This is a genomic window from Gordonia aquimaris, assembly GCF_026262595.1.
Taxonomy (GTDB): Bacteria; Actinomycetota; Actinomycetes; order Mycobacteriales; family Mycobacteriaceae; genus Gordonia; species Gordonia tangerina.
In genome coordinates this window covers 57,033-114,703 of the sequence record NZ_JAPKFM010000006.1, presented here as the reverse complement: position 1 = coordinate 114,703, position 57,671 = coordinate 57,033, and the positions used below count along the sequence as shown (strand labels likewise).

37 protein-coding genes, 3 tRNA genes and 1 pseudogene (2 of these 41 cut by a window edge) are annotated in these 57,671 nt (G+C 66.7%); 24 read left to right on the top strand and 17 right to left on the bottom strand.

The window, feature by feature from the left end:
• From OSB52_RS08465 to OSB52_RS08450, 4 genes are all read right to left on the bottom strand, one after another.
• Nucleotides 1–4,786: the 5' portion of an NAD-glutamate dehydrogenase gene (locus OSB52_RS08465; RefSeq protein WP_266061257.1), read on the bottom strand. 44 nt of this gene lie to the left of the window's left edge; the window shows 4,786 of its 4,830 coding nt (coding positions 1–4,786); it begins with the start codon at nucleotides 4,784–4,786; its stop codon lies off the left edge, out of view.
• A gap of 153 nt (nucleotides 4,787–4,939) precedes the next feature.
• Nucleotides 4,940–6,613, bottom strand: coding sequence for an energy-dependent translational throttle protein EttA (gene ettA, locus OSB52_RS08460; protein ID WP_266061255.1), 1,674 nt, complete (start codon nucleotides 6,611–6,613; stop codon nucleotides 4,940–4,942).
• A 180-nt stretch (nucleotides 6,614–6,793) separates the two neighbouring features.
• Nucleotides 6,794–7,249 (bottom strand): single-stranded DNA-binding protein, encoded by a 456-nt coding sequence (locus tag OSB52_RS08455; RefSeq protein WP_266061252.1) that lies wholly within the window; start codon nucleotides 7,247–7,249, stop codon nucleotides 6,794–6,796.
• A gap of 127 nt (nucleotides 7,250–7,376) precedes the next feature.
• Nucleotides 7,377–9,404 (bottom strand): bifunctional copper resistance protein CopD/cytochrome c oxidase assembly protein, encoded by a 2,028-nt coding sequence (locus tag OSB52_RS08450; RefSeq protein ID WP_266061249.1) that lies wholly within the window; start codon nucleotides 9,402–9,404, stop codon nucleotides 7,377–7,379.
• Between the two features lie 56 nt (nucleotides 9,405–9,460).
• Here OSB52_RS08450 and OSB52_RS08445 point away from each other — a divergent pair.
• Nucleotides 9,461–9,534: transfer RNA gene (locus OSB52_RS08445), tRNA-Arg, on the top strand.
• 311 nt (nucleotides 9,535–9,845) lie between these two features.
• Here the strand turns inward: OSB52_RS08445 and OSB52_RS08440 are convergent.
• The gene (locus OSB52_RS08440) at nucleotides 9,846–11,117 is read right to left on the bottom strand and encodes a uracil-xanthine permease family protein (RefSeq protein WP_266061247.1); all 1,272 of its coding nucleotides are present in this window, start codon (nucleotides 11,115–11,117) and stop codon (nucleotides 9,846–9,848) included.
• Nucleotides 11,118–11,227: 110 nt separating this feature from the next.
• Between OSB52_RS08440 and OSB52_RS08435 the strand changes: the two genes are divergently transcribed.
• The 10 genes from OSB52_RS08435 to OSB52_RS08390 all read left to right on the top strand — a co-directional run bounded on the left by OSB52_RS08435 (nucleotide 11,228) and on the right by OSB52_RS08390 (nucleotide 21,722).
• Nucleotides 11,228–11,731 carry an RrF2 family transcriptional regulator gene (locus tag OSB52_RS08435; protein WP_235722346.1) on the top strand — a complete coding sequence of 168 codons (504 nt, stop codon included), beginning with the start codon at nucleotides 11,228–11,230 and terminating at the stop codon, nucleotides 11,729–11,731.
• A 45-nt stretch (nucleotides 11,732–11,776) separates the two neighbouring features.
• Nucleotides 11,777–12,958, top strand: coding sequence for a globin domain-containing protein (locus tag OSB52_RS08430; protein WP_235722347.1), 1,182 nt, complete (start codon nucleotides 11,777–11,779; stop codon nucleotides 12,956–12,958).
• Complete coding sequence (locus OSB52_RS08425) at nucleotides 12,958–13,383, top strand: hypothetical protein (RefSeq protein ID WP_235722348.1); 426 nt, start codon at nucleotides 12,958–12,960, stop codon at nucleotides 13,381–13,383. The genes OSB52_RS08430 and OSB52_RS08425 overlap by 1 nt, the downstream gene beginning before the upstream one ends.
• A gap of 132 nt (nucleotides 13,384–13,515) precedes the next feature.
• Nucleotides 13,516–15,189 (top strand): ABC transporter ATP-binding protein, encoded by a 1,674-nt coding sequence (locus OSB52_RS08420; RefSeq protein ID WP_235722349.1) that lies wholly within the window; start codon nucleotides 13,516–13,518, stop codon nucleotides 15,187–15,189.
• A gap of 28 nt (nucleotides 15,190–15,217) precedes the next feature.
• On the top strand, nucleotides 15,218–15,763 hold the full coding sequence (locus OSB52_RS08415) for a PadR family transcriptional regulator (protein WP_235722350.1): 546 nt from the start codon (nucleotides 15,218–15,220) through the stop codon (nucleotides 15,761–15,763).
• A 46-nt stretch (nucleotides 15,764–15,809) separates the two neighbouring features.
• The gene (locus OSB52_RS08410; RefSeq protein ID WP_266061241.1) at nucleotides 15,810–17,873 is read left to right on the top strand and encodes an NADPH-dependent 2,4-dienoyl-CoA reductase; all 2,064 of its coding nucleotides are present in this window, start codon (nucleotides 15,810–15,812) and stop codon (nucleotides 17,871–17,873) included.
• Between the two features lie 208 nt (nucleotides 17,874–18,081).
• Nucleotides 18,082–18,891, top strand: a complete 810-nt coding sequence (cmrA, locus tag OSB52_RS08405) for a mycolate reductase (protein WP_266061239.1) — start codon at nucleotides 18,082–18,084, stop codon at nucleotides 18,889–18,891.
• Nucleotides 18,892–18,964: 73 nt separating this feature from the next.
• Nucleotides 18,965–20,626: a DUF222 domain-containing protein gene (locus tag OSB52_RS08400; protein ID WP_266061238.1), complete on the top strand. Its 1,662-nt coding sequence runs from the start codon at nucleotides 18,965–18,967 to the stop codon at nucleotides 20,624–20,626.
• Nucleotides 20,627–20,945: 319 nt separating this feature from the next.
• Entirely contained in the window at nucleotides 20,946–21,545 is a 600-nt protein-coding gene (gene orn, locus OSB52_RS08395; RefSeq protein ID WP_235725133.1) for an oligoribonuclease, read from the top strand.
• Nucleotides 21,546–21,649: 104 nt separating this feature from the next.
• Nucleotides 21,650–21,722 (top strand) — tRNA-His (locus tag OSB52_RS08390).
• Between the two features lie 76 nt (nucleotides 21,723–21,798).
• On the opposite strand, the pseudogene OSB52_RS08385 reads toward OSB52_RS08390, so the two are convergent.
• Nucleotides 21,799–23,015, bottom strand: a pseudogene (locus OSB52_RS08385) (MFS transporter).
• A 296-nt stretch (nucleotides 23,016–23,311) separates the two neighbouring features.
• Here OSB52_RS08385 and OSB52_RS08380 point away from each other — a divergent pair.
• The 5 genes from OSB52_RS08380 to OSB52_RS08360 all read left to right on the top strand — a co-directional run bounded on the left by OSB52_RS08380 (nucleotide 23,312) and on the right by OSB52_RS08360 (nucleotide 28,713).
• Nucleotides 23,312–23,473, top strand: a complete 162-nt coding sequence (locus OSB52_RS08380; protein ID WP_235725134.1) for a hypothetical protein — start codon at nucleotides 23,312–23,314, stop codon at nucleotides 23,471–23,473.
• Nucleotides 23,474–23,751: 278 nt separating this feature from the next.
• Nucleotides 23,752–25,230 (top strand): flavin monoamine oxidase family protein, encoded by a 1,479-nt coding sequence (locus OSB52_RS08375; RefSeq protein ID WP_235725135.1) that lies wholly within the window; start codon nucleotides 23,752–23,754, stop codon nucleotides 25,228–25,230.
• Between the two features lie 33 nt (nucleotides 25,231–25,263).
• Complete coding sequence (locus OSB52_RS08370; protein WP_372475232.1) at nucleotides 25,264–25,884, top strand: TetR/AcrR family transcriptional regulator; 621 nt, start codon at nucleotides 25,264–25,266, stop codon at nucleotides 25,882–25,884.
• Between the two features lie 61 nt (nucleotides 25,885–25,945).
• Nucleotides 25,946–28,003, top strand: coding sequence for a neutral/alkaline non-lysosomal ceramidase N-terminal domain-containing protein (locus OSB52_RS08365; RefSeq protein WP_235725137.1), 2,058 nt, complete (start codon nucleotides 25,946–25,948; stop codon nucleotides 28,001–28,003).
• Nucleotides 28,004–28,104: 101 nt separating this feature from the next.
• On the top strand, nucleotides 28,105–28,713 hold the full coding sequence (locus tag OSB52_RS08360; protein ID WP_235725138.1) for a DUF8020 domain-containing protein: 609 nt from the start codon (nucleotides 28,105–28,107) through the stop codon (nucleotides 28,711–28,713).
• A 41-nt stretch (nucleotides 28,714–28,754) separates the two neighbouring features.
• Here the strand turns inward: OSB52_RS08360 and OSB52_RS08355 are convergent, their stop codons facing one another.
• The 6 genes from OSB52_RS08355 to OSB52_RS08330 all read right to left on the bottom strand — a co-directional run bounded on the left by OSB52_RS08355 (nucleotide 28,755) and on the right by OSB52_RS08330 (nucleotide 34,579).
• Nucleotides 28,755–30,251, bottom strand: coding sequence for a DUF4185 domain-containing protein (locus OSB52_RS08355; protein ID WP_372475234.1), 1,497 nt, complete (start codon nucleotides 30,249–30,251; stop codon nucleotides 28,755–28,757).
• Between the two features lie 78 nt (nucleotides 30,252–30,329).
• Nucleotides 30,330–31,472, bottom strand: a complete 1,143-nt coding sequence (locus OSB52_RS08350) for an acyl-CoA dehydrogenase family protein (RefSeq protein ID WP_235725139.1) — start codon at nucleotides 31,470–31,472, stop codon at nucleotides 30,330–30,332.
• A 102-nt stretch (nucleotides 31,473–31,574) separates the two neighbouring features.
• Nucleotides 31,575–32,795: a L,D-transpeptidase gene (locus OSB52_RS08345; RefSeq protein ID WP_235725140.1), complete on the bottom strand. Its 1,221-nt coding sequence runs from the start codon at nucleotides 32,793–32,795 to the stop codon at nucleotides 31,575–31,577.
• Nucleotides 32,796–32,988: 193 nt separating this feature from the next.
• Nucleotides 32,989–33,064: transfer RNA gene (locus OSB52_RS08340), tRNA-Lys, on the bottom strand.
• Nucleotides 33,065–33,146: 82 nt separating this feature from the next.
• A complete protein-coding gene (locus tag OSB52_RS08335) occupies nucleotides 33,147–34,361 on the bottom strand; it encodes a L,D-transpeptidase (protein WP_372512379.1) in 1,215 nt (404 codons plus the stop codon).
• Entirely contained in the window at nucleotides 34,358–34,579 is a 222-nt protein-coding gene (locus OSB52_RS08330) for a DUF3618 domain-containing protein (protein WP_235725141.1), read from the bottom strand. Before OSB52_RS08330 ends, OSB52_RS08335 begins: the two co-directional genes overlap by 4 nt.
• A 259-nt stretch (nucleotides 34,580–34,838) precedes the next feature.
• Between OSB52_RS08330 and bcp the strand changes: the two genes are divergently transcribed.
• From bcp to OSB52_RS24980, 4 genes are all read left to right on the top strand, one after another.
• On the top strand, nucleotides 34,839–35,312 hold the full coding sequence (bcp, locus tag OSB52_RS08325) for a thioredoxin-dependent thiol peroxidase (RefSeq protein WP_235725142.1): 474 nt from the start codon (nucleotides 34,839–34,841) through the stop codon (nucleotides 35,310–35,312).
• 24 nt (nucleotides 35,313–35,336) lie between these two features.
• Complete coding sequence (locus tag OSB52_RS08320) at nucleotides 35,337–35,969, top strand: TetR/AcrR family transcriptional regulator (RefSeq protein WP_235725143.1); 633 nt, start codon at nucleotides 35,337–35,339, stop codon at nucleotides 35,967–35,969.
• 137 nt (nucleotides 35,970–36,106) lie between these two features.
• On the top strand, nucleotides 36,107–36,856 hold the full coding sequence (locus OSB52_RS08315; protein WP_308203662.1) for a hypothetical protein: 750 nt from the start codon (nucleotides 36,107–36,109) through the stop codon (nucleotides 36,854–36,856).
• Nucleotides 36,857–36,889: 33 nt separating this feature from the next.
• Nucleotides 36,890–37,033, top strand: coding sequence for a hypothetical protein (locus OSB52_RS24980; protein WP_308203661.1), 144 nt, complete (start codon nucleotides 36,890–36,892; stop codon nucleotides 37,031–37,033).
• A 69-nt stretch (nucleotides 37,034–37,102) separates the two neighbouring features.
• Here the strand turns inward: OSB52_RS24980 and acpS are convergent, their stop codons facing one another.
• Both acpS and OSB52_RS08305 read right to left on the bottom strand, forming a co-directional pair.
• Nucleotides 37,103–37,495: a holo-ACP synthase AcpS gene (gene acpS / locus OSB52_RS08310; protein WP_235725204.1), complete on the bottom strand. Its 393-nt coding sequence runs from the start codon at nucleotides 37,493–37,495 to the stop codon at nucleotides 37,103–37,105.
• 20 nt (nucleotides 37,496–37,515) lie between these two features.
• Nucleotides 37,516–46,767, bottom strand: a complete 9,252-nt coding sequence (locus OSB52_RS08305; protein ID WP_266061236.1) for a type I polyketide synthase — start codon at nucleotides 46,765–46,767, stop codon at nucleotides 37,516–37,518.
• A gap of 511 nt (nucleotides 46,768–47,278) precedes the next feature.
• On the opposite strand from OSB52_RS08305, the gene OSB52_RS08300 reads away from it, so the two are divergent.
• Together OSB52_RS08300 and OSB52_RS08295 are read left to right on the top strand one after the other, a co-directional pair.
• On the top strand, nucleotides 47,279–47,707 hold the full coding sequence (locus tag OSB52_RS08300) for an HIT family protein (RefSeq protein WP_266061234.1): 429 nt from the start codon (nucleotides 47,279–47,281) through the stop codon (nucleotides 47,705–47,707).
• Nucleotides 47,704–48,498, top strand: coding sequence for an SIR2 family NAD-dependent protein deacylase (locus tag OSB52_RS08295; protein WP_308203660.1), 795 nt, complete (start codon nucleotides 47,704–47,706; stop codon nucleotides 48,496–48,498). Before OSB52_RS08300 ends, OSB52_RS08295 begins: the two co-directional genes overlap by 4 nt.
• Before the next feature lie 33 nt (nucleotides 48,499–48,531).
• On the opposite strand, the gene OSB52_RS08290 is transcribed toward OSB52_RS08295, so the two are convergent.
• From OSB52_RS08290 to OSB52_RS08280, 3 genes are all read right to left on the bottom strand, one after another.
• On the bottom strand, nucleotides 48,532–52,743 hold the full coding sequence (locus OSB52_RS08290; protein ID WP_266061232.1) for a PDDEXK-like endonuclease domain-containing protein: 4,212 nt from the start codon (nucleotides 52,741–52,743) through the stop codon (nucleotides 48,532–48,534).
• Between the two features lie 109 nt (nucleotides 52,744–52,852).
• Nucleotides 52,853–53,185: a rhodanese-like domain-containing protein gene (locus OSB52_RS08285; protein ID WP_266061230.1), complete on the bottom strand. Its 333-nt coding sequence runs from the start codon at nucleotides 53,183–53,185 to the stop codon at nucleotides 52,853–52,855.
• Between the two features lie 152 nt (nucleotides 53,186–53,337).
• On the bottom strand, nucleotides 53,338–55,116 hold the full coding sequence (locus OSB52_RS08280; protein ID WP_266061228.1) for a DEAD/DEAH box helicase: 1,779 nt from the start codon (nucleotides 55,114–55,116) through the stop codon (nucleotides 53,338–53,340).
• Between the two features lie 232 nt (nucleotides 55,117–55,348).
• Here OSB52_RS08280 and OSB52_RS08275 point away from each other — a divergent pair, with 232 nt between their 5' ends.
• Together OSB52_RS08275 and opgC are read left to right on the top strand one after the other, a co-directional pair.
• Nucleotides 55,349–57,133, top strand: coding sequence for an AMP-dependent synthetase/ligase (locus tag OSB52_RS08275; protein ID WP_235725150.1), 1,785 nt, complete (start codon nucleotides 55,349–55,351; stop codon nucleotides 57,131–57,133).
• 126 nt (nucleotides 57,134–57,259) lie between these two features.
• Nucleotides 57,260–57,671, top strand: partial view of an OpgC domain-containing protein gene (gene opgC, locus OSB52_RS08270; protein ID WP_266061226.1) — the beginning only. The gene runs 749 nt beyond the window's last position; the window shows 412 of its 1,161 coding nt (coding positions 1–412); the start codon lies at nucleotides 57,260–57,262; the stop codon falls past the right edge of the window.

Here is a 57,671-nt window from a genome sequence, read left to right as displayed (position 1 = left end):
TCGCGAGGTCGGGATCGGCGAGCTCATTGATGTCGGTCAGCATCGTGCGCATCCGGGACAACCGCGACGACTGCGACGACTCCCACTCGGCGATCATCTCGCCGGCCGACTCGTCGGGCTCGCCGATCTCCAGGATCTTCAAGGTGATGGCACGCAATGCACCATGCATATCGTCACGAAGCGCCAAGCGCGCCAACGCATGCCAGCGATCGCCATATTCGAGATCGGAGACCGAGGTCAACAGTTCCTCGATGCCGAAGTGTTCCATCACGCCGAAGTAAACCTCACCGACCTCCACCGGGTCACGGTCGGCGATCTCGGCGGCGTCGATGATGTCGAGCAGACAGAAGCGGTGCAGACCGATGGCGACGTCGTGGGCGAGATCCTGCGCCACCCCGGACGCCTGATAGCGCTGCACCCGTCGGTCGACGTCGAGTGCCGAGCTCGACCCCATCCAACTGTCCAGCAACGCCGACAATTCGGTGACCCGGTCTCGGTAGCGGGTGATCTCGGCGGCCATCGCCAGCGGCTGCGGCCGAAAGGCGAGCAACCAGCGCGACGCCCGGAACAGCAGGCGCCGCGCGTAGAGCGTCATCTCGTCGATCATGGTGACCGGCGCGGCGGCGTGCAGCACCCGATCGAACAGCTCGTCGAGTCCGAACACCGCACTGGCCACGACGTAGGCACGCACCCCTTCCTCGGTGGACGCGCCGGCACCCTCCCGAAGGCGGAACAGGTGAGTGGTGCCCGCCTTGTCCACGACGTCGTTGACCAACGTCGTCGTCACGATCTCGCGCCGCAGGCGATGGGAGCGGATGCCACCGCTGAATCCGGTACGCAACGGCACCGGGAAGTATCGGGCCAGCCGCTGGTCGAACACGTCGTTGTCGGGCAGGTCGGTGTCGAGCAGATCCGCCTTGGTCGCCAGCTTGACATGCGCCATCAGCGTGGCGAGCTCGGGCGAGGTCAACCCGCGCCGGGCCTCACCGGCGAACCGTTTACCCAGCTCCCCCGGTTCGGGTAGCGCCTCCAGGTGCAGATCGACGTCGTGGGTGTCGGCGAGGTCGGCCAGTTGGCGGACGTGGACGTCCACGCGTTCCTGCGCGAAGGTGCGGCAGAAGCCGAGTTCGGAATTCTGCGAGATGTTGTCGGCGAGAACCAGATCGGCGACCTCGCCGGTCATCGAGTCGAGCAGCTCGTTGCGGTGTCCGGCGTCGAGGTCGCCCGACGACACCGCGGTGTCGAGCAGGATCTTGATGTTCACCTCGTGGTCGGAGCAGTCGACACCGGCGGAGTTGTCCATCGCGTCGGTGTTCACCCGACCGCCGCACAGATCGAACTCGATACGGCCGCGCTCGGTGGCCCCGAGGTTGCCGCCCTCCCCGATCACCTTGACCCGCAGCTCGTCGCCGTTCACCCGGATGGAATCGTTCGCCTTGTCCCCGACCTCGGCGTCCGACTCCGTCGACGCCTTGATGTAGGTGCCGATCCCGCCGTTCCACAACAGGTCGACCGGTGCGAGCAGCACCGCGCGGATGAGTTCGGGCGGCGACAATTCGGTGATGTCGCCGTCGAGTCCCAGCGCCTCGCGCATCTCGCCGCTGACCGGAATGGATTTCTGGTGCCGCGACCATACTCCGCCTCCCGGACTGATGAGTGCAGGGTCGTAGTCGGCCCACGAGGAGCGCGATAGGTCGGACAGTCGTGCCCGCTCCCCGAACGACACGGCCGCGTCGGGCGTGGGGTCGACGAACACATGCCGGTGGTCGAACGCGGCGACGAGCCGGATGTGTTCGGACAGCAACATCCCATTACCGAAGACATCACCGCTCATGTCGCCCACACCGACGACGGTGAATTCCTGCGACTGGGTGTCCACACCCATCTCCCGGAAATGGCGTTTCACCGACTCCCACGCTCCGCGGGCGGTGATCCCCATCTCCTTGTGGTCGTAGCCGGCCGATCCGCCCGATGCGAAGCCGTCGCCGAGCCAGAACCGGTAGTCGGCGGCCACATCATTGGCGATGTCGGAGAACGACGCGGTCCCCTTGTCGGCGGCCACCACCAAGTACGGATCGTCGCCGTCACGGCGCACCACCGATCGGGCGGGCAGAACCGTCCCGCTCTGTCGGTCGATGTTGTCGGTGACGTCGAGCAACCCGGCGATGAACGCGCGATAGCACGCGATGCCCTCGGCGCGGAACGCATCCCGGTCGGCCGTGGGGTCGTCGGTCGCCGCCGGAGGACGTTTCACCACGAAACCGCCCTTGGCGCCGACCGGCACGATCACGGCGTTCTTCACCGCCTGCGCCTTGACCAGACCGAGGATCTCGGTGCGGAAGTCCTCGCGGCGATCCGACCAACGCAGCCCGCCACGCGCCACCATGCCGAATCGTAGATGCACACCTTCCACGCGCGGTGAGTAGACGAAGATCTCGTGCATGGGCCGTGGTTGCGGGGCCTGGGGAATGTCACGTGGCCGCAGTTTGAACGACATCACCGGCTGATGTCCTCCGTCGTCACCGGAGACGTAGAAGTTGGTACGTGAGGTCGCCGTCACCACGGCCGCGAACGCCGACAGAATCCGGTCGGCGTCGAGGCTGATCACGGATCCGACCTCACGACGCAACGTGGCGAGGGCATCCTCGCGGCGATCGTCGTTGGCCGAATCCGGGTCGAAGGATGCGGCGAACAGCTCGACGAGCCCGCGTGCGACCGCCGGGTGGTCACCGAGAACCGCGGCGACATGCGTGGTGGTGTAGGAGAACCCGCACTGCCGGAGATAGCGGCCGTATGCCCGCAGCATCGCCGCCGAGCGCCAGTCCAGACCGCATCGGATGACCAACTCGTTGATCGCGTCGACCTCGGCGTTGCGGCGCCAGAGCTGCTCGAAGGCGTCGGTGAACCGACTCTGCAGGTCCGCCAGCGAACCCATGTCGATGGTCATGCCCTCGGTGAGGCGCACCCCGAACTCGTACGCCCAGCACGAGGATCCGTCGCCGCGGATCAGGTGATACGGATGCTCGTCGAGGACGTCGAGGCCCAGGCTGTGCAGGACCGGGAGGACATCGGTGAGGGTGGCGGTCTCATCGCACAGGTACAGCGTGAAGGTCCACCGTTCGGTCCGCAGATCCCGACCGTCGGCCGCCCCGCCCGCCAACGTCAACTCTGCCGGGTCGACGTCGACGTCGGCGTCGAGGTCGTCGAGGACCCGCCCCAAGGTCACGGTGACATCACCCGGCGCCAACTGCGTCACGTGAACGAGGTCGGCCAGGGCATCGCGCGGATTCCGCTGTTCCTTGTAGTCGTCGGTGAGCGACGGCAACATGCGCAACACCGCATCGACACCGCCGATCGGCCACGACGCCTCATTCGACTCTGCGGCGATGCGCCCGAGTTCGCGTACCCGTTCGTCCCAGCTGCGGATGATGTCGGCCAGGCGTGCCTGCATGCGCAGGTGCTGCTCGCTGCCGGTGTCCACCGAACCGATCGATCGGACGATGTCGGCGTCCACGCGCACGAGTACCTGCAGCAGGGCCAGCGGCATCTCGCTGACCCGGGCGGTGTACTCGATGGCGGTGCCGCCGAGCGCCCGCAGCAGTTCTGCCTGCAAGGTCAGTCGGGTCTGGGTGTTGTAGCGGTCGCGGGGCAGATACACCAGCGCCGACGCCATTCCGCCGCCCGGGTCCGTACGGACGAACAGCCGAAGCGAACGGGTGGCACCGGCGTCGAGCATCTCGTGGATGCGTCGGCTGAGTTCGGCGTCCGTGGACGCGAACATCTCCACGATCGGGTAGTTCTGCAGCAGTTCGAGCATCGCCTGGCCGGCATAGGAATCATCGTCGACCTGAGCGCGGCTGAGCACACCCTGCACCTTGGCCCGCAGCACGGGGACGTCGAGAACCGTCTGATGCAGACCCGAGGACGTGAACGTGCCGACGAAACGATGTTCGCCGACCTGCGCACCGTCGTCGCCAAATGCCGGGATCTGCAACAGGGTGGGGAAATCGGACCGTTGGATGCCGGTCTCGAGGTACACCCGGGAGACGACCGGGAGCAGCGGCGGACGCGTGGCCACCGGGAAGTCGGCGGTGACGGTATCGGTACGCCAGATACCGAGCCGTGGGCCCACGTCGGTTCCGTCCGTGTGTACCTGCGCATAGCCGAGCGGCAAGAAGTGATTTCCGGCGAACCATTCCAACAGGCGGGCGTACTCCTGACGGTCACCGGCGAGCAGGCCACCCCGACCGGCGATGGGCGCAGTCGCGCACTCGGCGGCCAACCGGGTGAGGGTGGCCCGCATCGTGGCCGCGTCACGGTCCACATCGGCGACGCGGCCGATCACCTCGACGAGATCGGCGCGGAGGGCCTCGGCATCGAAATCCGGCTGACGCGACAACGCCACGACGAAGATCCACGACTCCACCGCGGTGGGATTGTCGGCGACGAAGTCCGAGAGCACTCCGTCCGATGACCGCACCACCGGGATCACCGGATGATCGATCCGACTGACCACCAGATCGTGCGCCTCGACCGTGGCCAGCACGGCCTCCACCAACAACGGCATGTCGTCGTTGACGACGACGATCTCGATTCCGCCGGATTCGGTGCCGGCGACCTCGACCAGTCGTTCCCGGTCGCCTCGCCGTTCGGCGATCTCGAGGTGCCGCCGCACGCGCGCCACATCGTCATCGTCAAAGGTGTCCGGGTCGGGCAACTGCGCGTCGTCGAGCACCGACGACGAACTGAAGTAGCGTGCAATCGCTTGCGGTAGAAGCGATGTCATATTCGTCACCGGCGCTCACCCCGTCGCTGCAGAGGCAGGAACCCCGGAATCTCCGGGGGTGTCCCTCTCCTGCGATCGTAGTGATCCCGACGCCGTCTGGGTCCGCGTTGGACCGCCGCGTGTCCGCCGGGACGGGACACGCGGCCACAGCGGTCAGTCGCGGGTCAGGCGACGGTGGGTAACCCGGTGCGGGCGGGCGGCGTCGGCACCGAGACGTTCGATCTTGTTGGCCTCGTAGGCCTCGAAGTTGCCCTCGAACCAGAACCACTGGCCTTCCTCGACGTTGCCCTCCCACGCCAGGATGTGGGTACAGGTGCGGTCCAGGAACCAGCGGTCGTGGCTGATGACCACGGCACATCCGGGGAACTGTTCGAGTGCGTTCTCCAGCGAGCCGAGGGTTTCCACGTCGAGGTCGTTGGTCGGCTCGTCGAGCAGGATCAGGTTGCCGCCCTCTTTGAGGGTCAGTGCCAGGTTCAGCCGGTTGCGCTCACCACCGGAGAGCACCTCCGAACGCTTCTGCTGGTCGGGTCCCTTGAAGCCGAACGCACTCACGTACGCGCGTGAGGGCATCTCGTTCTGGCCGACCTCGATGAAGTCGTTGCCGTCGGAGACCACCTCCCACACCGTCTTCTTGGGATCGATGTTGGCGCGACCCTGGTCGACGTAACTGAGCTTGACCGTCTCGCCGACCTTGACGTTGCCGGAGTCGGGCTCCTCGAGTCCGACGATGGTCTTGAACAGCGTGGTCTTACCGACGCCGTTCGGACCGATCACGCCGACGATGCCGTTGCGCGGCAGGGTGAACGACAGGTCTTTGATCAGTACCCGCCCGTCGAAACCCTTGTCGAGGTGAGAGACCTCCACCACCACGTCGCCCAGACGCGGCGGGGTGGGGATCTGGATCTCCTCGAAATCGAGCTTGCGGGTCTTCTCCGCCTCGGCGGCCATCTCCTCGTAGCGGGCCAGACGCGCCTTGTTCTTGGTCTGGCGGGCCTTCGCACCCGACCGCACCCAAGCCAACTCCTCCTTGAGTCGGCGCTGCAGCTTCTGATCCTTCTTGCCCTGCACCTCGAGGCGCTCGGCCTTCTTCTCGAGGTAGGTGGAGTAGTTGCCCTCATACGGGTGCAACTTGCCGCGGTCGACCTCACAGATCCAGCCGGCGACATGGTCGAGGAAGTACCGGTCGTGGGTGACGGCGAGAACGGCGCCGGGGTAGGACGCGAGGAACTGCTCGAGCCACAGCACACTCTCGGCGTCGAGATGGTTGGTCGGCTCATCGAGGAGCAGCAGGTCAGGCTTCTGCAGCAGCAACTTGCACAGCGCCACGCGGCGTCGCTCGCCGCCGGACAGGTGGGTGACCGGCGAGTCACCGGGCGGGCAACGGAGGGCGTCCATCGCCTGCTCGAGCTGCGAATCGAGGTCCCAGGCGTCGTTGTTGTCAAGGTCCTCCTGGAGCTTGCCCATCTCTTCCATGAGCTCGTCGGAGTAGTCAGTGGCGAGCTTCTCCGCGATCTCGTTGAAGCGGTCGAGCTTGACCTTGATCTCGCCCATCCCCTCCTCGACGTTCTCCTTGACCGTCTTGTCCTCGTTGAGGGGCGGCTCCTGCAGCAGGATGCCAACGGTCGCGTCGGGATCGAGGAAGGCCTCGCCGTTCGACGGCTGATCGAGCCCGGCCATGATCTTGAGGATCGACGACTTACCCGCACCGTTGGGGCCGACGACACCGATCTTGGCGCCCGGGTAGAAGGACATGGTGACGTCGTCGAGGATGACCTTGTCGCCGTGCGCCTTGCGCACCTTCTTCATGGTGTAGATGAACTCAGCCACTTACAGCGTCTCCTTCAGACCTAGATATCGGTCCCGCAACCGGTCACGGTGAGCACTCTCCGGGGTCGATCCGGCCGTGTCGGCGGGATGGCACAACTTGTCCCCAGCCTAGTGGGCCGACGACCCCCCGGTCGCGGACACCCCGACGCTGGGGGCGCGGGGCGTCCGCGGTGTCACAGGTTAGGCCGCTCTGCGTGTCTCCGCGTCGGGTGCCGCACCGTCGGCGGTCGTCGCGACCGGCCGTGGTGCGGTGTCGTCGGTGGAAGGCTCCTGCCCCGGAGCGCCGTGGAAACTCACCACACACCTGCTCAGGTCCAACCCGACGGCGGTGGCGGTCATTTCCAGGTCGGCGCGCCGCTCGCCGTCCGCGGTGACGTACTCGTTGGTCTTGATCTGACCGTGCGCGATCACCGGGCGCCCCTTGGCCACCGCCTGTGACACACCGGTCAGCAGTCGCCGCCAGCAGCTCACCGTGAGATACAGCGTCGGCCCGTCGATCCATTCCTGGGTGCGTTTGTCGATCCGGCGGGAGTTGCAGGCGACGCGAAACGAGATCACCGCCTCCCCTGTCGTGGTCTGGCGATGACGTGGATCGGACACCACGGTCCCGATGACGGTCGTGTAGGTCTCGTACATGCTCTCGACTCCTCTGTTCGGTGCTCGCCACGTCGTCGCGTGACTGCAGCCAGCATCTCTCCAGAGGTGGCCCCGCAACGGGACCGCGACAACATCTGTGGACAACTCCTCGGGTGTCCCGAACAGGTCACTTGCGCTTGTTGAGTTCCGAGAGCATCTCGTTGTAGCTGTTGAGGTCGGCGTCATGGTCACGCACCGCCCGACGGTCGTAACGACGCGCCTGCCGCTCATCCTGGCGCCGCCATTGCACCAGCAACGCCAGCATGATCACCACCAGCGGGATCTCACCGGTGGCCCAGGCGATCCCCCCGCCCACGCGCTGGTCGTCGAACAGCTCGTAGTCCCAGGGCAGATTGAGCCCGCGGTAGTAGCTCTCGGCGATCACGGCACTGGTCATCATCAGCGCCACGCCGAAGAAGGCGTGGAACGGCAACGAACCCATCACGATGCCGAGTTTGGCCACCGGCGTCACCTGCCGTGGCGCGGGGTCGATACCGATGACGAGCCAGTAGAACAGGTAGCCGCTGACCACGAAGTGCACGTTCATGAGCAGATGCGCCGCGTGGTAGGGAACGATCGTCTCGAACAGGCCGCTGAGGTACAGCAGGTAGAAGCTGCCGACAAAGATGACCGCGGCGATCGCCGGGTGGGTCAGGAACCGCGACGGCGCACTGTGGATGGCCGACTGTATCCATTCCCGCGGGCCCGGCGGATTACCTCGGCCGGCGGGCGGCAGAGCACGTAGCGCCAGGGTCACCGGACCACCGAGCACCAACAGCACCGGGATCATCATCGACATCGACATGTGCGCGATCATGTGCACGCTGAACATCGCAGGCGAGTACCGACCGAGGCCCGACGAGGTGGTGAACAGCAGCAGCGCGCAGCCCAGTATCCAGGCGACGGTGCGGCCCACCGGCCAGTGGTCACCGCGTCGTCGCAAACGCACCACGCCCCGCAGGTACACCACCGCCAGGACGATCGCCAGGGCGCCGAACAGCAGGTCGAATCGCCAGTCGAACGCGATGCGCGCAAGCGTCGGCGGCCCGTCGATGCGGTAGCCGATCTGGTTCTCCACCGCGCTGATGTCGGCGATCTCCCCGGCCGGGGGCGGCGTGCGCGACAACCCCACCGCCAGTCCGAAAGTGATCGCGAAGACCATGACCTCGACGAGCCCGAACCGGACGAACAGAGATCGCTCGGCGGGCTCCTCGGCCAGTCGGGTGATCGTCGCTCGCCGGTGCCACGCGCCGAGTGCCCCCAGGACCACCAACGCAGACACCTTGGCCAGCACCAGCGCGCCGTAGACGTCGGTGAACAGATCCGCGAGTGACATCCGCACCAGTGCGTTGATCACGCCGCTGACTCCGACGACGAGGATCGCCCAGAAAGCGACGCGAGAGAACCGCGCGACCGCCAGCACACGCCACCGGCCACCGGCGAAGGCGTAGAGCAGCACGGCGAAGAGTCCGCCCATCCACACCGTCGCGCCGACGATGTGCAGGATCAGGCTGTTGGTGGCGAGGTCGTGATTGCCGCCGGTCGAGGAATGGCCTGCCAGCGCGATCGGCATCAGGCTCATCACTGCGATGCCGAGTACCGCGACGGTCCACCCCCACCGCAGCACGACGCGGGCGGTCGCGGCGGCGACCAGGGCGAAGACGGCCGTCCACAGCCAGGTACGCGCGTCGGCAACCTGCGAGTACGCGGTGATGAGGTTGGCCGGCCGCATCGTCTCCGAAAGAGGCTGCCCGCTCACGTTGGAGATGGAGAGCGGGATCATCAGCACCGCACAGATGGCCCACGCCAGCGACGCGGACGCGGCGATCCGGATCGCCCGGTACCCGCCGACGTCGAGCACCCCATCGGCCTGGGGTGGCACGAAGAACGCGGCGAACAGCGCGGACCCGACCGCGACCGCGGCCGCTACCTCCCCGACCGCGGTGACCGCCGCAACGCCGTAGGTGGTGATCCACCCAGGATCGGGGACCCCGGCCAGTTCGACCGCCGATGCCGCCGACAGCGCCGTCACCACGATCGCCACGAGACCGGCCAACCATCCCGACGCCCAGGCGAGCCCCGCGACGATGCCGCGCTGCTCACGCATCGAGTCCCGGCCGGACGTGGCCGGAACTGTCGGCGTTGCGCTGGTCATGAGACAACTGTAGGACGGGCTATACTCGCCCACGCTGCCGCCTCAGGGCGGCATCAGCCTCCGTAGCTCAGGTGGATAGAGCAAGGGCCTTCTAATCCCTAGGTCGCAGGTTCGAATCCTGCCGGGGGCACTGTGACATTCCTGCCGACCTCCGGTCGGTGTGCGCCCACTGCGTGGTTGAAAGAGATTCACGCGGGCGCACCGTGACATTCCTGCCGACCTCCGGTCGGTGTGGACATCTGCGCTTCCGGGACCAAGGTCCCGTTGTCCCGCGGAAACCGCGCGCGGCCACCGCCCGACTCGTAACATCCCTCACATGGACTACATGTGGGTGATGCCGGCCGTGGCGTTCGTCTCGTGCGTGATCATCGGGATCGGGTTCGTGATCGGAATACCGGGCAGCAAGGACTGAGCGACCGTGCTCGATGGAGCACGCCCGCGTCAGGTGGTGACCGTCCCCCGCCACCGGCCGATCAGCGCCATCGAGTGGTAGATGGCCAGCGCGGCGCCGGCCCCCAGGGCGATGCCGCCGAAGTTCAGGTCACCGACCTCCCAGGTGAAGTCGGCGATGCCGATCACCAATGGGATGGCCGCGGTGAACTGATTGACCGGCCGTCCGAAGTCCACCCGGTTGGTGACCCAGATGTGCACGCCCAGAATGCCGACCAGGCCATAGAGCGCGGTCGTCACGCCACCGAGCACACCCGGCGGGACCGCGGCGATCACCGCGCCGACCTTGGGCGATAGTCCCAGCAGGATCGCGGCCGCGCCCGCCACCCAGTAGGCGGCGGTCGAATACACCTTGGTGGCCGCCATGACCCCGATGTTCTCGGCGTAGGTGGTGGTCGCCGACCCGCCGCCGCTACCGGCCAGCACGGTGGCCAGGCCGTCGGCGGCCAACGCCCGCCCGATCCTGCGGTCATAGTTGATGCCGGTCATCGTCGACACCGACTTCACGTGGCCGATGTTCTCCACCAGCAGCACCAGCACCACCGGCAGGAACATCGGGATCACCGACAGGTGGAAACTCGGCGCCTGGAACTCCGGCAGGCCGACCCACGCCGCGTCACTGATCCCGGTGGTGTCGACCTTGTCGAAAATCAGCGAGATCACATAGCCGAGGATGACGCTCAGAAAGATGGCCAGTCGGCCCAGCATGCCCCGGAACAGCACCACCGACGCGACCAGTAACACCAGGACCACGGTGGCGATGACCGGATCCTGCTCGTAGTTGGCCTTCGCGGTGGGTGCGAGGTTCAGCCCGATGAGGGCGACGATCGTGCCGGTCACCACCGGCGGCATCAACACCTCGACCCAGCCGATGCCCGCGAAATGCGCGATCGCGCCGATCACCAGCAGTAGCGCGCCCACCACCACGATGCCGCCGAGCGCGGCCGATTGCCCCGTGGACGCAGTCGCGGCGAGTACCGGCGCGATGATCGCGAAACTCGACCCCAGGTAGCTCGGCAGGCGGTTGCGCGTGATGAGCAGGAACAGCAGCGTGCCGATCCCGGAGAACAACAGCGTCGTCGACGGTGGGAAGCCGGTGAGTACCGGCACCAGGAACGTCGCGCCGAACATCGCGACCACGTGCTGCAGGCCGATCCCCACGGTCTTCGACCAGCCAAGCCGTTCGTCCGGGGCGATCACCCCACCACCCTCAACCCGCTGCCAGAACAGGAAACCCCTCGGTCGCGTGTGCGGTGTCGCCATGGGACTCAGTGTGGCGCATGGCGGGTCGGCCTGCGGCCCAACGCGCAAGGTGACCGGCATCACGCGCAGTAAATATGCATCCTGTATTCCAATTATGGTCTACTCGATTCATGCAACTGACCCGGTTCACCGACATCGGCCTCCGGGTGGTGATGCGCCTCGCCGTCGCCGGTGAAAACGATTCGGACCCAACAGTCCTCACCACAAAGACCTTGGCCGCAGAACTCGCGGTGCCGTACACCCACGTGGCGAAGGTGGTGGGCCGACTGTCCGAGATGGGAGTCGTACACGCACGTCGGGGACGCAGCGGCGGCCTGGCGATCACCGACCTCGGGCGCGAGGCACGGGTGGGCTGGCTGGCGCAGAGCCTCGAGGGCACTGATGAGGTGGTCGATTGCGAAGCGCCCCAACCCTGCCCGCTGCGTCGGGCATGTCGGCTGCGGGGTGCGCTGGCCCGGGCGCGCACGGCGTTCTTCACCAGCCTCGACGAACAAACCGTGGCCGACCTCGTCGGCGAACCGACCGCCGCCGTACTGCTGTCGCTGACACCACGAGTCCCCGACGACACGACCAGCACTACGCACCCCAGAGCTGACAAGAGCACTACCCCCTGACGATCGAGATCTGAGCACCATCGCCACCGAGGAACAGGAGTCCCCATGTTGTCCGACACCCAACGGCGCACCCTCGCCGCTAGTCTGCCGTCGGTGCAATCCGCGCTCGGCGAGATCACCACCCGGTTCTACCAAGGACTGTTCACGGCACATCCGGAGTTGCGCGACAACCTGTTCAACCGAACGCATCAGCAGACCGGTGAACAATCCCAGGCGCTGGCCGGAGCGGTGGCCGCCTTCGCCGGACTGCAACTCGAGCCCGACATCCGGCGCCAACGTCTCATCCTCGACCGGATCGCGCACAAGCATGCGTCACTGGGCGTGACGCGCGACCAGTACGCCGTCGTACACGAGCATCTGTTCGCAGCGATCGTGGCGGTGTTGGGCGACTCGGTGACCGCCGAGGTCGCCGACGCGTGGGATCAGTTGTATTGGGACATGGCCGACCTGCTCATCGCGACCGAGAACGACCTGTACGACCACGCCGGCGTGGCGCCCGGTCAGGTGTGGCGCGAGGTCCGCGTCGTCGAACGTACCCAGGAGTCACCGGACACGATCGCGCTGAAGCTGATCGGCGCCGACGATCGACCACTGCCGGGATTCACTCCCGGACAGTACATCTCGGTACAGGTGCGTCTTCCCGACGGTGCGCAACAGATCCGCCAGTACAGCCTGACCGGGGCGCCGACCGCACCCGGATGGCGGATCAGCGTGAAACTGGCCGGCGAGGTCTCGGAATATCTGCACACTGAGGTGTTCGAGGGTGATTCGCTCCGGGTGAGCGCCCCGTTCGGAGATCTCGTCCTGCCCGACGACGACGCGCCGATGGTCCTCGCCTCCGCCGGAATCGGCTGCACCCCCGTCATCGGCCTGCTCGAAGCGATGGCCAACGCGCGGGACCCGCGATCGGTGACGGTTCTGCATGCGGATCGCTCACGCGACCGCCAACCTCACCGTGGCCGGCTCGCCGCCCTGGTCGACGCGCTGCCCGATGCCCGACTGGTCCAGTGGTACGAGAACGCGTCGCCCCACGTCATCTCCGCATCGGTACGACGCGGCCAGATGTCTCTACATGACCTGCAGCTGGATCGATCAGCACACGTGATGCTTTGCGGCCCAGGCGGATTTCTGTCAACGATGCGCGCGGAGTTCCTCTCCCGTGGAATCGACGAAGACCGCGTGCACTACGAGGCCTTCGGCCCCGAACTACTGCGATCGAAGTCCTGATGACCGCCACGGACGCCCTCGTCGGCGCGTGCACATTCCTCTGGTTGGGCATGGTGCTGGCAATCTCGTTCCTGGAGGCACCACTCAAGTTCCGTGCACCCGGGGTCACCCTGCCGATCGGGCTGGGGATCGGCCGTCTGGTGTTCCGCGCGCTCAACGCCGTGGAGTTGCTGTGGGCCGTCGCCATCGTCGTCGCCGTGGTCGCCGGTGATCCCCCGGCTGCGGCGGTACCTGTCGCAGCCGGTGTCGCAGTCGGGGCGCTCGCCGTCCAACTCGTTGGCGTGCGCCCGCGATTGACCCGGCGCTCGGATGCCGTCCTGGCCGGCCGCACCGGACCCCGGAGCCACGCACACCTCGTCTATGTAGCCCTTGAGGTGATCAAGGTGGTGGCGCTCATCTGGCTCGGTGTGGCGGCGCTGACCTGAGCCCCAGAGGTCGCCACGTGGCGCTGACAGCGTTCTCCCAGTTCCGCGGAAGCTGGCCCGAAGGATGGCCGCCTAGGTTCTTCTCGGGTCGGCGTTGCCGCCGGCCGCAACTCACGGGAGGGCCGCATCCAGATGACCGCGCGCGACGCATTCCACCGCTTCTCGTTCGCGCTTGCCTCCGAGGGTTCTCGCTTCGCCCTGGCCGCCACGCTCCTGCTGATCGCCACTGGGTGTGAGATCGTCGGCATCTTCGTGCTGTCCGACGTGATCGACGGTGCACTCACCGCGACCAGTCTGACGCAGTTCGGCGCGCTGGCCGTCCTCTGGTTACTGGTGACTGCCGTGGCCACCGCGGCCGACTATTACGGCCAGGTGGCTGCGATCGGGATCTCCGAGCGCGTGGTGTTACGCCTGCGCGACAACCTGTTCGCCCACATCCAACGCCTCAATCCCGTCGTCCACCGCCGGTTCGGTGTCGGGGACCTCGTCACGCGGCACACCGGGGATCTGGAGGCCGTCGAGTATCTGGTGGGTTCCGGACTGATGCAGTTCGTCATCGCCGCGGTGAACACCGCCGGCCTGGTCGTCGCCGCATTCATCATGAGTTGGCAGGTCGCGTTGGTGGCGCTGGCCGCGGTGCCCGTCCTGTGGGCACTGTCGGCGCTCTACTCGCGTCGCCAGACGCTGGTCACCCGCGACGAACGCATCGCCAATGCCGACATCGCGCTGGCCGTCTCGACCGCGATCACCGGCCACGAGACCGCCGTCGCCTACAACCAACAGGACCGCGAGCATGCCCGTCTGCACCGTCACGGTGTCACCTGGCTCGGCACCCGCTTGACCCAGACCCGGATCGAGGCCGGATTCGGTGCGGTGATGGGCTTCGGACAGGTGGTGGTGACGCTGGCCATCGCCGTCGCCGGGGTGTGGCAGGTCCGCCAAGGTGCGCTCAGCGTGGGAGCGCTACTGGCCTTGACCGGCTACCTCGGCATGCTCTATCCCAAGATGCAGGAACTCGCCGAGGTCCGGCTCGCGCTCGCGTCGGCGACGGTGAGCGCCGAACGCATCTGCGAACTGCTCGATCTGGAACCGACCGACGCAGACCAGCCCGACGCGGTCGCCCATCGGGGAGCCGATCACCGGATCTCCATGCGCGCGGTGACTCTGCGGCGTGCGGGCGTGACGGTCCTCGATCGGGTGTCGCTGGATCTGAACCCCGGAGCCATCACCGCGCTGGTCGGGGCCAGTGGCGCCGGGAAATCCACCCTCGCGTCGCTGCTCTGCCGGTTCGAGCGACCCGATGAGGGCACCATCACCCTGGGAGACCGGTCGCTGTCGGAGCTCACCGGCCGCTCGATTCGCGAACACATCACCCTGCTCCCCCAGCAACCCGTAATCAAGACCGGCACGGTCGCCGACAACATCGCCTACGGATGCCCGGACGCCGACCGCGCATCGATCATCGCCGCCGCGATCGCGGCCGACGCCGACTCGTTCATCAGCGCCTTGCCCGCCGGGTACGACTCCCCACTCGCCGAGGACGGATTGACCCTCTCCGGCGGACAACGTCAACGCATCGCGATGGCGCGCGCCTTCCTGCGCAACACACCGATCCTCATCCTCGACGAACCGACATCCGGCCTCGATGATGCAACGACCCAACGCATCCTCGAGCCGCTGCAGCGGTTGGCTGCCGGTCGGTCCACCCTCCTCATCACCCACGACGGCCGCGTCACCGAGATCGCCGACGAGGTGCTGGAACTGCACGAAGGCAGAATTCGGCCACATATGAACTTTGTTGCATAGTGCGTAGGTGCAGTGCTAGGTTCACATCGTGGCGCTCGAGCATGCGATCCTGGTGTCGCTGGCCGAACGGCCCGGAACGGGCTACGAGATCGGCCAGCAGTTCGACCGATCCATCGGCTACTTCTGGTCGGCTACCCATCAGCAGATCTACCGCACCCTGAAGAAGCTGCACGCTGACGGCCTGGTGAGTTTCGAATCGATTCCCCAGGACGGTCGACCCGACAAGAAGGTCTACACCGTCTCCGACGCGGGCCGGAAAGTGCTGGCGGAGTGGGCGATGAGTCCGACGCCGCTGCAGCCGCTGCGCAACGACCTCGGAGTCAAGTTGCGCGCCGCCGAATTCGGCGATCTGGCCACCATCATCGGCGAGCTCAAGGCGCATCGCGACGAACATCTCGCCCAACTGACCCTTTTCAACGGCTTCGAGGCGGCGTACTACCCCGCTCCCGACACCCTGACCGGCCGCAAACTCCATCAGTACCTGGTGCTGCGCGGCGGAATTCGATCCGAGCAGGGCTTCGTCGACTGGTGCGACGAGGTCATCGACGCCCTCGAACGCGAACTGTCCACCTGACCCACGATCACCTCCCCGCAACGACCCCGACACGAGAGGCAACGCCATGTCAGCCCACACGGCCGAGCGAAATCAACAGTTCCCCAACCTGTTCGAACCATTGCAGATCGGCGGGATGACCATCCCGAACCGCCTCATCATGGGTTCGATGCACACCGGTCTCGAGGATCGGGTGTGGGACATCGACAAACTCGCCGCGTATTTCGCCGAGCGCGCCAAGGGCGGTGCTGGGCTCATCATCACCGGCGGATTCGCCACCAGCCGTACCGGTGTGCTGTCCATCGCGGGCGGCAAGATGACCAACGTCCTGGAGGTCAAGCGACATCAGCGGGTCACCAAGGCCGTGCACGACGAGGGCGGCAAGATCGCAATGCAGCTCATCCACGCCGGTCGCTACGGCTACAACCCGTTCAAGGTCGCCGCCGGCTCCGAGCCGTCACCGATCCATCCGTTCAAACACCTCAAGATGAACGAGCCGATCATCCGGCACGTCATCCGCAGCTTCGGACGGTCGGCGAAGCTGGCCCGGCAGGCCGGCTACGACGCGGTCGAGATCATGGGCGGCGAAGGTTACCTGATCAATCAGTTCCTCTGCCCGCACACCAACGATCGAACCGACAAGTGGGGTGGCTCAACGGAGAACCGGCAGCGGTTCCTCGTCGAGGTCATCAAGGAGATGCGCCGCCAGGTGCCGCGTGATTTCCCGATCATCCTGCGCCAGTCCATCGCCGACCTCATCCGCAACGGCCAGACGTGGGACGAAATCGCGCTCATGGCCCGTAAGGCCGAGGAGCACGGGGTGGATGCCATCAACACCGACATCGGCTGGCACGAGGCGCAAGTGCCCACCATCGTCACCTCGGTGCCCCGCGGCGCATTCGTGAAATTCACCGAGCGTCTGCGCGACCAGGTGTCGATCCCGCTGATCGCCGCCAACCGCATCAACACCGCCGAACTCGCCGAGGAGATCCTCGAACGTGGGCGCGTCGACGCCGTACAGATGGCCCGCCCGTTCCTCGCCGATCCCGAGATCGCCAACAAGGCCCGTGAGGGTCGGGCCGACGAGATCAACACCTGCATCGGCTGCAACCAGGCCTGCCTCGACCACGCCTTCGTCGGCAAGCACGTCTCCTGCCTGGTCAATCCGCAGGCGGGCCGCGAGACGACGCTGCTACTCGGACCGACGCGCCGCGCCAAGCGGGTCGCGGTCATCGGCGCCGGACCGGCCGGGTTGTCGGCCGCGGTCGCATCGGCCAAACGCGGCCACAAAGTGGACCTTTACGAGGGTGGCTCCAGCATCGGTGGGCAGTTCTCCATCGCCTCCCGCATCCCAGGCAAGGAAGAGTTCAGTGAGACGATTCGCTATTACACCCGTCAACTGGAGATCAACGGTGTGAACGTGGTGCTGAACAAGCGCGTCACCGCCGACGAGATCATCGAGGGCGGATACGACGACGTCATCGTGGCAACCGGTGTCACCCCGCGCATTCCGAGCATCCCGGGCGTGGACCACCCGATGGTGATGTCGTATGCCGACGCCGTCCTCGGCCGTCGCGAGATCGGCAAGCGTGTCGCGGTGATCGGTGCCGGCGGCATCGGCTTCGACGTCAGCGAGTTCCTCGTCACAGACGAATCCCCATCGTTGAACCTCAAGGAATGGGAGCAGGAATGGGGCGTCACCGAGGACGGCGACAAGCCCGGGTTCGTCACCAAACCCCGTCCGCTGCCGGCGATCCGTCAGGTCTACCTGGTGCAGCGCAAGCCCGGTAAGCAGGGTAAGACACTGGGCAAGACCAGCGGCTGGGTGCACCGCGCGACGGTGAAGATGAAGGGCGTGGAACAGATCTCGGGCGCCACCTACGACAAGATCGACGACCAGGGGCTGCACCTGAGCTTCCACGACGACGAGGGCAAGGTCACCGAGACCCGCATCCTCGAAGTCGACAACGTGGTCGTGTGTGCCGGTCAGGAATCGGTGCGCGAACTCGTGGACCCGTTGACCGTCGCCGGGGTGACCACGCACGTCATCGGTGGCGCCGACCTGGCCGCCGAGCTCGACGCCAAGCGGGCCATCCGGCAGGGCACCGAGGTGGCCGCCGGCATCGCCTGACCAAGGCGGAGGGGGTCTCGATGTCGGCGAGCGCAGCGGGTGTATCCCCGCCGATCCAGTAACCGCGCGAGCGCAGCGGGTGTGGCCCCCGCCGATCGAGTAACCGCGCGAGCGCAGCGGGTGTGTCCCCCGCCGATCGAGTAACCGCGCGAGCGCAGCGAGCCGGTGTATCGAGATCCCCCCGACCGCCCGACTAGGATCTTCAGACATGGGTGTCCCGTCGCCGACCGAGTCCGCCCGCGCCGTTGTCACCGGCGCCTCATCCGGCATCGGGATGGCACTGGCGCGGGCACTGGCCTCGCGCGGGCATTCGCTCGTCTTGGTCGCTCGTCGCGGTGACATCCTCGAGGGCCTCGCCGCCGAGCTCCGTGACAGCCACGACATCGCGGTCGAAGTGCGCCCGGTCGACCTCTCGGATTCACCTGCGGTCGAGGTGCTCTGTGCCGAACTCGCCGGACGCGAGATCTCCATCCTGTGCAACAACGCCGGGATCGCCACCTTCGGACCGGTCAGTGACCTCAACCCGGAGTACGAACGCGCGCAGGTCCGGCTGAACGTCAACGCCGTCCACGATCTGACCTTGGCCGTACTCCCGCACATGGTGCACCGTGGTTCCGGCGGAATCCTCATGGTGGGCTCGGCCGCGGGGAACATGCCGATCCCCAACAACGCCACGTATGCGGCCACGAAGGCGTTCGTGAACACCTTCAGCGAGTCGCTGCGCGGCGAGGTGTCCGCTCAAGGCGTCCACGTCACCCTGCTCGCGCCGGGGCCGGTGCGCACAGCGACGCCGGCACCCGAAAACCAGTCCATCGTGGACAAGATGGTCCCCGACTTCCTGTGGCACTCCAGCGACAAGGTCGCCGAGATGAGCCTGGATGCGCTGGAACACAACAAGATGCGGGTGGTTCCGGGCACCCTGTCGAAAGCGATGTCGGTCGCCGGTGGATACAGCCCACGCGCAGTGGTCGCGCCGATCGTCGGCACGTTCTATCGGAAACTCGGCGACGACGGCTGAGTCATCCACGGTCTGTTGTGGGGTTTGACCTGCGTCGACGAAAGTTGTCGGTGGGTGCGGTTAGTTTGGTGTCATGAATTCGAGCGCGCCGGCGTTGGCCCAGATGGCCGATGATGAGCGGCATTGCGCTACCGAGTTGGTCGAGGTGCTTCATCATTGCAACGCGGTGCGCGCGGCCGCCGATTATCGGATGTTGCAGGCGGTCAGCCTGATTCATGATGAACGTGAACAGGACCATCTGGTGCGGTTGGCTGCGGCGTTGGGTGAGCAGTCGACGTCGCTGGCCACTTTGGAACGTTTGGCCAGGCGTGCGGCGGCCGGGGAGGATCCCCGCGCCCAGTACGGGCCGACCGGGTTGGAGATGGCGGTCGCCGAGGTCGGTGCGGCGTTGACGGTGCCACCGGCGCGGGCGCGGGAGTTGATCGAGGCCGGCAGCGTGTTACGTCATCAGTTGCCGTTCACCGGCGCCACCCTTGTCGCCGGCCGTATCGACCTACCGCGGTTTCTGGTGGTGGTACGGCGCACCGTGTTGGTCGATCCCGCGAAGTTCGCCGTGTTGGATACCGAGATCGCTGCGGCCATCGAGTCGCGCGAGCCGATGTCGATGACCCGGTTCACCACGATGATCGACAAGATCATCGCGAAGATCGATCCGGCCGCGGTGCGGCGTCGCCGTGAGCAGGTCGACACCGACCGCAACATCAGTGTGCGCCCCGACCGACACACCCCGGGCCAATCGCGTATCGGGGGTGTGTTGCCCGCCGAGCAGGCCGCGGCCATCGATGCCCGACTCCAAGCGATGGCCGCGGCGGTGCATCCCGACGATCCACGCACCGCCGCTCAACGCCGCGCCGATGCGTTGGTCGCTTTGGCCGATGGTGCCGCCCGTCTGGACTGCCGGTGCGAAGTCTGCACCACCACCGCCGGCGCCGACGATGACAGCGCCGCCGGCGAGGGGCTCGGTGCGTCCGACGAGACACCCGACAGTGACGCGATCGCAGTCGAGGACGAGGCGACGGCACCCGACCCCGCGGCGGCCGGTGAACCCGAGGTCCGCGACGGGCAGGGCGACACTTCGGGCGCACCGGTCGACGCTGACGCCGCCACGACGGATTGTGCGCCGCGTCCGACGTTTCACATCGTGGTCAATCTGAGCACCCTGCTGGGTCACGATGATGATCCGGCCTTCCTCGACGGCCACGGAGTCATCGATGCCGACACCGCCCGCGCATTGTTGGCCGAGGCCAAACGCTGCTACGTCACACCCGACACCACCAACCTCGCACAGGTCGACCGTTACGCGCCGTCGAAGAAACTTGCCGACCTCATCCGGGCCGGCGAGCTGTGTTGCAGCTTTCCCGGCTGCAACAACCGCGCCTATCACGCCGATGTCGACCATTCGGTCCCACACGCCGAGGGTGGCGCCACCGATGCACGAAACCTTAAGCCGCTGTGCCGTTTTCACCACCGCATCAAAACCTTCGCCACCGGGTGGCGCGACTACCAAGACCCACTGGGCACGGTGTTCTTCCAATCACCGACCGGCCACACCTACCTGGGCAACGCGTTCACCGGCCGCGACCTGTTCACCTCGCTCACCCGCAGCACCCGACCACCCGATGACCCCGCCCGACAACGCATCGACACCCTCCGCGGCCAACGCGCGAAATCGGTAGAGCGCGCCGACACCCGCGCCATGGAACGCTGGAACACACAGAACCCACCACCGTACTGAGTGGTGCAGGGATCTCGATACGCCCTCGGCTAGCGCCCCGGGCCACTCGATCAGCAGCGGTCAACCCAGCGCCGGCACATCGGCCCACTCGATCAGCAGCCGGTCAACCCTCCGCCGACACATCGGCCCACTCGATCAGCAGCCGGTCAACCCTGCGCCGGCACATCGGCCCACTCGATCAGCAGCCGGTCAACCCTGCGCTGGCACGCCGGGCCACTCGATCAGCAGTCCCGTGGACCCCTCCGCCGGAACATCGGGCCGGAATCGTCGGCACCGGTGACGCGATACCGTACGCGCGACGGCGGCTAAGGTTGACCGCGTGCAGGACAAACTGGTGTGGATCGACTGCGAGATGACAGGTCTGCGGGTCGAGTCCGACAAATTGATCGAAATCGCCGCGCTGGTTACCGACAGCGAACTCAATGTGCTCGGCGACGGCGTGGACATCGTGATCCACGCATCCGACGAGGACCTCGCGGCGATGCCGGATGTGGTCACCAAGATGCATGCGGCCTCCGGCCTCACCGAGGAGGTGCGGGCGTCGACCACCACCCTCGCCGAGGCCGAGAAGCAGGTACTCGATTACATCCGCACCCAGGTGTCCACCGCGGGCGCGGTCCCGCTGGCCGGTAACTCCATCGCCACCGACCGGGGATTCATCGCCCGCGACATGCCCGAACTCGACGCTTACCTCCACTACCGGATGGTCGACGTGAGCTCGATCAAGGAGCTGTGCCGTCGCTGGTATCCCAAGATCTACTTCGGCCAGCCGGAGAAGGGCCTGGCCCATCGCGCACTCGCCGACATCCGTGAGTCGATCCGCGAACTGAAGTACTACCGTGCCGCCGCGTTCGTGGCGGCTCCCGGACCGGAGGCCGACGAGCTCGCGACGATCGTGAAAGACCTCGGACCTGCGTGAACACGCGCGATGCGGGACCGATTGGAGTTCGGCCACCTCGACCCGCTAGAGTAAGTCCCTGGCTCTGGGGCCCGGTGAGAAATCCTGGGTGACGGACGCCGATGGTGGATGTAGTTCAGTTGGTAGAGCACCAGGTTGTGATCCTGGCTGTCGCGGGTTCGAGTCCCGTCATCCACCCCGACATGATGGCCCCCGGGTCCGCATCGAGCGGACCGGGGGCCATCGTCGTCAGTGGACCAGGAGTTGTCGCGGCTCAGACTCCGGCCTGCGCCATCCGCGTGCTCGGACGGATGTAGTTGTACCAGGTCACCCCCAGCAGCGCGATGAAGAAGAAGACGTAAAACCACAGCGCGGGTTCGATGTTGCCGAATGCGCTCTTGGACCACGCGTAGGCCAGCGGCACGATGAAACCGCCGAACGCACCGACCGACGAGATGATGCCCAGGGCACCGGCCGCCTGGCGCCGCATGTTCGTCATGATCTCGGGCGTCCCTCCGGCATCCTCACCCTTGACGCGGAAGATCTTGGAGATCATCCGGTAGGTGGAGCCGTTGCCGATGCCGGTCGCGACGAACAGCAGCATGAAAGCGGCGAAGAACACCGGCAGGTTCTCGGCCTTGACCGACCACAGAGCGATGGCCGCACCCACTGCCAGTGCGACGAAGCTGAACGCGGTGATTCGCGCGCCGCCGATCACGTCGGAGAGCTTGCCACCCAGCGGCCGGGCGATCGATCCGATGCCGGCCCCCAGGAACGCCCAGGTGAGCGCGATGTCGCCACGGTCGAACACCGCCTTCAGCAGGCTCGGGAAGGCCGCAGAGTAGCCGATGAACGACCCGAACGTACCGATGTAGAGCAGTGACATCACCCACGTCTCCTGGTGGCGCAGCGAGTCCCACACCGGCTTCACATCTGCTTTCGCCCCCGACAGGTTGTTCATAAACAAGAACGCGAGCACTGCGGCGCCCACGGCCAGTGGCGCATAGAACAAGCCGGCATAGGACAGGGTGACCCCGCCGCCGATGACCACGATGGTCGGGATGATCTTCTGCGCAACCGCCACACCGATGTTTCCGCCGGCTGCGTTCAGTCCGAGGGCCCAGCCCTTCTCCTTCTCCGGGTAGAAGAAGGAGATGTTGGCCATCGAGGAGGCAAAGTTGCCGCCGCCGAAACCTGCAGTCGCCGCGATCACCAGCAGCAGAGCGAACGGGATGTCAGGATTGGACCGGATGCGGCCGCGGTGCCATCGGAGTTGGCGGTCATCTGCACCACCACGATGCTCCACAGCAACCACACCGAGAATCCGATGTGCTCGGCGAAGATCGAGAAGCAGAGGTTCTTGAAGGCGACCTTCTTGCCGATCCTGTTCCAGAACGTCGGATCGTCGGGCTGCCAGTGGCGGATCCAATGACCTTGCTGATCGAGCAATACCTCGTCGGAGGTGCGCGAAGATTCCAGGGTTGAAGTCATCTCAAGGTACTTTCGTCGGTGGGAAGTGGCGACAGTGAACTGGGCGACGCTGCCCGAGAAGTACGCGATGAAGGTATGAACGGTTCGTTACCAGGTATGCATCCGGTTACACGACCATCAAGGTGCCCGCACACCCCCGCGCACCGCGTGTGAGGTGCCGCCCCTCACCTCGACGTGACATCAGAACTGTTGTGATGCAACATTTTTCGACGACTCCCCACCCCTCAACGCACCCCTGGGCAACCCGCCGCTGCACCGGCACGAAACGTTCACGTTCATGCCGTACCATCGCCGCCATGCTCGAGGACCTGAACAAGGCAGCGAAGAAGGCCGGACTGCACGTCGCACACGCCAAGAAGGACGGACTGTACTCCATCCGAAAGACCAAAAACGCCAAGCTGATCGCCAAGAACGTCGACGCGGATCAGGCTGCATCGATTATTGCCGACCACGCCTGACACACCCGGACCTCATCCGGACGCTCTCCGAGATCCACCCTCCCGACCCGGCTGTCGCGTCACCACGACGCCCGCCGCGGACCCGAGAGGGTGGATCTTTCGTTGCCCTGCCTCCAACAGGGCGCATGCGCTGGCGATCGGGTACCAGCCAGAAGGTGCGACGAGCGCCACACCGACCTGTTACCATGCCGTTACTTCAGGTCAAATGACCTAAACATTGCGTCGATAGCGTTGCTCGCACACCCAGGACCAGCGGGTCCACGGCACGGAAGGTCGCCATGAGCCAGGACATCTCACGTCGGCGTTTGCTCGGTACAACACTGGCCGCGGCGGGGGCCGCAGTAGGTGCGTCCGCGTTGGGCGGGATCGGCCGTGCACGCGCCCTACCCGGCGACACCGTCGACGCCATCGTCGTCGGCGGTGGGCTCTCCGGGTTGGCCGCCGCCAAGTCCCTCGTCGCCGCGGGCGCCTCGGTGGTGGTACTCGAGGCTCGGGAGCGGGCCGGCGGCCGCGTCCACAACATCTCCTCACCGAAACTCGGGGCCACCCTGGATGCCGGGGCCGAGTTCATCGGACCGACGCAAAATCACATCGCCGCCCTTGCCCGCGAGTACGACGTGCGCACCATCCCCACCTACAACCAGGGCGACAGCATCTTCTGGAACAGCGGTCAGAGTTCACGCATGCCGGCCGCTTTGCCGCTGCCGCTGCAAGCCGAGACGCTGCAGGCGGGGGCTGGTCTCGCCAGGGCCCAGGCCGACGCGTTGGCCGGTTTCCCGGTCGGCGAGCCGTGGAAGCATCCCAATGCGCGCTACCTCGACTCGTTGACCTGGGAGCAGTACAGCCACCAGATCGCGACGACATCGACCGCCCGGGCGCTGATGCAGGTGGCCATGTCTGCGCCGCTGTCGGTCCGCCCGGACGAGGTCTCGGCTCTGTACTTCCTGAACTACATCGCCGCGTCCGGCGACGAGAACAACCCCGGCACCCTCATCCGCTTGTTGAGCACCGACGACGGCGCCCAGGAGAGCCTCTTCGAAGGGGGCGCCGCACTCATCCCACTGCGGATGGCGCGGGCCCTCGGCGACCGGATGGTCTACAACGCCCCGGTACGGTCCATCGACTTCACCAGCGAGATCGCGACGGTGACCAGCACCGCCGGAACCTTCCGCGCACGCAAGGTGATAGTCGCGATGTCGCCGGCCATCAGCGATCAGATCAGGTACTCTCCCGGACTCCCGGCCGCCCGGATCGGCATCACCAGGGGCTATCACATGGGCGCGGTCAGCAAGTTCGCGGCGCTGTACCGCCGTCCTTTCTGGCGCGACAAGGGCCTGTCCGGCCAGGTATACGGCAACGGTCGACCCATCGATGTCACCTTCGAAAGCTACGCCGAGGATCGACACATCCTGATGGGGTTCATCTCCGCGGACGCCATGCGACGGCTGGACCGGGCACCGGAATCCCAGATCGTCCGCGAGTGCATCGGCAACTTCGTCGACTACTTCGGCCCCGAAGCACGCGATTTCATCGATCACGGCATCTACAAATGGGACCTCGACCCGTGGGCCCAAGGTGGCCCGGTGGCGGTCTCATCGCCGGGAACCCTGACCACCTACGGTCCCGCGCTGCGCGCGCCGGTCGGTCCGGTCCACTGGGCGGGTACCGAGACAGCCGACTACTGGACCGGCTACATGGATGGCGCTGTCCGTTCGGGCAAGCGCGCAGCACAAGAAGTACTCGGCTCGCTGAACTAACCGATCCTCCATCCGGTACAGCAAGGACACATGATGGCTCGAATGCCCGTAGAGAAACGACGAGACCTGTTGCTCGACGCTGCGTTTCGGGTCATCGCACGTAGCGGCGTCGACGGCGCAACCACCCGAGCCATCAGCAGCGAGGCCCAGGTGACACTGTCGACCTTCCACTACGTCTTCGAGTCGCGCGACGATCTCCTCGCCGCACTGGTCGCACGTGGCACCGACAACGAGATCTCGGTGATCGCCGAGGCGTTGTCGGCGGCCGCCGAGGATCTCGTCGACGGATACGACGGCATCCGGCTCATGTTGCGGGAGAGTCTGTTCGGCTACATCGATGGTGTGGTGGCCGACCCCGACCGCGAACAGGCGATGATCTCGCTCAACCAGTACGCGCGCCAGACCAGCGATCTCGCCTGGCTCGGCGCCGACATGTACCGCCGGTACTACGCGGCCATCGCCGAGGGCCTGGCCCGGGCGGCGGCGCAGGCGCACGTCGAGTGGGACAGACCCGTCGTCGACCTCGCTCCCCTGGTGGTGGCGGCCACCGACGGGATCACGCTGGCCTACCTCAACACCCGGGACAGATCGATCTGCGATCGGATCGCCGAGGCGACCGTCACCTTGATGCTCGGACACGTCGTCCGGAGGTGACCGCGGCGTCATCGACCGCGACAGCGTCGTCGCACCACATCACAACCACACAGGGGGCGACATGGAAGTGACCAGGAGATCACTGCTCTTGGGAGCAGCAGCGACCACCGTCGGGGGCGGCGTCGCACTCGTTGCCGGACAATCGACAGCGAGTGCGACGCCGAGCGGTCAGGCGCCGGCAGGGGGCAACGGTGCCGACGGCTATCTGATCGGCCGGGGTATCGCCGACATGACCGGCGCAATCGCGGGCCAGGGCATGATGGGCTATTCCGACGCCGATCAGGTTGCCGCCGGCCTCCTGCAACGATGCTGGGCGCGCGCCTACATCATCGTCGATCGGGCGACCGGGGAACGCGTCGTGTTTGTCACCAGCGACATCGCCTGCCTGTTCCAGTCGCACCACATGGGTGTGATGCCATTGCTGCACAAGCGTTTCGGCGATCTCTACACCGAGCGCAATGTGAACCTCAACGCCACCCACACGCACGCGTCGTGTGGTGGCACCGCGTGGGATTTCGCGTATTCGCTGGCCGCGTACGGCTTCAAGAAGAACTCCTATGACGCAGAGGTCAACGGTATCGTCACCGCCATCGCCCGCGCCCACGACGACCTCGCGCCCGGAACGATTTCGCTGGGCCGCGGCGAACTGCACGACGCGAGCCGCAACCGTTCTCGGGTTGCCTTCGACCTCAATCCCACTGCCGAGCGCCGGCAGTTTCCCGGCGCGATCGACCCGGCTGTCACCGTGCTACGCCTGAGCCGGGGCGGCACCGACGTCGGCGCCATCACCTGGTTCTCGACGCACGGTACCTCGCTGACCGACCGCAACCGGCTCATCGCCGGAGACAACAAGGGTTACGCGAGCTACCGCTGGGAGAGCACATCGCCGGGATTCGTCGCAGCATTTCCGCAGACCAACAGCGGCGACATGACGCCGAATCTCAACCTGATCAAGATGCATCCGAGCGGGCCGACCGACGACAACAAACGCAACTGCGAGATCGTCGGCGAGCGCCAGTATCTCGCCGGCCGCAGCGCATTCGACTCGGCCCGGCCGATGACCCGTGGCGGTGTCGACTCGATCGTGCGCTACGTCGACATGTCCGCGATCCGGATCGACGGCATGTACACCCCGGAGGGTAAACCGGCCGCGACGACGCCGGCCATGATGGGCGCGGCCGGCGCGGCCACCAGCACGGAGGACAACTGGCGTTCCCAACTCGGGTTTCTTCAGGAGGGCGCCACGAACCCGGTGGTCGCGGCCTTCGGCGGCGACAAGCATCCGCCAGTGTCCCCGTGGATGCGCGACATGCAGGCGCCCAAGCTGATCGCCTTTCCACTCGGCCTGCTCCCGCCCGCCCCGTGGATCCCGCACGTGGTTCCACTGCAGCTGCTGCGCATCGGCGAACTCGTGTTGGTCGCCATTCCGGCCGAGGTGACCATCGTCGCCGGATTGCGGCTGCGCACCGTTGTCGCCGATGCGCTCCGGGTCAGCGTGGACAACGTCCTCATCCAGGGCTATTCGAATGCCTACACGCAATACGTGACGACGCCCGAGGAGTACGACTCCCAGCAGTACGAAGGTGGTGAGACACAGTACGGTCGCTGGACGTTGTCGGCCTATCAGCAGGAATTCCACTCTCTCGCCGCCGCCATGGCGTCGGGCACCCCGCCCGGCCGAGGGCCGGCTCCGCTGGACAAGTCCGGTTTCCAACCCGATCTGCTACCACCACCACCTCCCGACCAGCCCATGGCCGGGCACGCCTACGGCGACGTCCTGGCTGCGCCGGAGCCCCGCTACCGCACGGGTAAAGTGGCCGCCGTCGAGTTCGTCGGCGCGCACCCCAACAACGACTTCCACACCGAGGGCACCTATCTGGAGGTGCAGCGCAGAACCGCAACGGGTTGGGCCACCGTCGCCGACGACAACGACTGGGAGACCACACTGCGCTGGCGGCGGCCGGCCGGCCAGAATGACGCATCGATCGTCCGGATCGAGTGGACGATCCCGGCACGGACCGTCGGCCGCTTCCGCATTCGTTATCGCGGTGACGCTCGCGGCGCCGACGGCAGCACGCGCCCGATCCACGGCGTCTCCCCCGGCTTCGTCGTCGGCTGATCGGCCGCCACCACCCAACGCGATAGGGTCAACAGGATTCACCGGCACGCACCGGGATTCACCTTGCACCGCACGACACTCACGAACAGGAACGCCACCGCATGAAGATCATGAGACTCGTCGTCCTGACGCTTGCCGGCGTGGTCACAACTTTGCTCACCGTGGCCACCGCTACCGCACACGGCGCGCCGACATCGCTCGCAGCGAGCCATCACACATTCGCGTCCACCGACGGCGCGTCGATCACCTCGGTGCTGACCAACGCCACCTTTGGTCAGCACGACACCAATGGGCTGACAGTGCTCGACCGGCACGGCAACACCATCGACCGAATCGCTCTGTCGATCCCACTCAACGGGGTCGACGTCCCACTGCGCACAACGGTCAGCGCAGATCGGACCACCGCAACCCTGGCGCCGCAGATCACCCCGGAGATCCGCGCCGCGATCGCGGCAGGCATGCATCCGGCATCGGCCAAGAAGGATCGCGCCTACCAGAAGATGATCTGGCACATCAACAACGGGTGGAATCGCGGCGGCGGCGTGGCCACCGCAGTCGGCGCGATCGTCGGACTCATAGTGGGATGTCTGGTGCTGGTCGGCTGCATCTGGGGCGCCGGCGTGGGCGCGGCCATAGGAGCTGTCGTCGGGATCAACAACGGGGACCCGCAGGCCGGACAGGCAATCCTGACCTGGATCAATACGCCGTAATCCCGGTCCCCCGGGAGCATCTCAGGTCCCGCGGAGGCGTGTCACCGCAACGTGGCGCGCATCAGCGAGACGTTGTATTGCGTCCAGGTCGACATGGTGAAGTACAGGTCGCGACCAGTCGACCACGGGTGCAGGAACCCACCGTAGAGCTGGGCATAGCGGGCCGAGTGCACCAGTTCGGCGGGCTCCGACCACAGTCCCTGCGGTGAACGCGCCGTACGCAGCACAATGGCTCCGCGGAATGCGTCGAGGTAGCTCAGTTGCCACCGCTGCGAGGCGGTGTCGTAGCGCGCCGACACCTCTCCGGCGGCGCCGGCGAACAGCGGCGACGCCACGTCCCCGTCCCGGGTCGGCACCCATCGGCCGTCGCGCCAGTATTGGTAGGCCGTCTTGTTGAGCACGTCGTCGGCGCGCACGCGGGCCAGGCCCACCGTGCCGATGCGCGACGTGGGCGTGCCGAACATGTAGACGTAACCGGCGTGCGGAACCATTGACGAGACCTGGAATCTGCTGGTGCCCAACAGATTGTCCCAGCGTGCGTACGGATCCTTGGTCCAGGTGGAGCCATCGTCGTCGGAATAGGCCAACCCGCCGTGATTGGTCAGCCACACACCGGGGATCGGTCCCCACGTGCGAACCGACATGTAGCTCATGTACTGCCGGTCGCCGAGGGCGAAACCCGACGTCGGGATGGTGGTGATCTCGTAGCGGTTGACGTGACGGGCGCGCAGCACCTGCGCCGCATGACAGCGACTGTCCTGCACCATGGTGTCGATCGACATCCCGTCATCGAGCCGGCGGTCGGAACTGAAGCCGAGCACGTTGCTGCGCCAGTCACCACCGTTGGCCCCCGGCGGAGTGAACCCCCGACCGAAGGTGTCGCCGAAGGCGATCGCGATCCGACCCGGCTCGGACTCCCACATGATGCCCAAGTCGGTGCCGTTGACCTGCCACCGCTTGTCGGTGCGGCTGGTCGAACCCTTACCGGTGAGCGTCGACACGAAGTCGACCTCGGCGACCCGAGGTGCGCTCGGCTTGGCACTCACCGGCGCCGACGCCGTGCCCGGATGCACCACCGGCGGCCGCGGCGGGAGCGGCGCCGGGTCCGGGTTGGGGACCGGCACCGGGATGTCCTGGGGAGCGGGATCGAGGGTGATCTTGGGGAACTCGATGGACAACGCCGGCCCGACGTCGTGCGGCCCGGGCGGGTCGGTGATGTCCGGACACGGGTCGGTGCACGGGTCCTGCGGGGGCAACTCAGACGGTATGCGGGTAGGCGGTTCCGCCGCCGATTCGGGCTCCGGCACCGGCACGATGCGCGGATACGGCAGAGGGATGCCGATCCGGTCCGGGATCAGCTCACGTGGATCGAATGGCGCCGGCGACGGCTTCGGCGGTAGATCTGCCGCGCAGCCCGAGCTGGGTAACCACGGCGGTGTCGGTGATCCGTCGGCGACGGCCGGCGTCGTGCCGAGCATCGCCGCGGCCAGACCCACGCAGACGCCCAGCACACCCACCGAGCGCGCGCACCGCATCATCAGTCCCTCCTCGACCCCAGGTCAGGAGAGAATGTAACACCCGTCACGTCTGATCGGGTGGCACGCGCACCGATGACCTCACAGGGACCGGGCGATGATCTCCTTCATGATCTCGTTGGTGCCCGCATAGATCTTCTGTACCCGGTTGTCGGCCCACATGCGCGCGATGGGATATTCGTTCATGTAGCCGTAGCCGCCGAAGAGCTGCAGGCATTCGTCGGCGACCACCATGGCCCGATCACTGGTCCACCACTTGGCCATCGCCACCGTGGGGATGTCGAGACGTCCGTCGAGGTGCTTGACGATGCAATCATCGACGAACACTCGCGCGATACGCGTCTCGGTGGCCGCCTCGGCGAGTTTGAACTTCGTGTTCTGGAAGCCGAAGATCGGGCGTCCGAATGCGGTGCGGTCCTTGGTGTACTCCAGGGTCTGCGCCACGGCCGCTTCCATCCCGGCGACCGAGGCCACCGCGATGATCAACCGTTCCTGCGGAAGCTGCTGCATCAGCTGGATGAAGCCCTGCCCCTCCTCGGCGCCCAGCAGATTCGAGGTCGGTACGCGGACACCGTCGAAGAACAGCTCGGAGGTGTCCTGCCCGCGCTGGCCGACCTTGTCGAGGACGCGACCGCGTCGGAACCCCTCGCGTTCGGCTTCGACCAGAATCAACGAGATGCCCTTGGCACCCTCGCCGACGTCGGTCTTCGCGACGACGATGATCAGGTCGGCCTGGCCACCGTTGGTGATGAAGGTCTTCGATCCGTCGATGACGTACTCGTCACCTTGCCGGCTCGCCTTGGTCTTGACATTCTGCAGATCCGAACCGGTACCGGGTTCGGTCATCGCGATCGCGCCGACCACCTCGCCGCTGGCCATCTTCGGCAACCAGGTCTGCTTCTGCTCCTCGGACCCGTAGGCGAGCAGGTAGTGCGCGACGATGCCGTTGTGCAGGCTCGCACCCCACGACGAATCAGCGATCCGCGCCTGCTCCTCGATCAGCACCGCTTCATGGGCGAAGGTTCCGCCACCGCCGCCGTATTCCTCCGGGATCGACATGCACAGCAGGCCGAGCTCCCCCGCCTTGTTCCACAACTCACGGTCCACGTGGTGCTGGTCGATGAACCGCTCGATGTTGGGCTTGATCTCCTTCTCGCAGAAGCTGCGGGACAGATCGCGCAGAGCGGCGAGTTCGTCGGTTTCCCAGGCAGAGCGGTCGGTCATCAGGCATCCTTCACGATCGGCGAGATTGTCATCGCCGATCGTAACAGTGATCGATGGCATAGTTGGCGCGCGGCCGGAGCCCGACCGCTCCGGTTGACCGACTCAGGCGTCGGCGTTGCCCTTCGACCACTCCGACCACGGGATGTTCCAGTCGCCGAGACCGTCGGTCCCGGACAGGGTCCCGCCCCCGGTGTTCTTCACGATGACCGGGTCGCCGCGCAGGGTGTTCTGCATAACCCACAACGCGTCGTCGGGGCTCAGATTCAGACAGCCATGGCTGGTGTTGGTATTGCCCTGCGCCCACACCGACCACGGCGCCGAGTGGAAGAAGATGCCGCTGTAGGACATCCGGGTTGCATAGTCGACCGGCGTGCGATATCCCTCGGCAGCGTTGATCGGGACGCCGTAGGTCGACGAGTCCATGATGATGTGCTCATGCTTGTCCGACACCAGGTAGACCCCGTTGTCGGTCTCGTGCCCCGGCTTGCCCATCGATGTCGGCATCGAGCGGATGACGTTGCCGTCGCGTGCGAACGTCACCTGCTTGGTGTTGTCGTCGGAGGTGATGATCATCGAACGACCGATGGTGAAGTTGGTCTTCACATTCTGTTGACCGAACAGCCCGTCGCCGAGGTCGATGCCGTAGGTGTTGACCGCAACGTCGACCTTGGTGCCGCTCTCCCAATAGTTCTGTGGGCGCCACCGGACTTCGGAGTCGCTGATCCAGTAGAAGGCGCCCTCCACCGGCGGGTTGGTCGTGATCCTGATGGCGTCCTGGGCGGCCTTGCGGTTCGGGATCGGTTCGTCGAACTTGATCGCGACCGGCTGGCCGACGCCGACGGTCTCGCCCGGCGACGGAGTCAGATACGGCAGCGTGAGGTTGTTGGGGGCCTGAGTGGTGAACGACACCCGCTTGGTGGTGCGGCCGCCGATGCCCACGGCGTCGGCCTGCAACGTGTAGGTGCGGTTGTATCCCAGGGGCTCGGCACTGGTCCACGTGGTGGCGTCCTCCGACAACACGCCCTTGACCGGCGAGCCGTCCGACTTGTCGATACGAACTCCGGTGATCGAACCCTCGCTGGCCGCGACCGTGATCGGCGCACCCGGCTGGATACCGACCGCTTGGTCGGCCAACGGCCGGTTGGCCAACTCGGTGACGGTCATACCCGGCCGCAGCATGTCGTCAAACAGGTTGGAGCTGCTGACATCAGACGAGTACGTCGCGTCCTGAGAACACGCGGACACCATGGCGATGACGGCGGCGAGAACGCCGAACAGGGCCAGCGGTGACCGCCGGCCGGTGCGGGTACGACTGATCCGCATGAATCTCCTCCTGGGAACACCTACGAACTCACCGTGCGACGTCGACGACGTAAGGATCTCCCCCTCGAGAGCACGGTCGATCTCAAGTGTACGAGACAATCCGTGGCCGGATTGTCCGAGTCGATCGGGTGTCCGACTCGGAGCCTTCTCGACAGAAAAGACGCCCCGCGCTACGCGGGGCGTCTTGAATGTCTGGTGCGCCATCAGGGACTCGAACCCCGAACCCGCTGATTAAGAGTCAGCTGCTCTGCCAATTGAGCTAATGGCGCTTGCCGGTGCGAGAAGGAACCTTACATGTCGGGGCGACAGAAGTGAAATCGCCTCCTCGCAACGCCGGGAACCACAGGCGGATCAGGCGTTACCCTTCTTCCACACCGACCACGGGATGTTCCAATCCCCGAGCCCGTCGTCGCCGGGGAGCGGTGGGCCCACGGTGTTCTTGACCTGAACGATGTCACCGCGCAGCGCGTGATCGAGGAACCACTTCGCGTTGGCCGGGCTCACGTTCAGACACCCGTTGCTCACATCGTCGACCCCCTGATCGCCGAGGGACCACGGTGCCGAGTGCACGTAGATGCCGCTGAAGGAAATCCGGGTGGCGTCATAGACGGTCTCCCGGTACCCCTCGGCCGAGTTGACCGGCACTCCATAGGTCGACGAGTCCATGATCACGCTGGGCTCGCGTTCGGCGACGATGTAGGTGCCGGTGTTGGTGGGGGTGGCGTCTTTGCCCATCGAAGTGGGCATCGTCTTGACCACCTTGCCGTTCACCGACACGGTGATCTGCTCGGTGTCGTCGTCGGCGACCGCGACGAGGCTGCGACCGACCGTGAAATTCGACGTCAGATTGTTGTCCCCGAACACACCGTCCCCGAGATCGATCCCCTTGGCGTCGACGCTGACCTTGACCTTGGTGCCGGGCGCCCAGAAATGCTCGGGCCGCCACCGCACCATGCTGTCGTTGATCCAATAGAACGCGCCCTGCACCGGCGGGTCGGTGGTCACGGTGATCGCGTTCTGCGCGTTGCGTTTGTCGGCTACGGGTGTGTCGAAGTTGATCGCGACGGGTTGTCCGATGCCGACCGTCTCACCGTCGGCGGTCACCGTGGACGCATATGCCAGCGACTCGGCCGACGCGGTGGTGAAGCCGATCTTGCGCGCGCCGACGCCGTCGACACCGCGTGCCGCGGCGTTCAACGTGTAATCCGTCCCGAAGTCCAATGCCCCGGACGAGGTCCACCGGGACCCGTCCGCGGACGTCGATCCCGCGACCGGGCCATCGGGCCCGGCGATCACCACCGACGACAGACTGCCGTCACGAGCGGTCACGGTGATCGGCGCGCCGGGCATCACGCCGACGGCGTTGTCGTTCATCGGGGTGTCGCCCCACCCGGTCACCGAGATGGTCGGTTGTGCCAGCGAATCGAGGCTCTGCGCATCGGTGACGGTATCGGGGTAGCCCGGCGCCAGTGAGCATCCGGCCAGGCTGGCCGCCACCACGACGATTGCCGCCGCGGCGCCGCGGGCGCGGACGGTCCGCGGCGTCTCGCCGCGGGCCGGCGTCACTTCATGATCTTTCGAACCACCAGGACCACCACGACGGCACCGACACCGGCCAACGCATACTTGACCGCCGGCGAGTTCAATGTCGCCACCGCCTTCTCCTTGGCGTCGGCGGCCAGCCGTTGCGGACTCGTGCGCTCGGCCAACGTGTCCAGGGTCTTGGCGAGATCTTCTCGCGCCTGCGCGATCTCCTGCTCGATACGTTCGGTATCCCCGGACACGTGGTTCCTCCCAATGGTCGACGGCACTGCGGTTGCGTTCACCTGTTCACGACGGGCTCGAGTCACGCGGGCCCGAGAGTCTGCGACCCAGGTCGCCGCGCGTCGCACTCGACTTTTCGAGGGTACGGCATGGGCGACGTCGCGCCCGGTGGACGGCGCGACGAACCTCCGTGTCGGCCGACACCGATCCGGGCGTTCGCGACAACCCACCCCGGTGACCACAGGTGATCTCCATCGACGATCGACTAGCCTGACCTACATGTCAGCAACCACGCGGCTGTCCGTCGGAGACCCCGCCCCCGCGTTCACCCTTCCCGACGCCCAGGACAACGCGGTGTCTTTGTCCGACTACGCCGGCCGGAAGGTCATCGTCTACTTCTATCCAGCAGCTGCAACTCCCGGCTGCACCAAGCAGGCATGTGATTTTCGCGACAACCTCGCCGAACTCAACGATTCCGGCATCGATGTCGTCGGGATCTCCCCGGACAAACCGGCCAAGCTGGCGAAGTTCGTCGCCGACGAGGGTCTGACGTTCCCGCTGCTGTCGGACCCGGAGAAGAAGGTGCTCACCGAATGGGGGGCATTCGGGGAGAAGAAGATGTACGGCAAGACGGTCACCGGGGTCATCCGATCGACCTTCCTGGTCGACGAGAACGGCACGATCGCCGCCGCCCAGTACAACGTCCGAGCCACCGGCCACGTCGCCAAGCTGCGTCGCGACCTGTCGGTGTGACGGTCGCCCGCAAGACCGACGACGATGTCCGCACCCCTTGCCGAGCCGCTGCTCCCGCGTAAACGCCCCACACAGGAGCGCAGCAAGAAGAAGTTCTCTGCGATGCTGTCCGCCGCACGCGATCTGCTCATCGAGGTGGGCTTCGAGTCGCTGACGTGCGAGGAGATCGCATCGCGGGCCGAGGTGCCGATCGGGACGCTGTATCAGTACTTCGCCAACAAGTACGTCATCGTATGTGAGCTCGATCGACAGGACACCGTCGGCGTCCAAGACGAACTCGCCGCCTTCTCCACCGAGATCCCGTCACTGGAGTGGCCCCACCTCCTCGAGAGGTTCCTGGACCATCTCGCTGCACTCTGGCGCGACGATCCCTCGCGGCGGGCGGTGTGGCTGGCGGTCCAGTCCACGCCGGCCACCCGCGCAACGGCGTCGGAGAACGAACGCGCACTCGCCGATCAGGTCGCCCGCATCCTCGCCCCGCTCACCCCGACCCAGCGCAACCGGCGCGAGATGATGTCGCAGGTGCTCGTACACACGGCGTACTCGGTGCTCAGTTTCTCCGTCCAGGATGGTCACGACCACGACGAGACGGTCGCCGAACTCAAGCGCATGCTGGCCGGCTACCTGCTTCTCGAGGAGACCACAGCGGAGGAGTGAGGTCGGCTGGTTCGCGCGGGTCCACCCAGTTCGCGCGCCCGGCAACTTCTCGCGCGTGAAATTGCGCGCGCGGTTGATCAGCAGGCGCGCGACAAGAATTCGATGGCACCGCGGCGGTCGGTCTGCGTCCAATCGGTATGACCACCTATCCCACCGATGAGCACGGCCTCATCTTTCGTTCCACAGCCCTCGCCGCCGGATACACCGACAACGAACTGACCCGAGCGCGTCGACGCGGCGACCTGGTATCCGTCGGTTCGGGTGCCTCGGTGACACCTGCCGAACGTACACCCGAGCAGTTGCATCGGCTGTCGGCGATCGCTGCGAGTAAGCAGGCGACCAAGCCGATCACGCTCAGTCATCAGAGCGCAGCGACACTGCACCAGCTGGCGATGCTCAAACCCAACTTCCGGCGCGTCCACACCACGACCGGCAGAAGTCAGGGCGCGCATCGCAGCTCGACCCGGCACGAACACACCGGAACGTTGACCGAGTCCGAGGTCGTCGTTGTGGACGGCGTCCGGGTGACGTCGCTGGAACGCACCGCGGTAGATGTCGCGTGTACGACGCCGCACGGGTTCGCTGGTGCGCTGAGCGTGTTCGACTCAGCGCTGCGAGCAGGCGCCGATAGTGAGGTGATGCGCGCGATGCTCCGGCGCCGCCGGCATGGCGTAGGGCAGGCGCGACGCGCACTGCACCACGCGGACGGCGCGTCCGAGAACCCCGGCGAATCGTGGACCAGGGCTCAGCTCATCGAGGCCGGTTTACCGATCCCGCGCCTGCAGAACGAGTTCTACGACGAAGACGGAGAACACGTGGCCCGGACCGACTTCGACTGGGCAGGGCTCCTCGTGGTCGGGTTCGACGGGGACGTCAAGTATCGCTAGCATCTCAAGCCTGGTGAGACACCATTTCAGGCGATGAAGAGGGAGAAGACCCGAGAGGACGCCCTTCGTAAGCTCGGCATGATGGTGATCCGGTGGACCTGGAAGGATCTCGAAAAAGGAGTCGTAGCGGCGCAAGCCCGCGCTTGGCTCGCACGTCTGAACCTGATGGCCGCCTGACTTCGCGCGGCCGCCGACCACTCACGCGTGAAATTTCACGCGCGGTTGATCAGCGGCCGCGCGAACTCGTCAGATGCCCTCGAGGATGGCGACGGCAGCGGCGGTGTCACCGTCGTGGGTCAACGAAATGTGCACCCGGGTGTCGGCGAGCAGGTCGCCGATCTCACCGCCGAGCCGGATGGCCGGGCGGCCCCAGTTGTCGGTGACGACCTCGATGTCGCTGTGACGGATCAACGGCAGCAACGGCTGTCGGGAGAACCGACTCACCGACCAGGCCTTCACCACAGCCTCTTTCGCGGCCCAGCGCGCAGCGAGATGACGGGCCTCGTCTCCGGTTCCGGCGGCGGCGTCGCGACGTTCGCGAACCGTGAACCGGTCCGCGAACGTCGTACCGGGTTGGCGCAACTGCTCGCCGAACTCCGGGATCGACACGATGTCGATCCCCACACCCAGCACGCTCATCGCCGCATCCGCGCCCGCGGTCACACCGCCTCGCCGGCGTAGCTGCCGTCGGCGCCCAGGCGGACCGACGGGTTCAGGAGCAGGCCGGCTTCGGCGTCGTGCTCGTCGAGAGCCTCGTCGAAGCGGCGGTTCGGCGGCCGCTTGTAGGCCGGCTCGACACCGCACATTGCTTCGAGTAGACGGTGATTGCCCTTGCGCGCCCGCTCGGCGGACACCTGTCGGTACTGAGCGGCCTGCTCTGCGTCGAGCGTCGCGATGAACGCCTCCGGGTGGACCACCGCGATCAGGCCCGACACATGACCGAAGCCGAGGCTGGTGAGCAGACCCGCCTTCAACGGGAACCGCTCCCCCAGGTGCAGGGTCTCACGCGCCCAGACCAGATGCGGGTATTCGCGCATCTGCTCGTCGACACAATCGAGGCTGCGGTTGGGTGGTATGACGCCGTCACGCAGCAGCTGGCACAGACCGATCAGCTGGAAGGCGGCGGCACCACCCTTGGCGTGACCGGTCAACGACTTCTGCGAGACCACGAACAGCGGTGCGCCGTCGCCTCGACCGATGGCCGACGCGATGCGCTCGTGCAGTTCGGACTCGTTGGGGTCGTTGGCCCGCGTCGACGTGTCGTGCTTGGAGATGACCGCGATGTCGTCGGGGCTGACACCGAGCGCGTTGAGTGCGTTGGCCAGCGGCGAGGACTGGTTCCCGCGGGCGGCACCGAGCGCACCCAAGCCGGGTGCCGGGATCGACGTGTGCACACCGTCGCCGAAGCTCTGTGCCCACCCGACGACGCCGAGGACCGGCAGACCCATCTGCGCGGCGACGTCGCCACGGGCGAGCAGGATCGTTCCGCCACCGGCGGATTCGACGAACCCGCCACGACGACGATCGTTGGCCCGGGAGAACCGACGCTCATCGATCCCGCGCGCCGACATCTTGGCCGACTCGGCTGTCGCCGACATGTCACCGAATCCGACGATGCCCTCGATGCCGAGGTCGTCGAAACCACCGGCCACCGCGAACAGCGCCTTGCCGACGCGGATCTTGTCCACGCCCTCCTCGACCGACACCGCGGCCGTCGCGCAGGCGGCGACCGGATGGATCATCGCGCCGTAGCTGCCCACATAGGACTGGACCACATGTGCGGCAACGATGTTCGGCAACGCCTCCTGCAGGATGTCATTGGCCTTCGACTCGCCGAGCAGCGTATTGATGTAGAGCTCGCGCATCGAGGTCATGCCGCCCATGCCGGTGCCCTGGGTATTGGCCACCAGACCCGGGTGGACCCACCGCATCAGCTCGGACGGGGTGAATCCCGATGAGAGGAACGCGTCCACGGTCGCGACCAGGTTCCACAGCGCCACCCGGTCGATCGACTCGGCCATGTCCGGGGTGACACCCCACCGGGTCGGGTCGAAACCGGTCGGAATCTGACCGCCGACGGTACGCGACAGTGAGAACTGTCGCGGTACCCGGATCTCGGTGCCGGCCAGACGGGTCACCTGCCAGTCACCGGTCTCGGCGTTCTCGGCGACCCGGGTCTTCTCCGGGTTCGCCGCGGCGAATGCCCGGGCCTCGGCCTCCGAGCTCACCGTGAAGGTGAGGTCCTCGTCGAGGAACACCGAGGTGAGCAGCGGCGAGGTGTTGTCCACCATCGCACCCTCGTCGGCGTAGCGGCGGATGCCGCAGCGTGAGACGACCTCGTCGTGGTAGCGCTCGAAGATCTCGCTCTCCGGCACCGGGTCACCGGACTCGGTGTCGTACCAGCCCGGCTTGGGCGCGGTGTCCCAGTGGATCAGGCCGGTGTTCCACGCCAGCTCCACAACACCCGCGGCCGACAGCTTCTCGTCGACCTCCATCTCGAACCGGGTGCGTGCCGAACCGTACGGGCCCAGCTCGCCGGCGCCGACGATGACCACGAGGTCTTCGGGTCGGGCGTCGATCGACGGCCACTGCGGGGTCATCGACTTCGGTGCACGGGCCGGTGCGGGCAACGCCGCGACCGTCGCCACCTCGCGCTCGTCGGCCGGCTCCTCTTCGGCTGCCGTCTCAGCGGCTGCCGATGCGAGGGCCTTGAGGTCGATAGACGGGTCGAGTCCACCGGTGAAGTCGGCGACGATGGCTGCGCTACGCGCGCTCTCCCGCTGCTCCGGCGTGCACAAGCCGAGCAGGTTGGCGGCCATCTCGTCGGTGCTCCAGGTGCGGACACCGGCAGCCTCCACCGCATCGACCATGCCGTCGTTGTGACCCATGAGTCCGGTTCCGCGGACCCAACCGATCAGCGCATGCGCGAGGGTCGTCTTCTGGTTCCAGGAATCCTCGGCGCCCCATCGGGTGACCAGGGCATCCAGTGCGGCCTTGCTCTCGCCGTAGGCGCCGTCGCCGCCGAACATGCCGCGGTTGGGCGAACCGGGCAGCACCACGTGCATGCGGGCAGCGATGTCGTGGTCGGCGTGGATATCGGCCAGACCGGCGATGAGCCGTTCCACCGACCACAGCAGCACCTTCATCTCCAGCTCGGCCCGAGCGCCCGCGTCGGTGAGGTCACCGGCGACCCGCGGCGCGGCGAACGGGAACAGCAGGGTGGGCTTCATCGCCGGCTTGATGACCGATGTGGTGCCACCGAGGTTCTCGGTCTGCTCCGCATCGATCCACTCGACGAGGTCGTCGACGTCGGTGTAGGAGGCCATGTTCGCCGGCGCCACCCATAGGGCGGCGTCGTAACGTGCGTTCTCCCGGTAGAGCTTCTTGTAGAACGCGAGCTTCGCCGAGTCGAGGCGCGAGGTGGTCGCGACCACGGTCGCACCGCCGGCCAACAGTCCACCGATCACGCCGGAGGCGATCGAACCCTTACCCGCACCGGTGACCACAGCGATCTCGCCGGCGTACTGCCCGGCACCCGGAGCCTCCGCAGCATTCGCGATGTCGGCGAAAATCCGTGCGTGCACGGCATTTCCACCCGACAACGCCTTGCCCTGCCACCAGGTGGCATGCTGCGCGACGGTGTCACCAGCCCCGGTGAAGCGCGCGACAACCGAGTCGTGATCGGTGTCGAGTTCACTCTCGGCGGTCAGCCAGATACGAACCAGGTCCTCACGGCTGGTCGCCCACCGGTCGTCGACGAGGACGACCTTGGCGGTGTCGAAGGCCGGCGCGACGGTGCGCGCCCAGTCGGAACCGAGTTCGGCGCTGACGCGTTCGGCCACAGCGGCGTTCGGGTCATCGACGATCTCGGCGGTCGAGGCATCGTCGGCCAACCCGAGCTTGGCCAGGACGGTGTACGCGGCCGACGCCAACGCTCCCGAACGTCCGGTGATCTGCTCGGTGAACTCGCCGAGAGCCGCGGCGTCCACGGTGGCGCCGCCACCGCCCTCGGCGGCGGGCTTGGCCACCGAGATGCCCCGCTGCGCACCGACCGAAGTGACGGCGCGGTCGATCAGGGCGTCGAGCGCATCGGCGTTGGCCAGCGGCCCGTCGAGCAGGTTGCCCAGATCTTCGCCACGCACGCTGGCGCCCTCGCGGGTACCGAGCGCCACGGCCACAGCGGTGTGCAGACCCCAACCCTCGCCGAGCTGCCACACGTTGGTCACGCGATCGGTGATGTATGACTGGCGCTTTCCGACCGGTCCGAGGACCTTGCGGATTTGGTCACCGACGGCATCGGTGAGCACCGGCCCCAGCGGGCGGTAGCCGCGGGCCAGGGTGTTGACCGTCGAGGAGAGTGCGTTCATGTCCGCTTCGGCGGCACCGTCGATGGCACCGAGGCCGAGTTCGCCGCCGATGTCGAGCAGCAGCTGGTTACGACGTGACGAGACGCCATCGCACAGTGCCTCGATGGTGTCGGCCGAACCGATCTGATCGGTGCGCATCTTGGTCCACAGCGCGATCACCGAGCGGACCGCGTCGGCCGGGCCGAAGGCGATGTCGTCGGGCCGCGGTCCGGCGGCGGCCGCCGGAGCCGGAGCCGCTGCGGGCGCGGGTGCCGGGGCCGCCGCAGCCGCCTCAGTGGCCTCCGTTGCCGGGGCGGCCGACTCCTCGACCTCGACCTCGGGCTCAGGACCGGAGTCCTTGGCCAGGATGACGTCCGAGTCGCGCTCGACGTTGACGACCTCGGTGGTCGCCGATGCGTAGTCGTCGAGTTTGAGGGTGTTGCCGGCGAGACCCGCCAGTGTCGGCGCTCCCTTCAGGCCGATCTCGACGAACCGCTGGATACCCAGACCGTCACGTTCGGTGCCGGCGAAGAGCAGCTCCTGGGTTTCGATCCAGCGCACCGGGCTGGCGAACTGCCAGGCAAGGAGTTCGATGAGGATGACGCGAGCCAGATCGCTCGGCCTCTCCGCCCACGAATCCCAATCGGCGAGAACCGCATTCAACGGGTCCGAGGGCACCAGTGCCGCGATCTCCTCGACGAACGGACGCTCGAGGTTGAACAGCCGCGGCACGAGGTTCGGGATGTAGTGGCCGACGAGGATCGCGGGGTCGAAGTGCTCGGGCAGCAGATCCTCGAGCTTGGACCGGAACTCCGGCACACCGGCGCGAAGCACACTAGAGTGGAACGGCACGTCGATGCCGGGCACCAGAATGAACGACTTCTTGCCACCGAATTCCAGTCGGCGACGCTCGATCTCGTTCTCCAGGTGCTCGAGCCCGCGGACCGTGCCGGCGATCGCGTACTGCGAGCCGAGCAGGTTGAGGTTCACGACCTCCAGGAACTCACCGACCGAGTCGCCGACCTCGGCGACGAATGCGGTCACCTCGGAGTCGGCCAGGCCGAACTGGCTCGGGCGGATGGCGGCCATCCGATAATCGCTGCGGCCCAGTTCGTCTCGCGGCACGAGATGGTGCATGGCCTCGCCACGCTGGAACACGACCTCCAGGACGGCCTCCAGCGGAAGGACGCCCGCGCACGCTGCCAGCGCATTGTACTCGCCCACGGAGTGGCCGCAGGTGATGGCACCCTCGACGAAGCCACCCGACTCCTTGAGCTCGGCGATCTGCGCGACGCCCAGGGTCGCCATCGCGACCTGGGTGAACTGCGTCAGGTACAGCACACCGTCGGGGTGGTTGTAGGTGGTCCCGTTGGCCACCAACGTGGTCGGGTTGTCGCGCACCACCGCGAGGATGGAGAAACCGAGCGCGGCGCGGGTGTGCTTGTCGGCACGGTCCCAGATCTCGCGGGCGGCCTTCGAGCGCGATCGCGCATCGAGACCCATCCCCTTGCTCTGGATGCCCTGGCCGGGGAATGCGTATACGGTGCGCGGCGCGGCGAGCAGGCCGGTCGCGCTCATCACCAGGTCGTCGCCGACCTTGGCGGACACCTCCACGACCTCTCGTCCGGCATCGAGTCCGACCCGGTCGACCCGGACCGTGATCGAGTCGCCGGTGCGCACCATGCCCAGATAACGCGCGGTCCATCCGATCAACGGACGCGGCGACGGGATCGGGTTCTTGCCGTCGGTGGCGGTGACGACCTGCTGGGCTGCGGCCGACAGCCACATGCCGTGCACGATCGGGTCACCGAGCCCGGCCAGTCGGGCCGCGTTGGCATCGGTGTGGATCGGGTTGCGGTCACCGGAGACCGCGGCGAAACCGGTCATCCTGCTCGGGGCCGTGATGGTCGCCTGCCGCACGAGTTTGCGGGTGGCCGACTGTTCGGCGCCGGCGGCGCCACCGGCCCGGGCGGGGTCGCTGAGCTGCTCGGCTCCGAGTCGCCCGCGAATGGCGAAGCGCTCATGCAGGTGCGCGATCTCACCGGACGGCCCGGCGATGTCGACGCTCACCTCGACGACCCGGCCCACCTCGGTGTCGTGTACCGCGCCGGCACGTGCGGTCACGGTAAGTTCTGTCGCAGTGGTGGGGATATCACCGACCAGCGTGACGGCGTGGTCGAGATGGACCAGATCGAGCAGTCCTTCCACCACCGGCGCACCCGACGCGGTGCGTGCCGCGCCGATGACACTGAAGACACTGGGCCACGAGGAACCGACCAGCGTGTCCGGGACGGCGAAGCCGAAGGGTTCGGTCGGCGTCGTCGGACGCAGATGCGCGGGCATCGTGTAGCCGGTGACGGCGGCGTGATCGGCGACGTCATCTGGATTCCAGCCGACCGTGGTCACCGACACGCCGTCGGACACCTCGGCCAGCGAACCGCCGGCGGCGACGGTGAGGATCTCCGACATCGCGGTGGCGGCCTCGTCGACGCCGACGCGTGGGTTTCCACCGTCGCGGATCGTCTCGTCGACGTGCAACGGAATACGCACCGACGCACCGGAAATGGGGGTGATCAGATCGAATCGCGTCCCGTCGAGTCGCTCGGCGTCGCCGGCAACCCGCTCGAGGACCGATCCGGTCGGCTCGTGTTCTGCGCGGTCGGGATCGACCAGCTGCCAGCGATCCACGTCACCGAGAAGCGCGATGGGGTTGGGAACCATCCGACCGACCCAGTCGACGTCGTCGGCCTCGAGCACCGCGACGATCGCGCCGTCGCCGCGGACCATCCCGGCGTCCTTGCGGGTGTCGGTGGCGAGCGCCTCGACACCGGTCCCCTGCAGGTCGGTTACCACCTGTGCCTCGAAGCGGTCGAGCAGATCACCCACGGGCTCATCGACGCGGGTGATACCGGACACCGCAACCGGACCCGGGATCACGCAGACCGCGTCGGCCGGGTAGCGGGCATCGTGAGCCTGCCACAGGGAGTCGCTACGCCACCAGCGGCGCACGTCCTTGTCGATGACGGGCACGAAGTTCACCGGCTTGCCCGGGGTGCGGCAGAGCTCCAGGAAGAAGGCCACATCAGCCGGATGCAGCACGTCACGCTCAATCTGCGGGTACACGCTGCCGATCGCGTCGATGGCGGCGTGCGGGTCGTCGGTGGAGCCCAGCGCGCCGAACATCGTCGGGATGTCGCCCGAGTCGGCCGTGTTCATCCGCGCCTCGGTGCGCTGCAGCATGTCGACAAACCGCTGCTGCCAGGTGATGTCGGCCCACGGGTATTGGTCGGCACGACCGTCGCCGACCGCGAGGGTTGCGTAGCGGTCCAGCCACTCGCGGTAGGTCATCTCGGCGATGTCGCCGAAGTAGGGCTTGGCGGTACCGGCCATCGCAGCGATGATCTCGTCGCGGCGTTCGGCGACGGCCTCGGCGTCACCGGCGACCTCGTCGAGCAGTCGGCCGCACTGGGAGGCCGTGTTGTCGATCTCGTGGATGTCGGCACCGAGTTGGCTGCGCCCCGATGCCATTCCGGCGGTGGCGTGTCCGGCACCGATCCATTCTTCGCAGCCGACAGTGTCCACCAGCAGCTGTTTGACCTCGGGGGCGGTGGTGGCCTCTTTGGCGGCCATCGCCGCGGTGCCGACCAGGATGCCGTCGAGCGGCATCGCCGGATATCCGTAGGCCGACGACCAAGCGCCGGTCAGGTATTCGCTGGCGCGCTCGGGCGTGCCGATGCCTCCGCCGACGCAGATGATGACGTTGTCGCGCGCGCGCAGCTCACCGTAGGTGGCCAGGAGCAGGTCGTCGAGGTCCTCCCACGAGTGGTGGCCACCTGCGCGGCCCCCCTCGATCTGCACGATCACCGGGTGATGGGGCACCTCGGCGGCGATCCGCACGACGGCCCGGATCTGCTCGACGGTGCCCGGCTTGAACGCCACGTAGTGCAGGCCGGCCTCGACGAACTCGTCGACGAGGGCGACCGCGTCCTCGAGTTCGGGGATGCCGGCCGAGACCACGACACCGTCGATCGGGGCGCCCTGCGCGCGGGCCTTCTGCACCAGGCGCTTGCCGCCCAGCTGCAGCTTCCACAGGTAGGGGTCGAGGAACAAGGCGTTGAACTGCGCCTGCCGACCTTCGTCGAGCAGATCGGTGAGACGTGCCACGTTGTCGGCGAAGATCTGCTCGGTGACCTGACCGCCACCGGCGAGTTCGGCCCAGTGGCCGGCGTTGGCGGCCGCGGCGACGATCGCCGGGTCGACGGTGGTCGGGGTCATGCCGGCCAGCAGCATCGGCGAACGTCCGGTGAGCCGCGTGAACGCGGTGTCGACCGCGGTGCGACCGTTCGGCAGCGTGATCAGTTGCGGGGCGAACTGCTGCCACGGGCGGGCGACCTCGGGGATGCCGCCGGGGCTGAAGAGGTTGCGTTGACCCTGACGCAGCGCCGCGGGTACCAAGCCCACGCCCTGTCCGCGTACCAGAGTCGACGTCAGCCGGGTGGCCAGATCACCGGGACCGAAGTCCAGGACCCACTTGGCCCCCTCCGACACGACGCCGTCGACGGTGGCAACCCAGTCCACCGGGTCCACCAGCACGGCACGCGCATGCCGCACTGCGGTGTCGACGTCGATTCCGCACGCCTCGGCCCACTGTGCGACCAAATCGACCGCGGGCTGCATCGTCGGATGGTGGAACGCGACGCTAACGCCCAGGTGATCGAACTTCGGCGCGAACGGCGCGCCGCCGGTGACCTTGCGCTTGCGCTCGTCGGCTTCGGCCTCGGCGATGCGCTCACAGAACGCGGCAAACGCGGCGAGATGACGCGGGGCGCCCGACAGGGCGACCGACCGGCGCCCGTTGTTGATCGCCAGAACCGGCGCGGCGGCCCGTTCGGCCTCGCTCAGCGCGGCGCGGTACTCGACGAGGATCTCCGAGACACGTTCCGGGGCGACTCCGCTGACCGCCAGCATCGGACTGCCGTCGGTGGAGGTCGCCAGCCCGCGGCGACGAGCGATCAAGGTGCCGGCGGCACCGATCAGCTGAGCAATCGCCAGTAGCAGCCCCTGCCCGGTCTCGGCGACATGACCGTCGGCACCGATCGCGTCGGTCGCGATCGCGCCCTGGGAGTGACCGATGACGGCGCGCGGCGCGATGGCCGCGGTGTCGAGGCCCTGCTTCTTGAGCGCTTCGATGGCAGCGAGTTGGGTGAGCAACACACCGGGGCCGGACAGGGTGAAATCGGCCAGCTCGGTATCGCTCGGGACCGGCTCTTCGGCGTCGAGTGCGCGGACCCAGGTCAGCGGGTGGAAACCGTCGGCCAGCGCGATGGTGACCTGATCGGCCACCGGATCGATGATGCGCTCGGCGGCAGCCACGATCTTGGCGATGCGGTGTTCCAGATCGGCATCGACGACGAGCTCGGCCAGGGTGGGCAGCCACGGCGAGCCCTGCCCGCCGAAGCTGATGGCATACGGCTCGCCGTCGGCGAGACGATCGATCAGCGTCGCAGCGGGGCGATTCGAGTGCGCGGCACCCTGCGCTCCGGAGCGGTAATGGTCGACGGTCACGGGCACTCCTCTTGTCTCGACACGTCACGGAGGTGTCGGGTCACGGGTTTGGGGCGGTTGTCGGCGGCGGGGGTCGCGGAGACTCACCAGAAGCTCGCGCGGGGGTCGTCGGATGGCCTGGTCACGTCCAGTGCAGCGGTCTCTGACACACTGGTGTACACGCCTGCCGCGCAACGGGTTTGGCGGCCGCGAGGCTCACCCATGAGCCTTCGCCGACGTGAACGTGACCCAATGATGACACACAAAAATGAGGCTTTCCTCATGTTCCGTTGTGACCCGTCGGTATACCCGTGGGTAACCCCGCCGGTAGGACAAGTGTTCACTGAGCGACGTTCCGGGCCGTACCGCATCGGTGCAGATAGGGACCGGCGGCCGAGCGCTCGATCGGCTTCCCGGGGCACGCTCGCGACCCGTTATGAAATCGTTATGTGATGTGTTCCACTCCTGGTGGCGGCTCGTCTCGAGGCTGGTTGCGACGCCACCGAACATGCGGAAAGTACGCTGGACAGTCATGTCGACTTGCGTGTTCTGCGCCATCGTCGAGGGCACCGCCCCGTCGCGCATCGTCTATCGTGACGATGCCGTCATCGGCTTCCTCGACATCCGTCCGGTGACCCGCGGCCACACCCTGATCGTGCCCCGGGAGCACTCGTCCGGCCTGGCCGATCTCGAACCCGACGTCGGCGCCCGCCTGTTCGCCGCGGGGCAGCGGCTGGCTGCGGCGATGAAGTCCTGCGCGCTGTCGGCCGACGGCGTGAATCTGGTGGTCAACGACGGCCGCGCCGCCTTTCAGACGGTCTTCCACACCCATCTACACGTCGTGCCACGCCACGACGGCGACAAGCTCAGCTTCGCCAAGGGTCTCGTGGTGCGTCGCGATAACGATCCCGATACCACTGCGGAGATCCTGCGGTCGGCACTCGAGGGTGATCCACGGTGACCGACGACCACGGGGCATCTGCGCCGCGCACCGTACTGCCCGCGGAGGTGATCGACGTGGTGCGGCGCGCCGAGGTTATCACCGTGTTCACCGGTGCCGGAATGTCTGCCGAGAGCGGAGTCGCCACCTTTCGAGACGTCGAGACCGGGCTCTGGGAACGGTTCGACCCGACGCAGATCGCCACACCGCAGGCGTGGGCTTCCGACCCCGGGCTGGTGTGGGCCTGGTATCAATGGCGCGCGCGGGTCGTCCATGCGGCGGCCCCCAACCCCGGGCACAACGCACTGGCTCACCTCGAGCGCACCCACTCCGTCCTCATCGCGACACAGAACGTGGATGACCTGCACGAACGAGCCGGCAGCAGCACCGTCAGCCACCTTCACGGCAGTCTGTTCGCCCCGCGTTGCAGCAACTGCGGCCGCCCGTATCACGGGGTCGACGCGCAACCCGAGCACGCCGTGCACGAACTCCGGGTCGAGCCGCCGGCCTGTCCGACGTGCCTGTCCCCTATCCGGCCCGGTGTCGTGTGGTTCGGCGAGGGACTGCCCGACGACGCCTGGCGCTCGGCAGAAAGCGCCTTCACCTTCGCCGACGTCGTTCTCGTCGTGGGCACCAGCGGAGGGGTCTACCCTGCAGCCGCGTTGCCCGAACGGGCGGCCGCACGCGGCATCCCGGTGATCGAGTTCAATCCGGAGCCCTCGGCATTGAGCGCCATGGCCAGCCACAGCATCCGTACGCCGGCCGGTATCAGCTTACCGGCGTTGGTGGATGCCCTCGACTCCGCGGCCTGAGCCGTGCGATATCGGACGGCGTAGCGCACCACCTCAGTCGCCGGCGCTGAGGTCGATCGGAGACCACGCCGACGTCGGCGTGGGCGCGCCGTCATCACGTGCAGCCACCGATCCCGGCTTGACGCCGCGACGGTCGAGAGCATGCCACAGTCCGGCGAGCGCAACGTCCGGGTCGAGTTCGAACTCCGACTCCCGGACCCGCCAGAACTCCCAGCCGCAACGGCGCAGTTCGCGTTCGCGCTCCATATCCGAACGGGCCTGCTCTCCGGTGGTCCGGAACGAATCCCCGTCGCATTCCACGGCCATCCGCGCATCGGCCCCGGTGACGACCAGGTCGATGAGCCGGTTGTTGACGGTCACCCCGGGCATCACGTGATAGCCGCGCTCGGCAAGCCGATTGAACACCCGTTGTTCGAACAGACTCGAGAACGGTTGTCTGCGTTCGGTATCGGACACATCGACCGGCATCGGCAACAGCGCCGGCCCCTGCGTCGACTCCACGTATCCGGCCAGCGAGCGGCGCAGGTCGTTGGCTTTGAGTTCATCGACACCGATGGACCGGAACAACCACATCTGGTCCATCGCCCGCGAAGCCGCCACATTGATCCGCCGCTGCGACTCGGCCCGGGTCAGCGGCGCGATCGCCGCCGCATCCGATACCACCATCGACAAGAGGATCACGCGTCGTTCGTCGCCCTGGAAGTCCGGTGGGGTTCCCACCCGGATCCGGCGGGAGTTCCATTGCTCGTCGGTCACCACCGCGCGCAGACGTCGGGTGATCTCGTCGACCTGTTTGCTGCCCTGAAGCACAATGACACCGAAATCGGCTGTGTCGTAGGCGGGATCGCCCAGACATCGCGCGAGAGTCTCGGCGATCGCCTCCGCTTCACGCTCATTCACCAGCGCTGCGCCCTGTCCGGTCGCCACCCCGTCGTCGACATGGACCGACCGCAATGGCGGCAACCGGTCGGCACCGAACTGGCGGACCGGTATCAGCGGCGCCCCAGCGTAGAACTGACGCGAGGAGAACTCGATGATCTCGGGCATCGACCGGAAGTGTTCCCGCAGCCGGATCAGGTGTCCGAACCGACTGCGCAGCAACGCGAACAGACTGGACCGAGGTGTCAAACCGTCGCGCAGATAGTGCGGGAGGTCGGGCAGCTGGGCGTCGAGCTTGGCAAATGCGTCGTCGAGTGTCGTTCCGGTCAGGCCGGTCGGCGCGCATTGCCGGTCGTCGCCGACCACGATCACCCGCGGCGCCAACCAGAGCAGGAACGAGCTGGTGATGTCTGCCTGGCTGGCCTCGTCGACGATCACCACGTCGAATGCGTCGCGCCGCGGCTCCACCGTCTCCGCGACTTGCGAGATGGACATGATCCACGCCGGCACCGCGCCCTGCGCCTGCTCCATCGCGGCCCGGGCGGCAGCGCGAAACCTGTTGGCGTGCTTACCCGATCCCTTGCCCAGGTTGATCATGTGATCGCGGTAGGACTGCAACGCCTGGACCTCGGCCACCGTCATCCGTTCCAGACACGCCTGCCAAGCCCGGGCCGCGGTGACCCGCACGGTCAGCGCGGCGATGTCCGCCTCGATCTCATCGAGTTCTGCCTGCAGCCGGGTCTCGAGCGTGGGGTCGCTTCGTTCCTGCACCCAACTCTGCGCCCGCCGCCACGACCAGGCGCCGCCGATCTCGCGTAGCCGTGTGTGCCACACCGGATCCGCAGCGGTCTCGGCGAAGGTGGCGAAGAACTCCGGCGCTTTGCTGCGCAGGCGGAGCGTCAGCAGGTCGAGGGTGGTCTGTGCGTCGAGTTCGTCACGGGCGATATTCCATGCGCGCCGGGCGGCCCGGACCTTGTCGGCATCGGCAGTGGCCAATGCCGACAGCAATGCATCGCCTTCGGGCGATGGTCCCTGTTCGACCTCGGCGGACAGACGATAGGCACAGTCGGCGAGTTCGTGTTCGGCGAGCACCGCATCGTTCGTCGCGGCGATCGCCCCGGCCTGCAGCGCGACCTCGGTGACGTCGGCGACGCTGCGTGGCCGCGGCCCACCGGGACTGATCGCCTCGAGCTCGCGGATGAGCTGGTCACGTCCGGCCATCAGTTCCGAGATCGACGCCAACTGACTGTCGAGTCGCACCAGAGTATTGAGCTGCGCCGACCGAGATCCCGAATTGTCGACCGGCACATGCAAATCTGCGAGGACCCGCTGCACCTTTCCGACGGCGTCGAGCACCGCGAGATGATCGGCCACCAACTGCATCGCCCGCGCATCGGACGGTTCACGACCGTCGACGGTAGCCCGCACACCCGAGTCCTCGACCGCACGCTGCTGAGGCGACCGCAGCAGCCGGCCGCGCCAACGTCCTCCGTTCGCGAGATGTTCGGCGGCCTCGGCGAACACCGCATCGTCGCCGGGATGCGCCCCGTCGACGACGATGACGTGGCCGCCGATCGCCCGGTCGCGTTCGGCGGCCTCCCCGATGACCGGCGACAGTCCGATGACCCGCGACCAGAGATGAGCCGCGTGTCCGGCCAGCAGGCGGTCGGCCATGTCGACCATCGTCGGCGGGAAGGCGGCGACCTCGCCCGCGGCGACGGCGAGTCGCTCGCACACCTCCTTGATCCGCACCAGCCGAGCACTGTCGACATCGGCCAGGATCGACAGCAACGAGCCGCTGCCGACCATCGGTTCACTCGGGCGTTGCGCTATCCGCGCACAGATGTCGTCGAGCACCGACGGCTCGGGCAGATGGTCGGACAGATCCGGGAGTCGCTGCCCCAGACGCGACACAGCGCCCACCGCGGGGTCGACGAGCAACTCGCGAAGTGCCTCGAACTCTCCGGCATCCAGCGGTGGTGTCGCGCCCTCGACCGGCCCCGGCAACCAGTCGTAGCGCGACGCATCCGACATGCACTGTCGCACCACTTCGGCGGGGGTGCCCCGATAATCGCCGGCAACCCATTCATGCACCTCGGTCTCGGATTCCCGAGCGACCCAGAGCTCGCGGAGCACGCGCTCACGACGGCGGACCGCTTGATCTCGCTTGCCCAGCTGATCGGTGATCTCCGCCGCGACCACCCGGGGCTGGTGTCGTGATTTGCGGTCGGCGATCGACTCGACGCTGGACGAGGTGGCCTCGAAATCGTCGGCGCCGACGTCGGCGATCGACACGGTGAGATCCCGTAATTCGGCCGGCAGCATGGCGCGCAGCACATGCAGCGCGTGCGCCTTTTCGCTGGTCACGAGCACACGCTGGCCCTTGGCGAGCAATGCCGCCGTCAGATTGGCGATGGTGTGCGTCTTGCCGGTGCCGGGCGGCCCCTCCACCACCACTCCACTGTCGAGTCCGAGCTGGGCCAGCACGTCGCGTTGCTCGACGTTGGCGGGCAGCGGATACAGGGCATCACGAACCAGGTCCTCGGGCGACAGCGCGCCGGTGGCGTCAAGCGCGGCGACCCGTTCGGGCGCCTCGATGGGCGCGACGAGTTGGGCCAATCCCACCGGCAGCTCGTCCGGGGAGTTGCGCAGTTCGTCGAGGATGGCGTCATAGAAGTCGAGCACGGCAGCGACACCGCGGTTGCGCAGCACCAACGCCGGACGCAGGTCGGTACTCAGGGTGAGCGTGTCGCCGTCGACCGCGATCTGGTGTGTCCAGGTGTCAACGGCATCACCGACCCGCGCACCGACCGGGCTGGGAAGTTCGGTCAGCTTGGCACGCGCCTTCAGCGCACCGGACAGGTCGATACCCTCGACGGTCGCCAGCAGTGCGGCGTCGTGGACGACGGGCGCCGACCCGGTGCCGAGTGCGACCCGCACAACACCGGTGGCGGCGTCGCGTTCGGCGACGACCTGCTGGGTGAGGAGATGTTCACGCAGTCGCCGAGCACCGACCTCGGTCGGGCCGTCGGACTCGTGCCGATCGTCGACGTCGGATACCGACACCAGCACGTTGGCCAGCACCAGCTCCAGGTTCTCCGGGTTGTCGCGAAGTGTGGCGAGGATGCGCTCGATATCGGCGTGGGCAGGATTGTCCGGCGCGATCTCGCAGACCGTCTGACCGGACACGGCACCCGCGCGCACCGCCACCGGCGTGGATTTTCCGACCCACAACACATCCGGATGGTCATCGACATCGGTGACGGCCTCGAATCGGGCCCGGACGAGTTCGCGCAGGTAGCCGAGAAGCCGCCGGACCTGATCGGTCCGATTCGCCTCCTGCGTGTCGGTCCCCTCGTCCGCCATGGTTGCTCGATCCCTCCTCGGTGCGCCGGGTCCGGCGTCGTCGGCTGGATTCACGGGCGTGGATACCTGCAGAACGCTACCAAGTCAGGCCCGTGGAGAGGGATGTCGGCTATGTCGGCAGTTCGGACCGCAGAGCGCGGAAACCGCCATCGACGTAGCGGACATTGGTGTAGCCGAGGCCGGCGATCTCTTCGGCGATCACCGGTGCCTGCGAGCTGACCGAGACCACGGCGATCTCTGTGTCGGGATTGCGTACCACGGGGAACGTGCCGGAGGGCGTGGGCGTGAACCGCTCGCGGACGTCGGCCGGATCCACCACCACCGCCCCGGGAAGGCTGCCCTGGTGGCGCATGATCTGCGGTCGGGCATCCACGAGCACCGCGTGCTCGTGCTCGCAGTGTTCGCGCGCGTCGGCTGCTGTAATCGAATTCACCACTGACACTGGTGACTCACCGTTCCTATGTGTATCGCGTTGTCGAATAGCGGGACCGTTCAGGAATGAACGAACCCCTCCCAAAAGGTTACGGATTTATCTCGATCCGGCAAGTTTGATACCACGCGTCACCAAATTCTCAGTGACTCCAAGGCATTCCCTCAGTTACGTCCGCGACCTGCGATGTGGCGGGTTCCGCGTTTGCCCCAGCTCTCGTTGCGCTTGGGGTGGCCGTCACGCCCCTGGCCGCCGCGCTGGCCTCCCTGCGCACGTTTGGCACCGCCCCGCGTGCGAGGTGGCCCGTAGTCACGACGGATGTCGATGGGATTCTTGCCGATCTTGGTGTGCCGCAGCGACGCCAACGTCTCGTTGTCGAGATTCTCCGGCAGCTCCACCAACGAGAAGTCGTCGCGGATGCTGATGTTGCCGAAGTCGCCGCGGGTCAGACCACCTTCGTTGGCGATGGCGCCGACAATCGACCCAGGCGAGACCTTGTGCCTGCGGCCCACGGCGATGCGATAGGTCGCGAACTGACCACCGGAACCACGCGGTGCACGCTCCCGGCGCTCCGGCCGCTGACCCTCGGGAGGATCCGGGGCCATCAGGAACCCGCCGTCACGCGTCTCCAGTGCCAATGCGGCTGCCACATCGGCCATCGCGACGTCGTGTTCGCCGGCGTAGTCCTCCACCAACTTGCGGAACAGGTCCAGATGATCTGAAGAGAGGTTCTCGGTGATCGAGTCGGCAAACTTCGCCACCCGCTGCGCATTGACGTCCTCCACACTCGGCAACCCGATCTCGGTGAGCGTGGAACGCGTGGCCCGCTCGATGGCACGCAACAGGTGCCTTTCGCGCGGCGAGACGAACAGCAGGGCGTTGCCGGAGCGGCCGGCTCGACCGGTACGGCCGATCCGATGCACGTAGGACTCGGTGTCGTGGGGGATGTCGTAGTTCACCACATGCGAGATCCGGTCGACGTCGAGTCCACGCGCGGCCACATCGGTGGCCACCAGGATGTCGATCGTGCCGCCCTTGAGCTGATTGATGGTGCGCTCGCGTTGTGCCTGCACCATGTCACCGTTGATGGCGACCGCCGAGAATCCGCGCGCACGCAGCTTTTCCGCAAGCTCTTCGGTGGCCGACTTCGTGCGGACGAACACGATCATCGCGTCGAACGTCTCGACCTCGAGGAATCGCGTCAACGCGTCCAGTTTGCGCTGGTGAGAGACCTGCAGATATCGCTGGGTGATGTTCTGGGCCGTCGCAGTCCGCGCCTTGACGGTGATTTCCTGCGGGTCGTTCAGGTAGCGCTGCGCCAGCCGACGGATGGCGCTGGGCATGGTGGCCGAGAACAGCGCCACCTGCTTGTCGTCGGGCGTCTCGGCCAGGATGCGCTCCACGTCCTCGGCGAAACCCATGGTCAGCATCTCATCGGCCTCGTCGAGAACCAAGAAGTCGAGCTCGGAGATGTCGAGGGTGCCCTTGTCGAGGTGATCGATCACACGACCGGGTGTGCCCACGATGACCTGTGCCCCCCGCCGCAACCCGGCCAGCTGGACGCCGTAGCTCTGCCCCCCGTAGATCGGCAGTACCCGCACCTCGGGGAGATGCGCGGAATAGCGACCGAAGGCCTCCGCAACCTGCAACGCGAGCTCACGCGTTGGCGCGAGGACCAAGGCCTGCGGCCGGCGCGCGGATGTATCGAGCCGCGACAGGGTCGGGATGGCGAAGGCCGCGGTCTTGCCGGTGCCCGTCTGCGCCAGGCCCACCACGTCGCGACCGCTCATCAGCGGCGGGATCGTGGCCGCCTGGATCGGCGAGGGAGTTTCGTAGCCGACGTCGACGATCGCCTGCCGGACCTTCGGCGCGATGTCGAGGTCGTCGAATGAGACGTCGCCGCCCGGTGCGTCGCCGCTCGCCGCGTCCTCGTTGCCACTCATGCGCATCCAGTCCTGTTCACGCTGACAACTCTAGTGGTCCGAGGCCCCACGGGAGGAATCCTCGGCAACGCGGCCGCCAAGCCTGTGATCGGCGATACGCCCTACGGTCACCGTTCTGTGATGGTCGCCACGGATACTGGTACCGTCAGTCCCACTCAACAGAAGTTGACGTGTCGTCGCGGAACTCACGGATGTCCGTTATGACCGGTTATGTACGCGTAGGGGAGCCGCCATGCAGCAGTACACCACTCCGACCGACCTCACCATCGAGGACAAGGCGACCACGATCGACAGCATTCTCCGCTATCGGGCGGAGCGGCCGACGATGCCGCTGCTGAAGAGACGGTCGGGAAACCAATGGATCAACGTCACGGCGAAGCAATTCGCCGACGAGGTCGACGCCGTGGCCAAGGGGCTCATCGCCTCGGGCGTCAAGTCCGGTGACCGCGTGGCGATCCTCTCCTCGACACGGTTCGAGTGGACGGTTCTCGACTACGCCATCTGGCGGGCCGGTGCCACGACGGTGGCTATCTACGAGACCTCGGCACCCGACCAGGTGAAGTGGATTCTCGAGGATTCCGGTACCTCACTGCTGTTCGTCGAGGCGCACTCCCATTACACCCGCCACATCCGGGTCATCGAGGAAGCGCCGGAGCTGCGCGAGACGCTCATCATCGACGATCATGCGTTGGCGACCGTCACAAAGCGCGGGGCCAAGGTCGACACCAGCGAACTCGACACCCGCCACGCCGACGCACTGGCAACCGATGCGGCCACCCTTATCTACACGTCGGGCACCACGGGTAAGCCGAAGGGTGTGGTCCTGACCCACGCCAATTTCCTCGCCGAATGCGCAGCCACCCGCGATGCCGTCGGCGCCGGCATGGTCGAGGGCAAGTCCACGCTCCTGTTCCTGCCCCTGGCGCACGTATTCGCACGCGTCGTCGCCGTCGGGTGCATCGAGAACGGGGTGATCCTCGGACACACCAACGACATCCCGAACCTCATCGAGGATCTGGGCAAGTTCCAACCGAATTACGTGTTGTCGGTGCCCCGAGTCTTCGAGAAGGTCTACAACTCCGCCAAACAGAAGGCCTACGACGGCGGAAAGGGCGCGATCTTCGATCGCGCCGCCGACACCGCCATCGAGTACAGCAAGGCCCTGGAGAACGGCGGGCCCGGTCTGGGCCTGAAACTCAAGCACGCACTGTTCGATCGACTCGTGTACGGAAAGTTGCGCGCCGCGCTCGGCGGCAACTGCGAGGGCGCCATCTCCGGTGGTGCGCCGCTCGGGGCCCGCCTCGGACACTTCTTCCGCGGTGTCGGAATCCCCGTATACGAGGGCTACGGATTGTCGGAGACAACTGCGGCCGTCACCGCGAACAATGAGGAACATCAGCGCGTCGGCTCGGTCGGTCGACCGATCCCGGGCGTCTCGGTGGCCATCGCCGACGATGGCGAGGTGCTGCTGAAGGGCCCGGTCGTGTTCGGCGGCTACTGGAAGAACGAGAAGGCCAGCACCGAGGCGATCGTCGACGGCTGGTTCCACACCGGCGACATCGGCAAACTCGATGACGGCTATCTCTTCATCACCGGCCGCAAGAAGGAACTGATCGTCACCGCCGGCGGCAAGAACGTCTCGCCGGCACAACTGGAGGACACCATCCGCGCCCATCCCATGGTCAGTCAGTGCCTCGTCGTGGGTGACAACAAGCCGTTCATCGCGGCGCTGATCACCATCGACCCGGAGGCGGCACCGGGGTGGCTGGAGCGCCACGACCTGCCTGCGGACACCTCGATGTCGGATCTCGCGACCAACGAGACGCTGCGGGCCGAAATCGACGAAGCCGTGACGAGTGCCAACACCACGGTGTCCAACGCCGAGGCAATCAAGAAGTTCGCCATTCTGGAGGGTGACTTCACGATCGAGTCCGGTGAACTGACGCCCACGATGAAGCTCAAGCGCAACGTGATCCACGACGCGCACAAGGCGGCCATCGCCGACCTGTACACCTGATCCGATAGCCGACGCGACGCCCGGCTTCCCGCCACTGACACAAGGCGGGAGCCGGGCGTTGTCGTCGCCGACATCACTGTCGCGCGATGACGAGGTCCGACGTGGGCGGCGGTATTCTCACTCGCGATGAATCGAGATCTCGCCATCGACGCGACGCGGGGGCTCGCGATCTGGAGCATGATCTCGCTGCATTTCGCCGCCGGCACGCGTATCGCCGCGCCCACCCACATCTACCCGTACGTCGACGGGATGTCGGCGTTCGTCCTGTTGTCCGGCCTCGTTCTGGGCGTGGTCTATCGGCGGTGGATCGAGCGGCACTCGTTGGGTTTCGCCTACCGACGACTCGCGCGTCGGATCGTGGTGCTCTATCTGTGTCAGCTGACGATCGCGCTCACTGCGGTCGCTGCGGGGATGGCGGGTCATCGATGGCTCACCCTGCTGTTGCCGGTCGATGATTGGTGGCACGGGCTGGAGCTCGCGATCACCATGCGGTACCTGCCCAGCGGCGGCAACATCCTGCTGCTGTACATGCTGCTGA

Excerpts from the sequence above, each read along its gene's own strand:
- OSB52_RS08455 (WP_266061252.1), bottom strand. The coding sequence starts at position 7,249 with ATGTACGAGACCTACACGACCGTCATCGGGACCGTGGTGTCCGATCCA.
- OSB52_RS08450 (WP_266061249.1), bottom strand. The coding sequence starts at position 9,404 with ATGACCAGCGCAACGCCGACAGTTCCGGCCACGTCCGGCCGGGACTCG.
- OSB52_RS08440 (WP_266061247.1), bottom strand. The coding sequence starts at position 11,117 with ATGGCGACACCGCACACGCGACCGAGGGGTTTCCTGTTCTGGCAGCGG.
- OSB52_RS08435 (WP_235722346.1), top strand. The coding sequence starts at position 11,228 with ATGCAACTGACCCGGTTCACCGACATCGGCCTCCGGGTGGTGATGCGC.
- OSB52_RS08430 (WP_235722347.1), top strand. The coding sequence starts at position 11,777 with ATGTTGTCCGACACCCAACGGCGCACCCTCGCCGCTAGTCTGCCGTCG.
- OSB52_RS08425 (WP_235722348.1), top strand. The coding sequence starts at position 12,958 with ATGACCGCCACGGACGCCCTCGTCGGCGCGTGCACATTCCTCTGGTTG.
- OSB52_RS08420 (WP_235722349.1), top strand. The coding sequence starts at position 13,516 with ATGACCGCGCGCGACGCATTCCACCGCTTCTCGTTCGCGCTTGCCTCC.
- OSB52_RS08410 (WP_266061241.1), top strand. The coding sequence starts at position 15,810 with ATGTCAGCCCACACGGCCGAGCGAAATCAACAGTTCCCCAACCTGTTC.
- cmrA (WP_266061239.1), top strand. The coding sequence starts at position 18,082 with ATGGGTGTCCCGTCGCCGACCGAGTCCGCCCGCGCCGTTGTCACCGGC.
- OSB52_RS08400 (WP_266061238.1), top strand. The coding sequence starts at position 18,965 with ATGAATTCGAGCGCGCCGGCGTTGGCCCAGATGGCCGATGATGAGCGG.
- OSB52_RS08380 (WP_235725134.1), top strand. The coding sequence starts at position 23,312 with ATGCTCGAGGACCTGAACAAGGCAGCGAAGAAGGCCGGACTGCACGTC.
- OSB52_RS08375 (WP_235725135.1), top strand. The coding sequence starts at position 23,752 with ATGAGCCAGGACATCTCACGTCGGCGTTTGCTCGGTACAACACTGGCC.
- OSB52_RS08370 (WP_372475232.1), top strand. The coding sequence starts at position 25,264 with ATGGCTCGAATGCCCGTAGAGAAACGACGAGACCTGTTGCTCGACGCT.
- OSB52_RS08365 (WP_235725137.1), top strand. The coding sequence starts at position 25,946 with ATGGAAGTGACCAGGAGATCACTGCTCTTGGGAGCAGCAGCGACCACC.
- OSB52_RS08360 (WP_235725138.1), top strand. The coding sequence starts at position 28,105 with ATGAAGATCATGAGACTCGTCGTCCTGACGCTTGCCGGCGTGGTCACA.
- OSB52_RS08355 (WP_372475234.1), bottom strand. The coding sequence starts at position 30,251 with ATGATGCGGTGCGCGCGCTCGGTGGGTGTGCTGGGCGTCTGCGTGGGT.
- OSB52_RS08350 (WP_235725139.1), bottom strand. The coding sequence starts at position 31,472 with ATGACCGACCGCTCTGCCTGGGAAACCGACGAACTCGCCGCTCTGCGC.
- OSB52_RS08345 (WP_235725140.1), bottom strand. The coding sequence starts at position 32,795 with ATGCGGATCAGTCGTACCCGCACCGGCCGGCGGTCACCGCTGGCCCTG.
- bcp (WP_235725142.1), top strand. The coding sequence starts at position 34,839 with ATGTCAGCAACCACGCGGCTGTCCGTCGGAGACCCCGCCCCCGCGTTC.
- OSB52_RS08320 (WP_235725143.1), top strand. The coding sequence starts at position 35,337 with ATGTCCGCACCCCTTGCCGAGCCGCTGCTCCCGCGTAAACGCCCCACA.
- OSB52_RS08315 (WP_308203662.1), top strand. The coding sequence starts at position 36,107 with ATGACCACCTATCCCACCGATGAGCACGGCCTCATCTTTCGTTCCACA.
- OSB52_RS24980 (WP_308203661.1), top strand. The coding sequence starts at position 36,890 with ATGAAGAGGGAGAAGACCCGAGAGGACGCCCTTCGTAAGCTCGGCATG.
- acpS (WP_235725204.1), bottom strand. The coding sequence starts at position 37,495 with ATGAGCGTGCTGGGTGTGGGGATCGACATCGTGTCGATCCCGGAGTTC.
- OSB52_RS08300 (WP_266061234.1), top strand. The coding sequence starts at position 47,279 with ATGTCGACTTGCGTGTTCTGCGCCATCGTCGAGGGCACCGCCCCGTCG.
- OSB52_RS08290 (WP_266061232.1), bottom strand. The coding sequence starts at position 52,743 with ATGGCGGACGAGGGGACCGACACGCAGGAGGCGAATCGGACCGATCAG.
- OSB52_RS08280 (WP_266061228.1), bottom strand. The coding sequence starts at position 55,116 with ATGAGTGGCAACGAGGACGCGGCGAGCGGCGACGCACCGGGCGGCGAC.
- OSB52_RS08275 (WP_235725150.1), top strand. The coding sequence starts at position 55,349 with ATGCAGCAGTACACCACTCCGACCGACCTCACCATCGAGGACAAGGCG.